The sequence below is a fragment of the Colwellia sp. SU-HH00943 genome (genome assembly GCF_057546125.1).
In genome coordinates, this window is record NZ_BAAJLW010000001.1 from 403,701 (window position 1) to 461,371 (window position 57,671).

Annotated in this window: 50 protein-coding genes (2 of these 50 cut by a window edge); 7 read left to right on the top strand and 43 right to left on the bottom strand. The window is 38.4% G+C overall.

Translation table 11 applies throughout. The features are described 5' to 3' along the window. The 16 genes from AC27GZ_RS01720 to AC27GZ_RS01795 form a co-directional block, all read right to left on the bottom strand. On the bottom strand, nt 1-619 hold the 5' end (the start) of the coding sequence (locus tag AC27GZ_RS01720) for an arylsulfatase (protein WP_487093149.1). It extends 827 nt beyond the left edge of the window; 619 of the gene's 1,446 nt are visible here — the first part of the coding sequence; its start codon is at nt 617-619; the stop codon falls past the left edge of the window. Nucleotides 620-650: 31 nt separating this feature from the next. Next, a complete protein-coding gene (locus AC27GZ_RS01725) occupies nt 651-1,283 on the bottom strand; it encodes a hypothetical protein (protein ID WP_487093150.1) in 633 nt (210 codons plus the stop codon). A gap of 99 nt (nt 1,284-1,382) precedes the next feature. Then, complete coding sequence (tldD, locus tag AC27GZ_RS01730; RefSeq protein WP_487093151.1) at nt 1,383-2,822, bottom strand: metalloprotease TldD; 1,440 nt, start codon at nt 2,820-2,822, stop codon at nt 1,383-1,385. An 18-nt stretch (nt 2,823-2,840) separates the two neighbouring features. After that, on the bottom strand, nt 2,841-3,677 hold the full coding sequence (locus AC27GZ_RS01735) for a carbon-nitrogen hydrolase family protein (RefSeq protein WP_487093152.1): 837 nt from the start codon (nt 3,675-3,677) through the stop codon (nt 2,841-2,843). 14 nt (nt 3,678-3,691) lie between these two features. Continuing rightward, nucleotides 3,692-7,732 (bottom strand): YhdP family protein, encoded by a 4,041-nt coding sequence (locus AC27GZ_RS01740; protein ID WP_487093153.1) that lies wholly within the window; start codon nt 7,730-7,732, stop codon nt 3,692-3,694. A gap of 36 nt (nt 7,733-7,768) precedes the next feature. Continuing rightward, nucleotides 7,769-9,226 carry a ribonuclease G gene (rng, locus tag AC27GZ_RS01745; protein ID WP_487093154.1) on the bottom strand — a complete coding sequence of 486 codons (1,458 nt, stop codon included), beginning with the start codon at nt 9,224-9,226 and terminating at the stop codon, nt 7,769-7,771. A gap of 62 nt (nt 9,227-9,288) precedes the next feature. Beyond that, a complete protein-coding gene (locus AC27GZ_RS01750; protein ID WP_487093155.1) occupies nt 9,289-9,888 on the bottom strand; it encodes a Maf family protein in 600 nt (199 codons plus the stop codon). A gap of 19 nt (nt 9,889-9,907) precedes the next feature. Beyond that, a complete protein-coding gene (gene mreD, locus AC27GZ_RS01755) occupies nt 9,908-10,387 on the bottom strand; it encodes a rod shape-determining protein MreD (protein WP_487093816.1) in 480 nt (159 codons plus the stop codon). Continuing rightward, entirely contained in the window at nt 10,387-11,256 is an 870-nt protein-coding gene (gene mreC / locus AC27GZ_RS01760; RefSeq protein ID WP_487093156.1) for a rod shape-determining protein MreC, read from the bottom strand. Before mreC ends, mreD begins: the two co-directional genes overlap by 1 nt. Nucleotides 11,257-11,435: 179 nt before the next feature. Then, the gene (locus AC27GZ_RS01765) at nt 11,436-12,479 is read right to left on the bottom strand and encodes a rod shape-determining protein (RefSeq protein ID WP_487093157.1); all 1,044 of its coding nucleotides are present in this window, start codon (nt 12,477-12,479) and stop codon (nt 11,436-11,438) included. A gap of 273 nt (nt 12,480-12,752) precedes the next feature. After that, complete coding sequence (locus AC27GZ_RS01770; RefSeq protein ID WP_487093158.1) at nt 12,753-17,696, bottom strand: DUF6701 domain-containing protein; 4,944 nt, start codon at nt 17,694-17,696, stop codon at nt 12,753-12,755. A 58-nt stretch (nt 17,697-17,754) separates the two neighbouring features. Beyond that, nucleotides 17,755-18,216, bottom strand: a complete 462-nt coding sequence (locus AC27GZ_RS01775) for a type II secretory pathway component (protein ID WP_487093159.1) — start codon at nt 18,214-18,216, stop codon at nt 17,755-17,757. Continuing rightward, on the bottom strand, nt 18,206-19,072 hold the full coding sequence (locus AC27GZ_RS01780; RefSeq protein ID WP_487093160.1) for a prepilin-type N-terminal cleavage/methylation domain-containing protein: 867 nt from the start codon (nt 19,070-19,072) through the stop codon (nt 18,206-18,208). The genes AC27GZ_RS01775 and AC27GZ_RS01780 overlap by 11 nt, the downstream gene beginning before the upstream one ends. Continuing rightward, the gene (locus AC27GZ_RS01785) at nt 19,072-19,623 is read right to left on the bottom strand and encodes a type IV pilus modification PilV family protein (RefSeq protein WP_487093161.1); all 552 of its coding nucleotides are present in this window, start codon (nt 19,621-19,623) and stop codon (nt 19,072-19,074) included. The genes AC27GZ_RS01780 and AC27GZ_RS01785 overlap by 1 nt, the downstream gene beginning before the upstream one ends. After that, nucleotides 19,613-20,077, bottom strand: coding sequence for a pilus assembly FimT family protein (locus AC27GZ_RS01790; protein WP_487093162.1), 465 nt, complete (start codon nt 20,075-20,077; stop codon nt 19,613-19,615). Before AC27GZ_RS01790 ends, AC27GZ_RS01785 begins: the two co-directional genes overlap by 11 nt. Nucleotides 20,078-20,115: 38 nt before the next feature. Next, nucleotides 20,116-20,589 (bottom strand): type II secretion system protein, encoded by a 474-nt coding sequence (locus tag AC27GZ_RS01795; protein ID WP_487093163.1) that lies wholly within the window; start codon nt 20,587-20,589, stop codon nt 20,116-20,118. A 200-nt stretch (nt 20,590-20,789) separates the two neighbouring features. On the opposite strand from AC27GZ_RS01795, the gene AC27GZ_RS01800 reads away from it, so the two are divergent. Next, nucleotides 20,790-22,454: a PglL family O-oligosaccharyltransferase gene (locus tag AC27GZ_RS01800; RefSeq protein WP_487093164.1), complete on the top strand. Its 1,665-nt coding sequence runs from the start codon at nt 20,790-20,792 to the stop codon at nt 22,452-22,454. Between the two features lie 126 nt (nt 22,455-22,580). Here the strand turns inward: AC27GZ_RS01800 and AC27GZ_RS01805 are convergent, their stop codons facing one another. The 12 genes from AC27GZ_RS01805 to AC27GZ_RS01860 form a co-directional block, all read right to left on the bottom strand. Beyond that, nucleotides 22,581-23,048 (bottom strand): type II secretion system protein, encoded by a 468-nt coding sequence (locus AC27GZ_RS01805; protein WP_487093165.1) that lies wholly within the window; start codon nt 23,046-23,048, stop codon nt 22,581-22,583. A gap of 38 nt (nt 23,049-23,086) precedes the next feature. After that, complete coding sequence (locus AC27GZ_RS01810; RefSeq protein ID WP_487093166.1) at nt 23,087-23,677, bottom strand: prepilin-type N-terminal cleavage/methylation domain-containing protein; 591 nt, start codon at nt 23,675-23,677, stop codon at nt 23,087-23,089. A gap of 115 nt (nt 23,678-23,792) precedes the next feature. After that, nucleotides 23,793-24,305 carry a hypothetical protein gene (locus AC27GZ_RS01815; RefSeq protein ID WP_487093167.1) on the bottom strand — a complete coding sequence of 171 codons (513 nt, stop codon included), beginning with the start codon at nt 24,303-24,305 and terminating at the stop codon, nt 23,793-23,795. 68 nt (nt 24,306-24,373) lie between these two features. Continuing rightward, nucleotides 24,374-25,609, bottom strand: a complete 1,236-nt coding sequence (locus AC27GZ_RS01820) for a type II secretion system F family protein (protein ID WP_487093168.1) — start codon at nt 25,607-25,609, stop codon at nt 24,374-24,376. A 4-nt stretch (nt 25,610-25,613) separates the two neighbouring features. Next, nucleotides 25,614-27,326 (bottom strand): GspE/PulE family protein, encoded by a 1,713-nt coding sequence (locus tag AC27GZ_RS01825; protein WP_487093169.1) that lies wholly within the window; start codon nt 27,324-27,326, stop codon nt 25,614-25,616. Between the two features lie 5 nt (nt 27,327-27,331). Beyond that, a complete protein-coding gene (locus AC27GZ_RS01830) occupies nt 27,332-28,576 on the bottom strand; it encodes a tetratricopeptide repeat protein (RefSeq protein WP_487093170.1) in 1,245 nt (414 codons plus the stop codon). Beyond that, the gene (locus AC27GZ_RS01835; protein ID WP_487093171.1) at nt 28,573-29,508 is read right to left on the bottom strand and encodes an ExeA family protein; all 936 of its coding nucleotides are present in this window, start codon (nt 29,506-29,508) and stop codon (nt 28,573-28,575) included. Before AC27GZ_RS01835 ends, AC27GZ_RS01830 begins: the two co-directional genes overlap by 4 nt. Nucleotides 29,509-29,544: 36 nt before the next feature. Beyond that, nucleotides 29,545-31,230 (bottom strand): pilus (MSHA type) biogenesis protein MshL, encoded by a 1,686-nt coding sequence (gene mshL / locus AC27GZ_RS01840; protein ID WP_487093172.1) that lies wholly within the window; start codon nt 31,228-31,230, stop codon nt 29,545-29,547. 35 nt (nt 31,231-31,265) lie between these two features. After that, a complete protein-coding gene (locus AC27GZ_RS01845) occupies nt 31,266-31,610 on the bottom strand; it encodes a hypothetical protein (protein WP_487093173.1) in 345 nt (114 codons plus the stop codon). Then, complete coding sequence (gspM, locus tag AC27GZ_RS01850; protein WP_487093174.1) at nt 31,603-32,289, bottom strand: type II secretion system protein GspM; 687 nt, start codon at nt 32,287-32,289, stop codon at nt 31,603-31,605. The genes AC27GZ_RS01845 and gspM overlap by 8 nt, the downstream gene beginning before the upstream one ends. Beyond that, entirely contained in the window at nt 32,286-32,903 is a 618-nt protein-coding gene (locus AC27GZ_RS01855; protein WP_487093175.1) for a PilN domain-containing protein, read from the bottom strand. The genes gspM and AC27GZ_RS01855 overlap by 4 nt, the downstream gene beginning before the upstream one ends. Next, nucleotides 32,893-33,867: a hypothetical protein gene (locus AC27GZ_RS01860; protein ID WP_487093176.1), complete on the bottom strand. Its 975-nt coding sequence runs from the start codon at nt 33,865-33,867 to the stop codon at nt 32,893-32,895. Before AC27GZ_RS01860 ends, AC27GZ_RS01855 begins: the two co-directional genes overlap by 11 nt. Nucleotides 33,868-34,023: 156 nt before the next feature. Between AC27GZ_RS01860 and AC27GZ_RS01865 the strand changes: the two genes are divergently transcribed. After that, nucleotides 34,024-34,977 (top strand): 1-aminocyclopropane-1-carboxylate deaminase/D-cysteine desulfhydrase, encoded by a 954-nt coding sequence (locus AC27GZ_RS01865; protein ID WP_487093177.1) that lies wholly within the window; start codon nt 34,024-34,026, stop codon nt 34,975-34,977. A gap of 86 nt (nt 34,978-35,063) precedes the next feature. Here the strand turns inward: AC27GZ_RS01865 and rplI are convergent, their stop codons facing one another. The 13 genes from rplI to AC27GZ_RS01930 all read right to left on the bottom strand — a co-directional run bounded on the left by rplI (nt 35,064) and on the right by AC27GZ_RS01930 (nt 51,478). Further along, nucleotides 35,064-35,516 carry a 50S ribosomal protein L9 gene (rplI, locus tag AC27GZ_RS01870; RefSeq protein WP_487093178.1) on the bottom strand — a complete coding sequence of 151 codons (453 nt, stop codon included), beginning with the start codon at nt 35,514-35,516 and terminating at the stop codon, nt 35,064-35,066. Nucleotides 35,517-35,534: 18 nt separating this feature from the next. Next, entirely contained in the window at nt 35,535-35,762 is a 228-nt protein-coding gene (rpsR, locus tag AC27GZ_RS01875; RefSeq protein ID WP_011041278.1) for a 30S ribosomal protein S18, read from the bottom strand. Between the two features lie 57 nt (nt 35,763-35,819). Beyond that, nucleotides 35,820-36,158, bottom strand: coding sequence for a primosomal replication protein N (gene priB, locus AC27GZ_RS01880; RefSeq protein ID WP_487093180.1), 339 nt, complete (start codon nt 36,156-36,158; stop codon nt 35,820-35,822). 7 nt (nt 36,159-36,165) lie between these two features. Next, nucleotides 36,166-36,570: a 30S ribosomal protein S6 gene (rpsF, locus tag AC27GZ_RS01885; protein ID WP_487093181.1), complete on the bottom strand. Its 405-nt coding sequence runs from the start codon at nt 36,568-36,570 to the stop codon at nt 36,166-36,168. A gap of 245 nt (nt 36,571-36,815) precedes the next feature. Beyond that, entirely contained in the window at nt 36,816-37,985 is a 1,170-nt protein-coding gene (locus tag AC27GZ_RS01890; protein ID WP_487093182.1) for a phosphoglycerate dehydrogenase, read from the bottom strand. A 130-nt stretch (nt 37,986-38,115) separates the two neighbouring features. Then, complete coding sequence (locus AC27GZ_RS01895; protein WP_487093183.1) at nt 38,116-39,231, bottom strand: phosphoserine transaminase; 1,116 nt, start codon at nt 39,229-39,231, stop codon at nt 38,116-38,118. 412 nt (nt 39,232-39,643) lie between these two features. Next, nucleotides 39,644-42,730, bottom strand: a complete 3,087-nt coding sequence (locus tag AC27GZ_RS01900; RefSeq protein WP_487093184.1) for an efflux RND transporter permease subunit — start codon at nt 42,728-42,730, stop codon at nt 39,644-39,646. Further along, nucleotides 42,730-44,007, bottom strand: coding sequence for an efflux RND transporter periplasmic adaptor subunit (locus AC27GZ_RS01905; protein WP_487093185.1), 1,278 nt, complete (start codon nt 44,005-44,007; stop codon nt 42,730-42,732). Before AC27GZ_RS01905 ends, AC27GZ_RS01900 begins: the two co-directional genes overlap by 1 nt. 9 nt (nt 44,008-44,016) lie before the next feature. Next, a complete protein-coding gene (locus tag AC27GZ_RS01910) occupies nt 44,017-45,426 on the bottom strand; it encodes a TolC family protein (protein WP_487093186.1) in 1,410 nt (469 codons plus the stop codon). A 222-nt stretch (nt 45,427-45,648) separates the two neighbouring features. After that, complete coding sequence (locus tag AC27GZ_RS01915) at nt 45,649-46,935, bottom strand: DUF945 family protein (protein ID WP_487093187.1); 1,287 nt, start codon at nt 46,933-46,935, stop codon at nt 45,649-45,651. Nucleotides 46,936-47,386: 451 nt separating this feature from the next. Then, a complete protein-coding gene (gene rlmB / locus AC27GZ_RS01920; RefSeq protein ID WP_487093188.1) occupies nt 47,387-48,142 on the bottom strand; it encodes a 23S rRNA (guanosine(2251)-2'-O)-methyltransferase RlmB in 756 nt (251 codons plus the stop codon). Nucleotides 48,143-48,183: 41 nt separating this feature from the next. Further along, complete coding sequence (gene rnr / locus AC27GZ_RS01925) at nt 48,184-50,607, bottom strand: ribonuclease R (protein WP_487093189.1); 2,424 nt, start codon at nt 50,605-50,607, stop codon at nt 48,184-48,186. 253 nt (nt 50,608-50,860) lie between these two features. Further along, nucleotides 50,861-51,478 carry a tetratricopeptide repeat protein gene (locus tag AC27GZ_RS01930; protein ID WP_487093190.1) on the bottom strand — a complete coding sequence of 206 codons (618 nt, stop codon included), beginning with the start codon at nt 51,476-51,478 and terminating at the stop codon, nt 50,861-50,863. Between the two features lie 231 nt (nt 51,479-51,709). Here AC27GZ_RS01930 and AC27GZ_RS01935 point away from each other — a divergent pair, with 231 nt between their 5' ends. Both AC27GZ_RS01935 and AC27GZ_RS01940 read left to right on the top strand, forming a co-directional pair. After that, on the top strand, nt 51,710-52,855 hold the full coding sequence (locus tag AC27GZ_RS01935; protein ID WP_487093191.1) for a cyclic di-GMP phosphodiesterase: 1,146 nt from the start codon (nt 51,710-51,712) through the stop codon (nt 52,853-52,855). A 92-nt stretch (nt 52,856-52,947) separates the two neighbouring features. Beyond that, nucleotides 52,948-53,979: a DUF484 family protein gene (locus AC27GZ_RS01940; protein ID WP_487093192.1), complete on the top strand. Its 1,032-nt coding sequence runs from the start codon at nt 52,948-52,950 to the stop codon at nt 53,977-53,979. A gap of 65 nt (nt 53,980-54,044) precedes the next feature. Here AC27GZ_RS01940 and erpA read toward each other — a convergent pair whose 3' ends face one another. Beyond that, nucleotides 54,045-54,398: an iron-sulfur cluster insertion protein ErpA gene (gene erpA, locus AC27GZ_RS01945; RefSeq protein ID WP_487093193.1), complete on the bottom strand. Its 354-nt coding sequence runs from the start codon at nt 54,396-54,398 to the stop codon at nt 54,045-54,047. Between the two features lie 141 nt (nt 54,399-54,539). Further along, nucleotides 54,540-55,256, bottom strand: coding sequence for a DUF6776 family protein (locus AC27GZ_RS01950; protein ID WP_487093194.1), 717 nt, complete (start codon nt 55,254-55,256; stop codon nt 54,540-54,542). 58 nt (nt 55,257-55,314) lie between these two features. Here AC27GZ_RS01950 and AC27GZ_RS01955 point away from each other — a divergent pair, with 58 nt between their 5' ends. The 3 genes in view from AC27GZ_RS01955 to AC27GZ_RS01965 are tightly spaced (at most 31 nt apart) and all read left to right on the top strand, a layout consistent with a single transcriptional unit that may run on beyond the window. Next, entirely contained in the window at nt 55,315-57,093 is a 1,779-nt protein-coding gene (locus AC27GZ_RS01955) for a chloride channel protein (RefSeq protein WP_487093195.1), read from the top strand. After that, nucleotides 57,093-57,545, top strand: coding sequence for a protoporphyrinogen oxidase HemJ (hemJ, locus tag AC27GZ_RS01960; RefSeq protein ID WP_487093196.1), 453 nt, complete (start codon nt 57,093-57,095; stop codon nt 57,543-57,545). The genes AC27GZ_RS01955 and hemJ overlap by 1 nt, the downstream gene beginning before the upstream one ends. A gap of 31 nt (nt 57,546-57,576) precedes the next feature. Next, nucleotides 57,577-57,671 carry the 5' portion of a trypsin-like serine protease gene (locus tag AC27GZ_RS01965; RefSeq protein WP_487093197.1) on the top strand. Its footprint extends 1,996 nt past the window's final position, so 95 of the gene's 2,091 nt are visible here — the first part of the coding sequence; the start codon lies at nt 57,577-57,579; its stop codon lies beyond the right edge, outside the window.

Genomic DNA, 57,671 nt, shown 5'->3' on the forward strand with positions numbered 1-57,671 from the left:
TTAAATCACGATCAATTAGCGGGCGATAATCTAATCTATATGGTCTAATTTTTTTCGGCATTTTACCTTTTACACCAGACATAACATAGGTTTCATCAACACCACTACTCTCAAAACCATCCATATCATAATAGACAGATTCATCTGTTGAGTTGGGTATGCCATACCATTCATCAAAACCTTGGTCTGTTGGAAAACGTCCTTTCGTTCTTCCTAAGTGCCATTTTCCAAACATACCTGTTTTGTAACCCGCATCAGAGAACATTTCAGCGATAGTTTCTTCCCACTGAACTAACCCGTATACCCCTTTACCAACAGGTACCGTTGCATTACCACTACGAAATGCATAACGACCAGTCATTAAAGCCGAACGCGATGGAGTACATTGCACCTCAACATTAAAGTTAGTGAGTTTTAAACCTTCATTAGCTATTTGATCTAAATTGGGCGTTTCAGCACCACGAATTATTCCACCACCATTAAATCCTGGCTCCCCCCACCCAAAGTTATCCATAAAGATTACAACAACATTAGGTTTGTCTGCCGCACTGACCAAGGAGGAGACACTTAGGAAAGTAACTGCTACGACACTAGCTATTTTTCTTTTCAACGTTTTCATATTCTTATCCTTAACTTATAAAAAGTAACAATTAAAATCCGTATTTATATTTGATATAAGCATTGCCATCAAAGCTTGTTGAATCAGTCTCAGCGCCTAAATAACCAAAACGAAACATATGGGTTTTATATTGATAACCTAAGAAGCTATCAAGCGTTGTATTAGAGTATGAATTTTCAGCTGTCGTATAAAAAGGGTCGATACCAATAGAAAAACCATTGCCGAGTTGTATGCGAGAATAAACTCCAATTGTTGCAGAAGTTGACCAATCACCTTCCGTTAGCTCTATACCACCTACCGTTACAATAGGGTAAAACTGAACAACTTTATTGATGGGCAATGCGTAAATTCCACCAACGCCAACAGAGGAGCCAGAGTCAGCTTCAATTTGATACGTTGCATCAACATACATACCCAAGCCTTTCCATAGTTTCATTTTTGCATAACGCACATTAAGCGCATCAAAATTTTGTCTAGACTCTATAGATAATAAATTGTTTCCCCAACCGGCACCAAAAGAAACATCCGCATCGCCGTCTTCATTAATCACACCACCAACACTTGAATAAACGGCAGTGGGATCTGACATATCGATATCTTTAGCTTGTGAAATGCCTAAAAGATTAAACCCAACAGTTACCCCTATCAAAATCAATTTCTTCATTTGTAATTCCTTTTCTCATCGTTATTACAATCAAGCCAATTAATTTATTGATAGATTAGCAACTAAATTATCAGCATATAAAATAACTTATTCAGCCTGTTACTGAGTACCACCAATTGTCATTTCATCCACTTTCAATGTTGGCTGTCCAACACCAACAGGTACACTTTGACCATCTTTACCACAGACACCGACACCGGCATCAAGCTTTAAATCATTACCAACCATAGAGACTTTATTCATCGCCTCAGGGCCACTGCCTATAAGTGTAGCGCCTTTAACTGGAGAAGTGATTTCTCCATTTTCAATCATATAAGCTTCTGAGCTAGTAAAAACAAACTTCCCTGATGTGATATCAACTTGTCCACCAGCAAAGTTGGGCGCATAAATGCCTTTTTTCACTGATTTAATAATATCTTCTGGGCTCGATTCACCAGCCAGCATGTAAGTATTGGTCATTCTGGGCATAGGTAAATGAGCATAAGATTCACGTCGACCATTACCCGTTGGTTTTACGCCCATTAAACCGGCGTTATGCTTGTCTTGCATATAGCCTTTTAAAATACCTTTTTCGATCAAGACATTATATTGACCCGGTGTACCTTCATCATCAATACTCAATGAGCCACGTCGATTTTCCATTGTGCCATCATCGACAATAGTACATAGCTCAGAGCACACTTTAGAGCCAACTTTACCGGAGAAAGTAGAAGAGCCTTTACGGTTAAAATCACCTTCTAAACCATGCCCCACTGCTTCATGTAATAGCACACCTGGCCAACCTGCACCTAAAACAACAGGCAAGGTTCCTGCAGGCGCTTCAATGGCTACTAAGTTCACTAATGCTTGACGAACCGCTTCTTCAGCAAAAGATAAATACCGAGCTTTACCCTGCTCTACTTCAAAGAAGTAACTATAATCGGTGCGAGCACCACCACCAGCACTGGCTCTTTCTCGCTTGCCATTTTCTTCAACTAATACTGAACAATTCAGTCGCACTAACGGTCGAATATCAGTGCCATAGGTGCCATCACTTGCAGCAACTAATATTTTTTCATACACACCCGATAAGCTAACAATAACTTGAGAAACACGCTTATCAATTTGTCTGGCATGCGCTTCCACTTCATGTAAAAGAGATATTTTTTGCTCTTGCGTTAAACTGCCTAACGGCTCAACAGCCTGATAAATATTAATCGGTGACTGGCGTTTAAAGGCTTGGACTTGCGCTCCTTGACCACTATCAGCGATCCCTTTGGCGGCATCAGCGGCTTGCTGTAAAGCCAGTGGTGAAATATCGTCAGAATAAGCAAAGCCTGTTTTCTCACCAGAAATAGCACGTACACCCACACCGCGCTCTAAATTAAAAGAGCCTTCTTTAACGATACCGTCTTCTAACATCCAAGATTCATGTTGGCTAGACTGAAAATACAAATCAGCAAAGTCAACTTGACGCGTTGTCATGCTATTTAAGGTGGCTGATAAAATAGCATCATCTATCTGGCTATCGGCTAGTAAGGCTTGCTCAACTTTATTCATTTAAAACTCGGTTATTAATTAATTTTTTAAAACATGCTTTAACGGCATGCTTGCTCTCGTGCTTTGAATTTCTTGAGGGTTGAAGTCAGTGGTAATTAGCCCTTCTCCCTCTTCAATACACGCTAAAATTTCACCCCACGGACTGATTATCATAGAATGCCCCCAGGTTTCTCGTTTATTGTCATGTATACCCTCTTGCCCCGCAGCAATAATGTATACTTGATTTTCTATTGCTCTTGCTTGCAACAAGGTTTGCCAATGCGCTTTACCAGTTACACGTGTAAAAGCGCTCGGTACAGTAATAATATCGGCGCCGAAGTCATTTAGAGTTTGAAAAAGCTCAGGAAAACGCAAATCAAAACACACGGTTAAACCAATATTAGCCATTGTAGTGCTAACCACACAAGGTGTATCACCGGCTTGTGTATAACGTGACTCACAATATTGTCTAGCGCTGTCTTGTACATTAACATCAAACAGGTGGATTTTATCATAGCGGCCAAGTATTTTCCCTTCAGGGTTAAAAATACAGCTGGAATTAGTAAATTTATCACCTTGCTCAGTTAATATCGGAATCGTACCTGCGATAAGGTAAACCTTGAATTGCTTCGCTATAGCACTTAATTTACTTTGTAAGCTACTTATCAATACGTGCTGTGATTGCTGACTCGCTTTAGCGAGTTCAAGCTGACCTTTATCTGTATCGCCAAAAAACAAACAACACTCAGGCAATACCACTAAATGTTCTACATCTTGATAACTCGTTGTCAGTTGCATTAAGTATTTAGTAATGGTGCGAAGGTTTTCCTCAACATTTGGCTTAGTATTTAATTGAACTGCGCTTAACTTTAACACCTTAAAATAACACCTTAGCTTTTGCCATTTTTCAGATCATTAGCTAAGTCGTCACTATAATTAATAGACTTATATTGTTGAAGTGATTGAGGTTGAATCGGCTCTTTTTCTGATTCTTTATTATCACCAACACTGTCTTTATCTGCATTATCAACAAATTCAGGTGGTTTGGAGCGACCAACACTAATGTCCCTATTTTTACGATTCACTTCTTTAAAGTTAGGATCTTTAATTTTCCCGGTTAATTCAAAATTAAACTCTGAAACAACCTGTGATGTAATGACCTGATCAATGGCAATCCCAGCTAAAAACAGTACGGGATCTAAAGTTGCTATCCAAGCAAGAACCGGCAAACTAGAAGTTAAGTTTGGCTTGTAAGTCATTTTATAATCAAGCATGTCAGTGGCAAAATTTGTATTGCCCTTGATAAATAAGTTACCTGCGGTGCCATTCATACGAGTATTATCAGTATAAAGTACACCGTTTTTCATGTGATAATTACCTCTAATATCACTATAAAACATACCATCACTGAAAATATCACGAAAATCTAACGTTAGCTTTCTAACCAAGGAATCTAGGCTTAATACTGAAAATATTCGTGCTTTATCGCTTACTTCAGCTAAATAACCATCATCAATCGTCGCTGAAATATCGCCATTGAGGTGCTTGGCGCTAAAGTCATGTGGCCCACCTTGCCAGTTCAAAGTAAAATCTAACTTGCCTCCACTGTCTCGAATAATGGAAGCATAGCCCAGTTGTTTCATCTCATATTCAATATCTTTGAGTGTTAGATTTCCCTTAATAGAAGTAGTCGCCCGTTGCCCTTCTTTTTGCCATTGACCTGCAAGACTAAACTCAGCTTGCTCTCGCTTAGCGTTAAAATGGTCAATATTGATAATATTGTCATCTTGACGAGATAACGCAAACTTCACCGTACCCAAATCCAGTTTATCCACTAAACAACGATCACAATGAAAATTTATTTTTGGTGTATTTGCAAATACATCTTGCTCATCAATTATAGCAACAACATCACTTTCTTCAGCAAGAAGTGTTTCCTCGTTATTTATCTCGCTATTTAATGATAAATGCATAAAGTCTGCATTAACATCTATACCTTGCTCTAGCCAGTTTGGATAAAACTTAATTCGGCTACGTGTTTCCTTCGCATTTAGTTGCAATAACCACCAGTCAGTTTTATCTAACAAGTTAAAAGAGACATTATTAAACTGCTGGCCAAGTAGATCTAATTTCGCAATCGTCCCGCGGATACGTTCAGGTTTTGAAAATAAGGGCTTTGTGTCTTCTGTATCACTTTGCTGCTCATTAGCACTACTCACAGAATCAATAATATCGCTAATTAGAGGCTGCCAATGGGCAAAATCGGCATGGCCTAATTGGGTTGTAATATGAAAACCATCCATAGGTAACAGCATTTTTTCATTACCCAAAACAAGGTGTGAGCGCTCAAAGTAACTATTTTCATGATCAAGCACACCAAAGAAACCAAGCTCTTCGCCATAATTCACATTTATCGTTGATTCATCTAGTTGACCATTAACAGTCACGATTAAAGGAAGTTTTTCTCCTACTGCCTTCTTATACGGCTTAGGTAAATGCAGCAGTGTTTGTGCTAACTCGCTATTAATTTTCAGATCATAGGAAAAGCCACCATTATGATGCTGATGTAAGGATAAATCTCCTTGCCACTGCAGTTGGCCACCAGAATATTTTTTCAATAGTGGCGTAACATTCTGCTGCCAAATACTTTCATCCCAATCGGCTACGAGCGCAATATCAGTATCGTAATACTCTTCCTTATTAACACCGGTAATATCTAAAGATAGTGGCATCCCCAACCACGTAAGGGATAAATTTTTTGTCGTGATAAGATCATTAGCAAAGTTTAACTGGCCGTTTACCTTTGCAAAATCCATACGCGGTGTTTGCAAGGCAACTGGATTATCAGAGAAATTAATCAAGCCACTGGCAACAACATTTTGCGTTGCATTAAGGGGTAAATTCAAATGAAATTCACCGTGCACATCACCACCAATTTGTAATTGTGTTAACACTTCACCGACATTGTCTTTTAACGGGCTATTGATCATTAATTGCGTAATCAAATCTGCTGATAACGGTTGAATAAGGCTATCAACGGTTAATAATTGCTCTTTACCTAAATCATCAATAGCTGCTTGCATGCCATTGACATCTAAGCCAAGTAAGCTACCTTCCCGTCCGGTTATCAGCATACTGTTATTGGTAAAATTTAAGTTAGCCGCAAAGTCTGTGATATTAGGCCAGTCATCATCAAAATTAAACGTGCTTTGGGAAAGCTCGGCATCAACGACAAAAATACCTGAATGATCGGTAAAGGGGAAACTTGATAGCGGACCATTGATCAGCACTTGTGCTTGTTCAAATCGGCCTGCAACAATAGCATTATTAAGGTAGGCAATTAATTCAGGGCTCATTGTGGTTAGAGGGTAATAATGCCCTGCTTTACTTGCATCACCCTCGGTAATCGTTGCCAAAAGCGACATAGCTACATCGCTTCCTTCTTCAGAAAAAATAGCCATATCAGCACTTAGTTTAAGCTCTGGCGAAACAACAGTTAAATCATTTACCTGTAACTGCCAACCTGCTTTATTAGGCGTTGGAGCGCTCAAACTTAAGGCAATATTAGCCTCAAGTGTTTGATATACAATTGGCGCAACAAAGAGTTTGTCAAAGTCTAATGCACCATCTTTGCCAGCTAAATCCAAATGCAAGGTATCTTGAGCAAAGCTTAACTGCCCTGATAAGTTTTGCACACCTGGGATACCTTGACTATATTGCACCGAAGTCTGCTCAAAATTCGCTAATGCTTGAATATTCTCTGCCGATTTTTTGAAATAAATATCACTTGCCTCACCCACAACATTTAAATCAGAGAGTAAATAACGCGTGTCTAAATCACTAACGAAGAGTGAAGAAACTTGACTAATAAGTGCTAAATCAAACTTAGATAAATACACAGAAAAGGCATCTGAGGTTTTATTCATTTGAAAAACATATTCTTGCTCAGCTTGTTGATCGAGCGTCATTTGTAGCGGTGTACTAAACAGCTTAAAGCTCTCGGGAGATTTACCTTTAACCAATAACAGCTGTCCTGAACTCAATGATAAGTTGTGCTGCCCCTTTTTATCCTGCCAACTAATGTAATTATCATGTAAGGCAACTTGTAAACGTTCTATTTTGCCATTATTAACTTTCAGCCAAGTTGCAAAGCCGATATCAGCTTTGGTTTGTTCATTATCTAACGCTAATACTGTGTCAAGCCAGGGGGTGATATCAAGGTGGTTAGCTTCTAAGTAAATCAAGCCATCTAATTCTTCTACTGAATCCCCCGTAACATCAATTTTCATATTTAAGTTATTGCTACTTAATTCATCAACAATTACTTTACCTTGGGCTTGATGGCGACTACCCCTATTTTTCCAATGCAGATTATTAATATGAAAATTTCGCTCTAGTGATTTACTATGAATCACTATATGGCTATCACGCAGTGTGAACTGATTTAAACGATTTAAGAAAATTGAAGTGAGTTGTTCAAAGCCGCCTTCAGCTTCATCACCTGTAGCCTCACTGCTATCTATATTTTCTTCAGCACCTTCACTATTCCACGCCCCTTGTGACAGTTGGACTTTAGCGCCATCTAAAATTAAATTACTCGAGACTAGGTTTCGTGTGGTAATCGACTTCCAAAAGTTTATTTGCATTTCCAAATGGTCGATATACACATAGGCATCAGGCTTATCAACTAAGGTGACTTGCTTGGTGACTATCGTTGGCCCCCAACGCTGCCAACTCATCCCTAAGCTACCAATAACAACATTGGTTTGGTTAGTTTCATTAATATAAGTTTGGAAGTCTTCTTTATAATGCTCTACATAGGGTAGAAACAAACGAAAAGCACTGATTAATACCGCAAAAAGTACCAGCAAAATTGCCAGTATTTTATAAATACGGTTTAACCAACGATTTGATACGTTTGTAACAGACATTAACTTTAACTTTCCTATTTGCTCATGATTAAAGTGTTACATCATGACAACATCAAACTGCTCTTGCGAATACATAGCTTCGGTTTGCACTTTGATTGATTTACCAATAAACACCTCAACTTCTGCGAGGTTATGAAATTCATCATTCACTAAAAAGTCACTCACTGCAGAAGAGGCGTAAACAATAAACTTATCGGCATCATGTGCCCTATTTACTCTAACAATTTCACGTAATATTTCAAAACATACCGTTTCAACTGTTTTTAAGTTACCACGTCCCGTACATACAGGGCATTCGTCACACAACACATGCTCTAAACTTTCACGGGTGCGCTTACGGGTCATTTCAACTAACCCTAGGGAAGAAAAACCACTAACACTATGTTTTACTTTATCTTTCGACATTGCCATTTCTAAACTACTTAATACACGGCGTTTATGATCTTCATCATGCATGTCAATAAAATCAACAATAATGATACCACCTAAATTACGTAATCTTAGTTGACGAGCAATCGCTTGCGTTGCTTCAATATTAGTACTAAAAATAGTATCTTCTAAATTCCGGTGTCCTACAAATGCACCAGTATTAATATCGATAGTCGTCATCGCTTCCGTTTGATCTATGATTAAATAGCCACCCGATTTCAATTCTATTTTTCGATGTAAAGCGCGCTGTATTTCAACCTCTACAGAAAATAAATCAAAAATGGGTCTTTCACCAGGGTAGTACTCCATCACGCTAGTCAGCTCAGGCACAAATTCTTCACTGAAATCTTTAAGTTGCTCATAGGTTAATTTAGAGTCAACACGGATGCGTTCAAACTCCATACCGACAAAGTCTCTTAGTACCCGAAAAGATAACGACAAATCTTGATAGAGTGGCATTTTAACTTGCTTTCGTTGTTTTCGTTCTTGTACTTTCTTCCATACTCGACGTAAAAACGTTGCGTCATGTTTTAACTCTTGCTCGCCAGCCCCTTCACCGGCAGTACGCACAATAAAACCCTGCTCATCATCACAAAACGGAGTAATTATATCTTTTAAACGTTTACGCTCTTTGTCATCTTCAATGCGCTGAGATATACCCGCATGACTTGAGTATGGCATTAACACTAAATAACGCGAGGCAATCGTGATATCTGTGGTTAAACGCGCTCCTTTAGAGCCCAACGGGTCCTTAACCACTTGCACCATCAAATATTGCCCTTCATGTACTAGGGAGCGTATATCAGGAACTTGCTCGGTTTCTTCGTTTAAAATTAGCTTTGAATTAATATCTGAGGCGTGTAAAAAAGCAGCTTTTTCTAGATTGATATCAACAAAAGCCGCTTGCATACCGGGTAATACTCGAATCACTTTACCGAAATAAATATTACCCACAATGCCACGTTTTGCTTCGCGTTCAATATGTACTTCTTGTAATGAGCCATTTTCAATGAGTGCAACACGTGTTTCACTCGGGGTAACATTTATTAATAACTCACTACTCATCTTATAATCCTTTGTCATTACGATAGCTTGCTATGATAACGCAACGCTACTGATACAGTCGGTTACAGGGCTGATTGAATACTCGTCGGTAAACCTAGCTCTGTTAGCATTTGCGCTGTTTCATACAATGGTAAACCAACAACAGCGGAATAACTGCCATTAATATTCGTGACAAATTGCCCACCTATACCTTGAATAGCATAAGAACCGGCTTTGTCACATGGCTCCCCTGTGTGCCAGTAACGTTGAATCTCACTAGTTGATAACGTTTTAAAGCTCACTTGAGTAATTACTACTGCCTGAGTATTTATATTATCACCAACGACAGCAAGACTGGTGAAAACTTGATGTTTTTCGCCACTTAATTGTTTCAAAGTACGAATGCAGGCTGATTCGTTTTCCGGTTTCCCCAATAGCTTGCCATGATGAACTACACAAGTATCTGCGCCTAAAACTAGTGTATTTGCTTGTTCTTGTGTTGATAAGCGATCGAATACTGTTTGCGCTTTTTGCTCTGCTAACCGCAATACATAATCTTTAGCCGTTTCACCATTGTGAGCTGTCTCATCTATATCAGCCACCAAAATAGTAAAATCATAACCTAACTGCTTTAACAGCGCTTGTCTTCTAGGTGATTGTGAAGCCAGTATAAGTTTTTTCATGAAGTTATTTAGCTACGTATTATTTGATAGAAAAGTGACGACGAACTTTACGAAGCAATAAGAACATCCATGGCCATAAAACAATAGAAGTGATCACTGGGTATAAATAACTGGTTAGAAAAACCACATCGACTAAAATTCGTTGCAACCAAAAGACCACAAGATGATATAAAGCAGCTAAAATCCCAGCTATAAGGGCTTGTTGTCCTACTGAAAAGTTACGTATTTTTTGATAACTTTCCGCCACAATATAAATGGCAATTGCCATGCCAGCAGCATGAACACCGAGTACAGAGCCAAGCAATACATCTTGTAAAAATCCCATCACCCAAGCAGTAATAATATTCACTCTATTGGGTAAAGCCATGGTCCAATAAATTAACACAATTAACACCCAGTCAGGGCGAAAAGCATCAACACTTAAAGGTAAAGGCATAATGCTAGCCATTAAAGCAATTAGCAGGGTAAATATAATAATAATGCCATTATGTGCAAGCATCATTGACCTACCTTTTGCGTTGTTGCTTTCGGGGCAAAAATACTTTTAGGTTTACTTTCAGACAGTAGTAATAGGTAACGTAAACGATCAATTTCTGCTATGGGTGTACTATAGACACTCACAAATTCACGAGATTCATCTTGGCTGATAAAAGACACTGTCGCTACAGGATAACCTTCAGGGTATTTTCCGCCAAGACCAGAACTCACTAACAAGTCTCCCGTTTTAACATCAGCACTATGTGGGACAAAGTTATGGGTTAATCGATCAATTCGACCACTGCCACTGGCTAACATTCTTAAACCATTGCGTTTAACTCTTACCGGTACAGCATGAGAAACATCTGTGATTAATATAACCCGTGAGCTTGTTTGACCAACATGTAAAATTTGTCCCACAATCCCTTGCGCATCAAGCACAGGTTGCCCTTCGTACACGCCATCACTAGCACCACGATTGATCACTACATGGTGAGTATAGGGATCACTATCTACCGATAAAACTTCCGCCACCATTTTTTTAAGATCACTGCGAAGTGGTGACGCAAGTAAAGAGCGTAAACGGGCATTTTCTTGCTTAACAATATCAAGCTGTAGCGCTTGCTCACGAAAGGTTAATTCATTTAAACGGTATTGCTGATTTTCACTCATCAGCTGTTGACGGGTCACTAAATTTTCTGATGCCCAAGTCATCACTTGTTTAGGCGTATTAGCAATATATTGCAGTGGACTCACTAAAGACTGTAGATAACCTCTAACTGATTCAAAACTGGCCATTTTATGATCAAAGAAAATTAATAACGCAGAGCAAATCAGCACTAAAATAAGTCGGTGGTGGGGTGATGGGCCATGTTTAAAAATTGGGTTCATATAAAACCAGTTACACGCTTTAAATGGTAAGTTCTATTCATCTCAACTCAATTTAGTAAATTGATAGTTTCTTCGCAGGAATTTATTTCAACAACAAGGCTAAAGCACGGAGTTGACGCTAGTCAATAAGTACTTTTAACGCGGTTATTGAAATAAATAACAAAGAAGAAATATCAATTTTATTCATAAGAGAAAAGATCGCCCCCATGCATATCAATCATTTCTAGGGCTTTACCGCCACCTCTTGCAACACAAGTAAGTGGATCTTCAGCTACTACGACAGGAATACCTGTTTCTTCCATTAATAATCGATCTAAGTCTCTTAATAATGCCCCGCCACCAGTTAATACCATACCGCGCTCTGAAATATCAGAAGCTAGCTCTGGCGGTGACTGTTCAAGTGCAACCATAATAGCACTAACAATGCCTGTTAATGGCTCTTGTAATGCTTCAAGTATTTCATTGCTATTTAAGGTAAAGCTGCGAGGTACACCTTCAGCTAAATTACGACCACGTACTTCTATTTCTACTAATTCTTCACCAGGATAAGCCGAGCCAATTTCATGCTTGATACGCTCGGCAGTTGCTTCACCAATTAAGCTACCAAAATTCCGACGAACATAATTAATAATAGCTTCATCAAACTTATCGCCACCTATACGTACTGATGACGAATAAACAACACCGTTTAATGAAATAATACCCACTTCAGTAGTACCACCACCGATATCAACCACCATAGAACCAGTCGCTTCAGACACTGGCATACCAGCACCAATTGCAGCCGCCATTGGCTCATCAATTAAATACACTTCACGCGCGCCGGCACCCATAGCAGATTCTCGAATAGCACGACGTTCAACTTGTGTAGAACCACAAGGAACACATACTAATACTCTTGGGCTAGGACGTAAAAAGTTATTACTATGCACTTGCTTAATAAAGTGTTGTAGCATTTTTTCAGTGACAAAAAAGTTTGCGATAACACCATCTTTCATCGGACGAATAGCTTCAATATTACCCGGTGTACGACCTAACATTTGCTTAGCAGCAACACCCACGGCTGCAACACTTTTTGAGCCACCAGCCCTATCTTGGCGAATAGCAACTACAGAAGGCTCGTTTAGAACGATACCTTGTTCTTTAACATAAATAAGAGTGTTTGCTGTACCTAAATCGATAGATAAATCGTTAGAAAACATACCACGTAATTTTTTAAACATAAGCTCGAAATATCCTGTGAAAATGCGAGTTAATTAGTAACTTGTTTATAATGCTTATTACTGATCGACCAATCATACCCTAGTATGCATAAAGATGCGAAGTACAATTGTTATTTAACCTCAACTGGGCTTAATAAATTTTTCTAAAAATGTTTTTTTAGTCTCTTGAGTAGTTAATTTGCCTGAACTTGGCAAAAACGCCCTTTCATCAAAATAGGAAGCCTCTGGCAAGATAACATCAAATCACTATATTAACCTAACGTAAATATGGTATTAGTTAATAACTTCTCGTTGGTAAATAATTCTATCATTACCTCTAAACAAACCAAAGGTTGCTATTCCCGTTGGGTTTTCATCGAAAACCTTAACTTCTACGCCGTTCCAGTTCCAGTCATACTCTAACCACGGATAAACATCATATTCGACAAAAATCGTTCCTTGCCTACCAGCGCCAGGGGCAATCAACTTCAACGCCTTAGTTTCGCCATGGGGTAATTCATCATCAAGCTGACCATTCGCCGTATTCATTCTGGTGAATAATTTATTTAATGTTCCACTTGTTAGGGTGATGTTATCAGTATTAAAGTGAGTACAAACATCTAAATCATTAACAACAAACTGTCTTGAGGCATTAAGGTATTGCACAGAAAAAGGTTGAGGTAAATCAGAAGTTTCTGGGCCATAGCTGTTGGCTAAATAGGCACGACCGAAACGTATTTCTTTACCTACAGGATTTAAGGTAATAACAGTATCTGTAGCAACACCAGTATCACCTACATCATCGGCATCGTTCGCAGTTACTCCATCTCCATCAACCACACTAGATAAGCTCAGATTAATATCAGCAATAAAAGGCGCTACTTCTGAATTTTGCTCATGAGTATAAATAAAATTATCATCGCTGCTATATTCATAACTTAGCACACCAGCTGTTTCAGTAAGTGTGCCATCACTAAAATTACTGGTAAGTTTCACCTTATTAATACCATCAACACCATCAGTGGTGATATCTTCAATAGGCGCATCCACTAATGTCCCAGAGCCATTATCTACTTGGAAGCGAGTGATACCAGCAAGTGATAACAGATTAAAATCGCCGGTATAATTACGGGTATGATCGCCATCAAGAGTTTGTGGAGTAATAGTGACTATTGGAGGCAAAAGATATTGTAAAACACCAATATCTTCATCTGCTACAGTACCTTGACCAATATAGGCAAAATCCATATCAGGATTTATACCAGCACACACTGCAGCAAAGCTGCCATCGGTATCAATAGTTAGTTCAAAATGATGTGGAATAAACCGCCCAACATAAGGCTCATAACCAAGCACATTACTCGCACCTAGGTAACTATTATCTATTAAGCTCGCTTCAAAACTAATAATACCTACTTCATCATAAACGAGAGCATTACCATTAGCTTCGCTATGGGTGGCGACACCTGAAATAAATTGATTGAAGTTATTGTTTTCTAAATCCCCTAATTCCGCGGGATTAGGTAAATACAAATCATGATTTATGATTGCGGTTTCAGGAACAACTTCATTACCAAAGTTTACCGCAACTAAATTATCAGATAAATCGGCACCATCATCAGGAACACCATCGTTATTGTCATCATCGCCAGCTTGCCACTGTACAGCGCTAAGGTGGGTAGTAAAACTTTCACCCGCAGCAATAAACACATCCCCTAAATGGCTAGTTGCTTTAGGATTATTTTCAACATCAATATAAAAACCTAGCGGCTTAACAACAAAATTATTTGAGGAGCCAAACATATAATTGCCTGTTGGGTTTCCATCACTATCAGGAATGTTATACCTTGCAAAAAGTTGAATTCTACCCGCGTCTGGATAGGTAAGAATAAACTCAGCAGTATTAACCGTATCATCACTAAAATCTAAACTAACTGTACTGTAAGTTAAGGTATCTGCGTTATTTACTGTACTTATATTAAGGGTATTCGTTAAGTTATCTATCGCGACTTGATTACCAGCACAGGCTACAGGATCAACACAAGTGGCGGCCATTTCCATTTTAGTCGTGTCAACCACAGCCGCTTGACAAGCGCCTGAGTCTGGATTCTTCTCTATCGCTTGAATCTTTATTACACTAGCATTGTAACCCGTATTAGATGGTTTGCCTGATAGTTGTGTTGGGATAGGAGTCCCTTCAGTATCAGCGAAAAACCTAAATCCGGTATCTTCAAAGGTAACATCACAATTACCTGGGTTACCATTAATACACTCAAAGGTTTGATCCAAACCTAAAGTCGCTACGCCAGCAGTGGTGTAATTAATGGTAGTATCTGTACTTCCTACCACAGTAACCGTTTTATGAAAGCCTCCATTAATAAAGAGCTGTACGTCAGTTGCATCATTATAAAGTATCGAACAAGCAGCATCCGAGCACGCCTTGATATTAATATTATCAGCTTCACACGTTAACCCTTGTCCATCAATGGCATCAATTTCAAAGTGGTCGATGTAAACAGCACAAGGATGAGTTTCATTATAAATCTCATTCACTTCACTTTGACTTAAAGCACTACCATAAATTCTAACTTCATCAATGTTGCCATCAAAATATCGTCCTACAAAACCTTGATCTTGACCAATTTGTAAAGGATCATTATTTAGAATTAAATTACCAGTATGCGTTCTGGAACCTCTTTCAACACCGTTAACATAGATTTTTTGTTCACCACTTTTATAAGTAATGGCGATGTGATACCAATTGCCCGGAACAATATTTGCTCCTGATGAGGCAAAGGAGCTTGTACTCCACCACCAAAATATTTCACCGGAAGAATTCAGATGAAATTCATAATTTTCATCTTTAGACAATATTGTTTTTAATCCCGAAGAAGGTATTGAGTCTGGACGAATCCAAGTAGTAATTGTTAACTCTGTTTCAAGATCAAGCTGCGGATCATCGGCTACTTCGACATAACCATTACTGCCATTAAACACGCCATAACCACAAGTACCAGGATTACCAACAATTGCAGGGCTAGCTTGTTCAGTAGTAGCATTATAAGCTCGAGCATGAAAATTTCCTGTTTCATCGATAACTTCACCAGCAGCGCCAGTCCATGACACTTCATCCATACGCCACTCAGCAATCAATGATGAACTACAAGCAGATTCATCTGCCATATCCGTATGAATTTCAGTTTGAGAAATGACTTTGTTATAGAGGCGAACTTCATCAAAACGGCCATTTGCAGAAGTTCTAGACGCTAAAGAGGTGTTATTATTTCTAGCGTAAGTACTGGCGTTATCACCAAAGACAACATCCCCTAAATCACTGAGTTGACCATTGGTATTAAAGCTTTGTTCAAGCCTTAAGTTTCCATCGACATATAGCTGAAAGGTGTTATTAGTTAAATCCCATGTCGTTGTTATGTAGTACCATGTGGCGGCATCACGGATAGTGCCACTAGGCTCAGTCATTTGGAAATCAGCGTCACTAGAGTCTTCAAAGGCAAAACGTAACAAGCCATTCGCTAATATTTTTAAAGTAAAATATTTACTGTTTACCGTATCAGGGCCAAAAGAGGCGTCAAATAGAGTTCTTTCACCGCCGTTATAGCCACCTTCATCCCAGTCTGTATTACTATAAAACCAAAAACTAATACTGCCTTGGACACCAATATCTGTATCTAAATCTAAATTAGAAGTAAACGCATTATCGGTGGCTATTTCTTGGTTAGTGCCATTTGAATCAAAAGCGCGACAATACTTACCGCCAGAGGTGGAGGCACCACCTAAGTTGCTACCGTGATTATCAAAACCACTACTATCATCAATTTGACTATTAAAATTATCTTGTTCAAAGTGATATAAGCCGAGTAAGTTTGAAGTTGGCTCTACTACCTCACAAAACCCATGTGGATCAAAGCCATCAAGATCCTCAATATCAAAATTAAGTTCAACATCATCCTCAACGGTTAATTTATCAGTATTTACCGTAATAGCGCCGTTAATAACTACATCTTCATTAATTTTTATCTCTTCATCTGCAACGATATAAACGAAAGCATTTAAGGTTGAATCTTTTCCTATTTCTACTTTTTTATCGGTTTTTATAACCAAGAGCACTTCTGCAGGAACACCTGAAGCATTTAAATTGGTTCCTTCCGGGATAATAATATCATCGCCGTTACTCTCGATGTAAACGACTGCAGTGCCATCGCTATCGGTATAATTAACCGTGGTTCGATTAGAGCGCCAGTTATTATAGAAATTGTAATCAGTATCAGTGATTGATCCTCGATTAAACTCACCAAGATCACTACCCCCGGAAGGTATGGTAGGTAAACGTTCCTCAGTAACATCTTCAATAGAACAGTTACTACCATTACATTCTGCGCTACCCTTTATATCAATATCTCCAATATTACCAATACTACCTAAAGGGCTATCTCCGGGAAAAAGAATGTCACAACTTGGAGGGGGTGAAGGTATAACTGTTCCCTCACAAAAATCACCAAAATCAGGCTCTGTATCTACAAAAGTAACTTGTGCTGCATACCCCAAATCAATATTTCTACCGCTAATCGCCCCCTCTATTTGAGCAGCTTGTTCAATATCCACGTCTCTTTCAGCGTATAGATATGCATTGACAAGAGTTTGATAACCAATATCCATATCATCATCGCTATAAAGCAATAACTGGCCAGTATCGCCGTCTAGGTTAATTTCACTTGCTTGGGCTAAAATAATGTCATCTCGCACAAACATGCGAACAACACCAGAGCCCTCGACTATGATTTTACTTTGATAATCAAGCCTTAAATCACCACGAAGCCGGTAATCACCTGGTTTAACAATCAAGGTAGCGTTGGTGGCAAAAGTGATATTGTTATATACACCTGGCTCAAGAGTCAGTGTTTGAAGATAGCCAATATTAATATTGTTGTTATTATTAGGAAAACTATTCCAGTTTTCCGATTCGGCTGAATCACCTGAATGGGTACAGTTACTGGTATCACACGTTAGGAGTAAATTAACACTGTCATTAATATTGCTACTAGATTCAAGGGTGTTATCTGGGCTATTAAATACTTGCGCATCTTGTGCAAAAGTAATTTCACCACTGTTGTTATTATTTTGAATAGCATCAGGGAAAATAGCCGAGCACTGCTCTGCCAACACGGTACCTGCATTGATAAATAATAGAAAGAGCGTAACGCAAAAACGAAATAACATTTAAGCACTCCTAAATTTCAGGGGGCTATTTAAATAATGGCAAAAATTATTAAAAGGGTTAATTAACACTGCGAGCCTCTACTTCAATAGTGCGGCTAGTATTAAAACCAGCAAAACTACAAGTACCTGTACTTGTTACCGTATAATATTGAATACCTTCATGACTGATACTGTCGTCACAAGTGATAGTAAAATCACAATTTTCTATCCCTATAGTTGTACTGATATCAGGCTCAACAATAATGTTTTTACACAGCGTAGTACCCGGTGTATTTAAAGGGAATAATTCTGCTAACTGCCACTGAATACCTGCTTGGGCAGCGGTGTAAGCTCGAGTGCCCGCCACTTCATACACCACAGTTTCACCACTCGATTGCTGCATACGGATCAGTGCACTCCCCAATAAAGTCATAATCACTATCACAAATATAGCGGTCACTAACGCACTACCAGACTGTTTGCTGTTAGGTAGGGTCTGTTTAATAACACAATGATTTATACCACGAATATTACGGGACATTTGACACCTGTATCTCGTTATTAAAAGTAACCTGCTCAAAATTTGAAGTAAAAGTTAATTTAATCAGCACCATTGAATTTCTCAACTGGGTGGCTTCTGTTAACCAAAATGGGGGAATAAGCACACCAGATTCATGAAAACTAATATTTTCAGCCATTAATACCCCAGTAGAATTAGGCGTATTATCAGCATTGCGTGTGTAATTCTCATGTCGCCTTAATTGGCCACTTTGCACACAATAACTCACAGCATGATTAAAAAAGTATAGGCGATTTGTCGGTGAATCTTCAGCAAACGTTTGCGTTGAATCTAACTTAATTGTCCACTCGTTACCTGACTTAGTAATGGTATTATCATCTAATGTAAAAACCTTATTCGTTGCTCCACCATAAAATTCATTATTACTTAGTACGTATACACCTACATGTAAATCAGGAGCAAAACCGCTATTAAATAGCGCTTCATTAAAGGCAATCACTTTAATCTCATCGGTGGCTGGCTTTGGAGACACAGGAATATCAGTATAAATAGTGCTTAAAACTATAGGGGTAAATTCTATACATTGCTTAGCTGTGCTTCCGGTTAAACCGTTTGTATTTACCCTTACACTATTAGGCACCGCTGAGCGTACTTCTCTATTTAAGCGCTCAATGGCAAAACGCGCTGACGAGACTACATTCTCTCGGGCAGTAGCATCAGTATAAATTTGAGTACCAAAACCAATAAAACTACTAACACCAACGGCGAGTACCCCTAAAATAATCACCACTAAAATAATTTCAATCAATGAAAAACCCCGAGTTTTTTTAGCGAGGTTTATTGGCTTTTTCTTTGCCGTATTGCTTAAATTAGCCATCAAAAATTTGCCTTATATGAAGAAAAGACAAAATCAAAATCATTGGGTGTTGTCACTGTAATAGTGATCAATTTAGCCAGCTCGATACTATTGCTACAAGCGGCAGAAAAGTTGCTATAACAGACAGCTACATTGACATTAAAACCTGGGTATAAATCTGCAAAATTTTCATTAAGGGCATTGGTTTCTGAGCTAAAGTTAAAATCTATATAATCATCAACATCATTATAAAGCGCCCGTTCAGTTTCACCGCTATCGGCGCCAAGGTTTGCGCTATTAGTACATACAACGGCATTTTCACCACATCGAATTAAGCCACCTGTCATATCTGAATTTTGATCAAATGCACGAGCAAGAATTTCGTTCATCATAGATTGACCTAACTCTGCCGCTCTCACCTGGTGCAGCTGTTCAGCGCTTCTTTCTGACAAAGGCAAAATAAGTGATGTCAGTAATGAAAAGGAAATAGCCAATACAACAACCCCAACCAATAACTCAATTAAGGTAAAGCCCTGTAGTTTTTGAAATGAGGCGTTTCGTTTAATTTTCATGTATATAGCCCTCTGATTCTATCGCTACATACAAAGTACTATCGCCAAGTACCGTAATTAAACACGCGCTACAACTTGGTCGTCCCATACTGTCAAAGGTAAAGGAGTAATTACCAGAAGAAACATCAAAACTAACATCATGACCTGATTGAATCACCACAGAGGTTGTTTCACTGTGCCAGTTACCTGAAGATATATTACAGTTTTCAGGAATACCCAACCCTGTTGCTGTCACTAATATCAAATGACATTCGCTGCTATTAGTCTGCTGCATTGCTCGCGTTTGAACAGCGCGAAGCTTGGTGATAACTTCAGCTTGATAGGTATACTCTTGAAAGCCGGTAGAATTGAAAAACTTAGGCACAATGGTTACCGCCATAATCGCTAGCATAATAATGACTACGATAAGCTCTATCATAGTAAAACCATTACTTTTAGCCTGATTATTTTTCATCGCTGCCCTTTTAAGCTGACGTTTAAGAAATCACCTTGTTAAACACACGGATTAACCGTGATAACTGGCTTTTGTGTTGCTGTGGCAACTTCATAGGTAACCAAACAATCATCGGTGATCTGAGGGATAACTTCTAATGACGGCTCATAAACTATTAAGACTCCCGATCTCGTCGCCATAATAAAATCATTACTATCAAGATCCAATAAATTTTGCCAACCCATCACTGACGCTGTTGGGTAACCGTAATTAATATTTATCTGCGTGCCATCTGACAAGGTGATCACAGGGGCAGGTGAATCGGACGAGGAGGCATTTTGATTACCGGCAACAAGCGACTTGCCATAAACAAGAGCTGAAGCTCCTTCCATGGCAGCTTTCACCCCATGAAATGTTGAGGTTTGAGCATCAGCTTGCAGATTAATAAACCTTGGCGCAGCCGTAACTGCTAAAATACCTAAAATAACTATGACAACAACTAATTCGATTAATGTAAAACCTTTATTATTCATTTTATCTACCATTAACATCAGCAACTACTAAACAGGATAATTTTATCTAAATATCCAAAATATCATGTCGCTATATTACAATAATTTATTGATAGATGGTAAATTATTCAACCATTGCCTGAATCAATTACATTTTTGAGTTTATTTTGTCACTGACTAACTTTTTTAAAGCTTTTCTCACCGCATATTTATTGATAGGTATGCATATCATTTTAGATACACCTGGCGGTACTGGCTTATATTTATCCTACAATATAATTGCTTGGTTATTTGTTGTCATACTAATTTCGCTAGGCTTGTGGAAAATATCGGTTAATCAAAAAATATACTATAGTCATATGCTTATCGGGCTAGCATTTGGTTATATTTGTTTATTAATACCCGTCTTCTATGGCTTTGAATTTACTGACCATGCCATCCCTCGCCTATTAGCTTTAACAGGTGGCTTGTTACTATTATTTAGCTTATATCAATTTAAGTTTTCAAAAGTCGAGCAAACACATTTACTCTGGTTGATTGTTATAGCTGTAGCGTTAGAAGCCAGTTTAGGGATTGTCCAATTTTTCTTTTTCGAAGCCGGGTTTTGGGGAGGATATAAAGTGGGTATAAGCCGTCCTCATGGCGTATTTTTACAACCTAATGTGATGGCTAGTTTTATGGCGACAGGCTTAGCGATTGCGCTGTTTTTATCTGTCACCACACATAAAATTAAGTTAACTCATCACTCACTTGCCATGATACAAAACTGGCAAAAGCCGCTACTCTATTTTGTTTTGTTCACTACCAGTTTTTTACTGGTAATTTTGCAGTCCCGTACAGGTTATATCGGCGCGATTATTGCCATACTTTTACTCATTCCCTATTTAGCCAAAAAAGCACCTAAACAACTCGCTATAAACTTCGCTATCATTGCATTAGGGATTAGCACGGCTTTTGCCAATTTCAATGACAGTCAGATCCCTAAAAGAGATAGCGATATTTATCAATCAATTGGCGCGCGCGATGTTATTTTTGAAGTAAGCGCCAATATGATCATCACTAAACCCATTTTAGGACATGGTTATGGGCATTTTGAACGCAGCTTTATTGATCACTTTAATCAATACGCAATAGAAAATCCCGAAGTAGGTAAAACCATTGAGCGTTTATCTCACCCTCATAACGAGATACTTTTCTGGGTTGCTGAAGGGGGGATTTTATCTTTATTAGGCTTTATTATCTTAATCTTTGCCTATATAAGGATGTGGTTAAGAATACCAATTAAAAAGGCGCTAGCATTATTGGCCCTTCTCTTTCCTATCTTATTGCATAGCCAGCTTGAATTTCCTTTTTACAGCTCAGCTAGCCACTTTATTATTTTTATCTTGTTACTTTGGGTGACGGATACTCAAAGCCATTTCAACCAACAAAGTGCAATATTGGTGGTATCGATACAAAAAACCTTTTTAATTCGTTTTTTTTCGCTATTAGAGCCGGTAGTTTTCATTCCCTTTTTAATCACCAGTATGCACACCGCTCATATATTAGTAGAGCATGAGAAGAACCAATACCAATCACTTGAACGATTAAGCGATATTATTAACCCTATAGCATGGCAAAATAGATTAGACAGCATAGTATACGCTCACATTTTAGTTTCAGGTATGGCAGAAAAAGATCCTGTAAAACTTGAGCGCTACCTTGAATGGGGATATCAAAGAATAAAATACCTACCACGCGCAAATATCTACTCCAATATGCTTCTTGCCTTAAAAGTATTAAACAAAAAAGCACAGTATGAGTTATTACTAACTGAAGCGAAAAAAACCTACCCACATCGTAATAATTGGCATGAAACCATAGTGATTTCTATGCCTATTCAGTAACCTTAACCAAAAACAAATGTCATAAAAAACGGCATAAAAAAAACCGAGCATATCGCTCGGTTTTTTCAATATGGTTACTGCTAACTCAGCTTATGCCAAGTGAAATAACTATTTTATAAAGTGCTATTAACAGCCTGTCACTGTACTTGTGATACTTGGACGAGTTTCTGTATTTGCTAAGCCAGAAGAGTCATAAACAGCCACACAATCTGCTGCCGTGGTAGCATCAACGTGCTCAAAAGAACCAGCAACACCGCTCGTTTCAACAATATCATCATCTAATTCAAGTAAATCAACCATAGAAGCATTAGTTGGCCAGCCATAAGTAAAGTTGATAGTGCTACCACCAACACTCATTGCATCACCAGTGGCAGCAAGATTACCTGCTACTAAAGCTTTCGCATGCGCCATATCTGCCGCTGAATTGATTGAACCACGCACAGCTTCAATGACTGAACCTTTTGCATCTGACGTTAAATCAATAAACTTAGGTGCCGCTGTTACAGCTAAAATACCTAAAATAACAATAACAACAACAAGCTCAATTAATGTAAAACCTTGTTGCTTGTTTGTGAAGTTAGTTAAGCGCTTCATAGTGTTTCCTTTCTTATATTTAAAATTTTGAACTTGATTTAGTTATTAATATTTACCACAACAGAGCTATCAGCATTGTTATAGGTAAAGTTATTTCCTACCGAAGTATCTGCAGGGGTTTCATAAAGACCGTTATTATCTTGATTTAACGTTTCTCTTAAGAAGTACTGACATTCATTATTGGCAACACTGACAAAGTAATTCATGCTGTCGTCATTGTTGATATCATTAATATCTGAAGTAATTGTTGGTGGCTGTGCAAGAATACCTTGCCAAACCGCAATACAATCTGCCGCTGCCATTGACACACCAGTAGGGTTATCATTGCGATCACCCGTTGGGTAGCCAGGTCGGATATTGTTGTTATTGCCAGGCGTTGTTAAAAATAACTCTGCACCATCATATTCTATACGGTTAACACCGCCAGCAGTAGGACGTGCTTCTGCTTCCCACTGCGCTCTTGCTAAAGAGACACCAGTAGCAAAACCACCAGCCATGCCTTCAATGTTAGCTTGCTTAGCTTGTTCAGTTAAGTCTAAAAATTTAGGAATAGCGGTTACTGCCAAAAAGCCTAAAATCACAACCACAATAACCAGTTCAATTAAGGTAAAACCTGATTGCTTTTTCATGGTGGCTCCTTTGTTCATTCGTTGTTTCATAACTACCTCTATCTATAAAAACGATTGTAACAGTGATTTATTTACTAAGTCACTTATTTAACACTAAAATTACAAAAAATTATATTTATTTTGCATTATTGGCTGTTATTACTGCGCCAACCTTGCCGTTAAAACGGTTATAATCAAAATATGTACCGCTAGGCAATATATAACGGCAAACTGAACTCCCCTCACTTTCTACTTGTTCTGCATTATTACGTACTTCAATAGCAACAATGTTTTGCTTCATAAAACTTAAAGGTGTTTCCATCACCAACTGCCAAATATGCTCACAATGTTGTGATATTTTATTGCTGTCAATCCAACCTTTTTGATTGACAGTTACAGCCTGTATCTCAGCATTATTTAAAGCGGCTAACATCACAACACTTGGCTGTTTATCCATTAACCACTGAGCATGTACAGCTGAAACCTTAGTAGTAAAGCTTTGTGATAAGGTCTTAAAACCTGTATCACTAAATTGTGCTTCTTGTTTAATGTAATAGTTAATAAACACACTCATAAACACACCAACAAGCACAATAATGACCATAAATTCAGCTAATGATTTTTCATTTTTTTCACTGTTGGTTGTCACTTAGCGTTCCCTTTGCCTCTCAAAGTTTACTACCCAATACTTTATTGAACAAAACTCACCCATGAATTTTATTTGCCCTGCATAGCGGAGGCCATATCCCACATCGGCGTAAATATACCAAGTGCTAATACGAGTACCATAACAGCGACTACCACTAAAAGTATGGGTTCAATACGCGCTGTTAAAGTCGATAAATCATAATCCACTTCTCGCTCGTAATAATCACCGACTTCTTTTAAGAGTTCATCAACGCGCCCAGTCTCCTCACCTACCGCAATCATTTGTATTACAAGTGGAGTAAACAAGGTACTTGTCATCGCTGAACGCAACAAGCTTTCACCGCTTTCAATGGCTTGTCGCATGGCGATGATTTTTTCTTTCATAAAACTATTATCCACGGCATCAGCAACTAAGGTTAAACCTGTGGTCATCGGAACACCCGCTTTTAAGATAATACCAAAGCTATGTGAAAACCTAGCTAAAATAGAGCGTTCTATAATACTCCCAATAATGGGTAATTTAATTTTCTGTTTGTCCCACTGATAAAGACCTTTTTCAGTTTTAAGTGCATGCCTAAAGGCAAAATACCCCACCACGATGATCAATAACATATAAGGCCAGAAATTAAGGAAAAAATTAGAGCTGGCAATTAAAAACTTAGTCATTATCGGCAAGTCTGCCCCTAATTTCGCAAACATATTCGCGAAGGTTGGGATAACAAATATATTCAAAATAACCAAAGCAGAAAAAATAGCAACCAACACCATTGTAGGGTAGCGCAACGCGGTTTTAATGCGTTTTCTAGTAGCCTGCTCTCGTTCTAGGTAGGTGGTGAGCTTTAAAAAAGACTCTTCTAATTGTCCGGTGTTTTCGCCTACGTGAATCAGTGAAACGAATAAAGAGTTGAAAATTTTAGGGTGTTGATTCAAGGCTGAAGAAAGGGTATAGCCACCTTCTAGTTGTGTGCCTATTTCACCTAATGCTTTTCTTAACGATGTTGAAGTACTCGATTCAGCCATACCGTTAATGGCTCGTAAAATTGGCACCCCTGAGCGCATTAAGGCATACATTTGTCTGGAAAATATAATTAATTCATCAAGAGAGACATGTGTGACGCCAAATAATTCTCGAATATCCTTGCTAGCAGGGCTCTCACTTTCTTTATCAGCGCTTGCAGTTATAGAAATAGGTGTAATACTGCTTCGCTGTAATTGTTCAGCAACCGCAGAAGTATTAATAGCTTCCATAGCACCTTTCACTTGAGTGCCACTACTGTTACGACCTACATAGTTAAATGATGCCATAGCGTTAACTCACATCTACTGTTTCAACTAAGCGCAAGACTTCTTCAACCGTAGTCACCCCTGCTTTAGCATAATCAAAAGCAGCCTTAGCTAATGGGGTAAAACTCGGATTTTCTTTTGACAGTTGGGTAAACGCTTCACTGTCATCACGTTTTAATGCTGCCATCATAGGCTCATTCATTTCAAGTAATTCAAACACACCAATTCGCCCTTTGTAGCCAGTGTATTGGCAGGTTTGACAACCTTTACCTTGAACAAATTTAGTGCTTGCTGCTTGCTCGCCAGCAAGATTAGTTAACCATAACAATTCTTGGGCATCAGGCGTATATTCTTCCATGCATGACTCACACACTCGGCGCACTAGACGCTGTGCAATGATGGCACGTAACGAGCTTCCCACTAAAAACCCAGCCGCGCCCATATCAATTAAACGCAGCGCACTTGTTATCGCATCGTTGGTATGTAATGTTGATAATACTAAGTGACCCGTTAAGGCGCCTCGCAAACCTATTTCAACAGTCTCCTGATCACGCATCTCACCCACCATCATGATATCGGGATCTTGGCGAAGTGCAGTACGTAGTACGGTGGAGAAGGTTAGGTCAATTTTCGGGTTAACTTGTACTTGGTTTATTCGCTCAATGCGATATTCCACCGGATCTTCTACTGTGATAATTTTTTTACTGGCCTGATTTAGTTCACTTAAAGCCGCATATAACGTGGTGGTTTTACCGCTACCTGTTGGGCCTGTTACTAGCACCATACCATGAGGGCGAGTAATTTGATGTCGAACACGCTTGATCAGATCGTCTGGCATACCTGTTTGATCAAACGACAACAAACCTGCTGACTGATCAAGTAAACGCATTACTACCGATTCACCGTGTTGTACTGGCATAGTTGACATACGAACATCAATGCTATGACCTGATATTTGTATATTAAAACGGCCATCTTGAGGAATACGCTTTTCAGAAATATCTAGGCCTGCCATCAGCTTTAAACGTAACACCATGGCTGAAGCAATTTTATTTTCTTTTAAAATATTTTCTTGCAGAACACCATCAATACGTTGGCGAATACGCAATTGGTTTTCATCTGGTTCAATATGAATATCAGATGCGCGCATTTGCACTGCATCTTCAAAAACTGATTGTAATAACTTACCTACGGTTGCATCACCCGTTTCATCAACAAACGAGGTTGATAAATCAAAGCTTGAAGATTGCTCATATTCTTCTTCAAGCTGGCTTGCAAAGGATTCAATATCAGCTGTTCGACGGTATAAACTATCAAAGGCCTCAAATAGTTGTGAGTCCATGACCACGGCTAAATCAATGCGTTTAGGAGCAAGAATTTTCTCTAATTGGTCAATGGCATTTAAGTCAGCAGGATCACTCATGCCAAGCAGTACCGAATCACCCCTGTCTTCAATAAGCAAAGCACGTAAACGTCTAGCGTGTACTTCAGGTACTAAATTAGCAATTTCTGTCGGTATGCGTCGCTGACTAATATCTAAAAAAGGTAAGCCAAGTTGTTGAGCCAAAAACTCTAATAACTGCCGCTCTGATAGATAACTCAGTTCAATTAAGGTATCACCTAATTTTCTGCCAGTTGTTTTTTGACTGTTTAGCGCTTGCATTAATTGTTCATTGGTAATGATATGCTCATGAACAAGCAAATCACCTAACCGCATTTTTAATTTAGGGGCTGCCATGGTAATTATTCTCCTAACGCTTGCATGCGCTGCTCTGCAAACTCAGCTGATGCTTTTGATAAATCCTGTTTACTTAACGCCGCCGCATAAGATTGCTGAGCTAAGTCAAACTGACTATTTTTGTCATACGTGATAGCTAAACCCAAATGCCATTTACCGCTATATGGCTGCATAGAAATCAATACTTTATATGCTGAGACAGCACTCGGGTAGGCTTCTATTTGCTGAGCGACATTGGCCAACATCACTTGATACTCTTGCTGCTTTAAATCAGGTAACGCTTTTAAGGTTTGATATGCGCCTTTATGCTGACCTTGTTGTATTTGTATTCTTGCTTTTAATAAACGTAAATCTCCGTCATTAGGCGCTAAGGCAATACCTTGTGACAACAAGTTTATTGCTTGCTGATAGGACTGACGACCAAACCATAGTGCCGCAAGTTTCTGTCGAGCATGTTTGTTTGTTGGCTCAAGGATCAGTACATCTTCAAACAAGGTTTCTGCTTTAGCTATCTGATTAGTATTAACGGCCTTTTCAGCTTTATCTAGTTTTTGTTGTGCTAATTCTTTTGAGCTTAATTGGCGACGAGAGACAGTCATTTGGCTAACATTATCCGCTTTATTTGCGTTCATTGTTTGCTCATTAGCATTCGACAGTGTTGTTGCAGAGGCTTGAGGTGTTTCAGATGTTTGTGATGCAACAGAGGCTACTGATTGTTTGCTTGATTTTAGCTCAGGCTGATTTCTATCAAGCGGAGTTGTTACTTTTTTCTCAACGCTCTTTTCATTACCCTGAGCTGTTTTAGTTAAAGTTTCTGTCTTGATTATTGCCTTTGGTTCAAGTGAAGTTTGGCTAAGATTAGGTCGCGGTTGAACATCAGCTGTGTTTTTTACTGGTAGTTGAATTTCTTGAGCTTTAACTTCTTGTACTTTTGCTTCTTGTACTTTTGCTTCTTGTACTTTGACTTCTTGTGGCTTTACTTCCTGTGCTTGGGTTTCTTGTTGTTTACTGGCTTGAAGTTTTTTCGTTAGACGAATATTTTCTTGCTCGGTTAACTCACCCTGAGCAACCCGGGAGTTTAAATCCCAAATATAAAATCCTAATACATTGATACAAAGCAAGACGATAACAGAGATAATAACAACTTTTGTCGTTGATGTTTTTTGAACAACAGGTATCGCACTAGGAGCTTGGCCAGCTTCTGGTGTCCTTTCCTCTAAATCTTTAAGCATTTGGTTAATAACACTCATAAACTTAAACCTGAAAAGTTAATACCTAATACATAAGTCAAAACAACATAGCTCATTAAAATCATCAATACACCTAGTGCAACACGTAGGTAGTTATTACTTAAAACACTAAAGTGATTCGCTATAACGCCCTCGGTATCTTTGATTGCCGCAAGCAATGCTTGCTTAGTCATTTGATAATGCCCTTGTCCATAAGTTAGCATCAGCATTTTATGACAAAGAATATTAACTAATCGCGGTGTACCATGTGTCACTTTAGTTATTTTTTTGCAAATACTTGGCGAAAATAATGCTGCACCCTTATATCCTGCCACTTGTAACCTATATTGAATATATTGCTCAACTTCTTGGTTATTCATGGATCGCAATTGGTATGAGAAAGTAATTCGTTGGCGTAACTGTCTAAACTCAGTTTCTGCTAAACGTTCATCTAACTCAGGTTGAGCGAACAATACCACTTGCAGCAATTTTCGTGTTTCAGTTTCTAAATTAGTAAATAAGCGTAATGCTTCTAAACTTTCAGCAGGCAAAGCTTGCGCTTCATCAAGAATAAGTACGACAGAATGTCCTTTGCCATGCAACTCTAATAGCTTTTGCTGTATGCGCTGGGTAAGTAACTGCACAGACATTCTCTGCGCTTGTTTAACTCCCAACTCAATAGCTACTGCCCGTCTTAACTCGTCTGGACTTAAGTAAGGGTTAGGGATATAGGCGGTCACAAAATGCTCTGGAATATCATTGAGCAACTTTCGACATAATAATGTTTTGCCCGTTCCTACTTCCCCAACAACTTTAATAAAACCTTCACCCGTTTTTAATGCTGTCATTAGTACAGCTAGCGCCTCATTATGAGGTGCTAGTGGTAAGTAAAAGTTAGTGTTTGGCGTTAACGTAAAAGGTAGTTCTGTTAAGCCAAAGTGGTACAAGTACATAATTTATGGGCTGTCTCAATGACTTTACTTTGCTTGTTATTGTTCAGTAGATTCTTCATCTTCTTCAGGGAACCATTTCTTCAATAATGCACGAGCATCTTGAAGTTGAGATTTCCAAGTGTCTTGACCTATCACTACAGGTTTTAACAAAATAACTAATTCACGTTTTTGAGTTGTTTCACTTTTACTTTTGAACAACTCTCCCATAAATGGAATATCACCTAACAGAGGCGTTTTTGATTCTTGATCTATGGTATATGTTTCTATTAACCCGCCAATAACCACTATTTCACCTGATTTTGCGCGAATAATAGTGTCTGACTCTCGAACTCGGCTTTGTGCAAGCGGTAAAATTAATTCTTCAGAGCCAATCTGAATATTTTTGTTTTGCTCTTCTGTAATCGTAACCGAAGGATGAACATGTAAAATAACATCACCGTCTTTATCAATTTGCGGCGTTACATCCAAAGCAATACCTGAGAAAAATGGCGTTAATTCAACTTCAGGCGTTGTAGTCGTTGATGTACCTGTAGTGGTGGTACTAGATACTTCTGTAACAAAGTATTCATCTTCACCAACTTTTATAATAGCTTTTTGATTATTAGTCGCCGTGATTCTTGGGCTTGATAATACCTGCACATTACCTTGAGTTTGTAACAAGCTAATCACACCACTAAAGTCTGGTCCTGAAAAACTCAATGAGGTTGTGCCGCCAATATTTGATGAAATTACATTACCAGCAATACTTCCTGTGGTTTCGAAAGTAAAATCTGTATCACCCAGACTACCTAAAACCTGATCCCAATGTACACCTTGTTGGTAATCATCATTTAAGGTGACTTCCATGATTTTTGCTTCAATAATCACTTGGCGATGTAAGTGGGTTTCCGTGTCTTGAATAAAGTTTTTAACGGCTGTTATTTCTGCCGGTAAACCGCGAACCGTAACTAAACCTGCTTGTGGAGAAATAATAACTGAGCGACCACCTTCAGTACCTACAAAGGCCGTTAATGTTTCTTTCAGCTCTTTCCAAAAATCAGATTCATTCTCAGTGTAAAGGTTGATACCAGAGCTATTTTGATCGTTTTGATTGTTACTGTTGTTATTATTGTTGCGATTACTATTACGACTATTATTGCTGTTATTACTATTGTTGCTGCTATTGTTACTATTAGGGTCGTTCTCTGAGACACCACCAGAGTTGATACTGGTACTAGAGCTACCAAAACGTTTTAAGAATAAGTAGTTTAAAGCAAAGGTTTCAGTGCGAATTCCCGCAGGATATACCTGAATAATATTGCCGTTCACACGAATATCATAGCCATAAATATCTTGTACAACATCAAGTGCTTCGATGAGCGTTACATCGGCTAAGCTTAATGAAATACTACCAGCAACCTCAGGATGAATAGCGACACTATAGGCTGATCCTTTAACCAGTGCGGTGAAAAAATCTTTCGCGTCAACTGAAGTAGCGGATACTTCAAGCCTTTTTTCACTTAGCATGCCTTGTTTAGCTTGTGCCATATTTTCTTGCATAAGCTCTTTTTGCACTGAATTAGGGATTTGAGTTAATGGCTTCGGGGCACTGAGTTTACGTGTTTCGTCAATCGCCGAATCGAGACTATCTTTCATCTCGCTAGGCTGGTTTGGTACTGTTTGACAACCAGCTAAAGTGAATAGCAAGCTTGATAAAGCTATTTTCAATGTTGAATATTTCATAGGTTTTTTCATTATTTTCATTATTTGCTACCGCATTACTTTACGACGTTAACGACATTCTCTTTAAAGATATAGAGCTTCAGGCGTTGTGTGTCACTTCGCAATACAACACTTTGATCGTTTACTGCTGTTAATCTATATTCACCAATAGTGTCATTAGGCTTTAACACTTTGCCGTTGATCACTACGGTATGTATACCATCACCATGAATAATGGACTCTAACACGAGCTTTTTTTCTGCTGCTACTTGTGAATGTTGGCCGCTATGACCAAAAGGGCCAGTAGGATCAACTTGTTTAGCAGTGACAACCGTTGAAAATAGCGCAGTCATAAAGAACAATACCGCTATCAAAAACATAGTTTGAGTTACTTTAAACACCAATAAACTCCTTATTAGTACTTAAACTATAAATAATTATTTCTAATTCACTGTTTGGGTATTGAGTGAGTTTAAAATTAAAATCTTGCCAGAAAAACTTCCAAGGTAATTGTTCAAGCTGCTTTAGGTAATTCTGCAACTCAAAATAGCCACCTGATAATTTAAGTTTTATGCCATGACGATATAAATTTTGCCCAGTACTCTTTTGTTGTTGAACGTTAATGGACTTATCTTCACTTTGGCTTTTTAATGTCAGTAAAGGCTCGACTGCAAGTAATTCAAAAGAAAGTAGTGACACGCCTTTTTCGAACTGCAATAAGTCAATTAAGGCATGGCGCATTTGTACTGGGTTAATAAGCTCTGACGTTAACGTCAGTAATTTAGCATCCACTTTTTCAAGCTTGGTTTCAAATTGCGCTATTTTTTGTTTTATCGCTTCATTCGGATCAGTTTTAAGCGCGCTTTCTATTTCAGCAATCGACACTTGCATTGAACGGTTATTGGTATTTAATCGCTCAATTTGACGACTAGCTTTTTCATTTGCTATCAATATTGGGTCAATAAACAAATGGAAAATAATAAAAAATATTGCCACTAAACCCGTCGCTAAAATTAGGTATTGTTCACGCGTAGTTATTTGTAAATACTTTTCACAGTATGCTTGCCATTGCTTATTCATGGTAATAGCTCCTGTGACTTCTTGGAGCTAACCATAAATTCAGTAATATTATGCTCATTTTCAGATAATTTAAATTGTTCAAACGCCTTACCCGATAATAACTGTGAGTTTTCAAAGCCCGCTAACCATGCTGGAACAGCCTCAGGTGTCAACGCCAAGCCGCTAAAAGTCATTTGCTCTGTACTCAGATGAATAGCTTGCAAACGAATATCTTTTCGATGCATTTTCGAAAGCTCTTTCATTGCAGCAGCAAAACCGGCGACATAGGTTTGATTAGGATCAGTCAACTTAGCATGCAAGGCTTGTTTATTAATCATCAATAGTTTGAGGGTATCTAGACGCTCTGCTAGCTCACTGTTTACTTTGCGATTATTTAATTCACTGGTTAACGTTTCAAGCTGTCTTGTTTGTTGCTTATTTTCTTGCTGAACTCGTTTTAATTTCGCTGTTAAGTTTTGCTGAGTGTAATCACTGGCCATAACCCAGGCTACCATAAGAAAAAATACCACACCCCATACTGCCAACACACGAGGCAGGGTTAATAACACCTTTTCAGGTAACAGCTCTGGCTGTAATAAATTGATATGAAATTTGCTTGGCTGATTAACTGACATGACTTAACTCCTGCCCTTGCAATTGTGCTATTTCTTCATGTCGAGTTTGAAATAAAGTAGCACCGATTGCTGCACCATAACCCCGTTGTTGCTGATAAGCTTCAGGTAATGCTAATAACGAAACAGGGACAGGGGTAATTTCAGCTAATTTACGCGCAAAATAACTCTCCAATTCCATCGGCAATAATACTTGAATTTGCTTGATTGGCGCTTGCTTTAATTGGCGTTCAAAATAATCAGAAGAGCGCTGTATTTCTAACGCCAAGGTATCAACCAGGGTCATGGCTAATTCATCTTCGTTCTTTGAAGCAATCTGACTAAAGCCACGTAAACGGCGATAAAAGTAAAGCTGACCTTGTTTAATAATCAGAATAACTACTTCTTCATTTGGCTGCTGACAAACCAGCATACATGCATCATTTTGAACGGGTAGCAAATTAGCAAAAGCAAACTCTTCAGTAACAATACTAGCGACTTCCGAATCGGTTTGATTAATAGCTGCGACAATGTTTTTCAATTCTTTTAAAGGCGCACAAACCACGTGAATCTTTTCTTTACCACCTGATAATATTGGACCATCAAAATAGTCTAACACCATATTTTCAGGTGGTATGGTAACTAAATCTTTTACTTGCCATTTCAATGCTGAAACAATCTCATTTTCAGGTACATTAGGCTTATCCACTTGCACAATTTGTGATTGTTGGGCATTTAATACCAGGTGACATTGCCCAGATAAACTGTTCGCTATTTTCGGTGATGAAATCCCCTTTGCATAATCAGATAAAGACACCTGGGTTTGATGAAACAGTTCGTTCGATGAATCTGTATTTTCATCTGCTGCTAATATTTGATTATGAGGAGCCAAACAAACAGAGAGAGACTCTTGTTGCAAGGCAATACCACATACTTGGTTTGATTGCTGCTTAGAAAATAACTTTCTTATCTGTGTGATTAAAGACATTGATTAGTGCTATATTATTGTTATATAAAAATGCATAAAAAACATTTAATAGAAGTACTTGTAACATTATCCTTTATTCACCTTAAGCTGCAAGCATTTTTACTTATTTTTAACCTTTTAGCTACTTACTGTGGCTATATTTGCCTGTTAAGACTCATGAGTAACCTTTCACAATTACAAACATTAGCTCATCCATTATTTGAGCGACACAAAATTCACGTTTATGTTAAACGAGATGATGCTATTCATCCGATAATTTCAGGTAATAAATGGCGAAAACTTGAAGGTAATTTAACGCACTTTAAACAGCAACCCACAATACAGGGTGCATTAACATTTGGTGGTAGCTTTTCAAATCATGTTCATGCTTTCGCTTTTGCCTGCAATCAACAAAACATTCCTTGCGTTGGCATTATCAGAGGAGAAACTGAATACGCCAATAACTATACTCTCAGTTGGGCTCGTCATTGGGGAATGAAGCTACATTTTGTAGATAGAAAAACTTATCGCCGCCGCCATGACGCAGACTATCTAGCGCAATTACAGCAACAATATCCTAATTACTTTTTTATTCCTGAAGGTGGCAGCAACACCTTCGCTATTTCTGGCGTTGCGACAATTATGCAAGAATTAAAAAACCAAGTAGAGTTTGATACTTTAATTACGCCTGTCGGCAGTGGCGGCACCTTAGCCGGTTTAATAGCAGGTGATCATACCTACTGTAAAGAGGAGCATAACCTTTTAGGTATTGCCGTATTAAAAAATGCTCAATATCTCAAAGAGCACGTTGAAACATTACTACCTAGCAATGGTCAGCCACATAAAAGCTGGAAAATACTTCATGACTATCATGGTGGCGGTTACGCAAAATTTTCGGATCAAGATGTTGAAAGAATTCTGACGTTTAATCGAATAACTGGTGTAAATTTTGAGCCCGTTTATTCCGGAAAAATGGTGCTTGCACTACTAGATTTAATTGAGCAAGGCTACTTTAACGCGGGTGAGCGTATTGTCTTACTACACACCGGAGGTATGCAAGGACTTGGAGGTTTGATTGAGCGAGGGCTTTTAGCTGCAAAAGATTGGCCTCTTCCCACAGTACTCGACTAATAAATTTACACAAAAAAAACACCGTAACCTCAACGAGGGTACGGTGTTTTTATTTATTCAATAACAAAGCTGCAATAGCAAAGTAATTAAGCTTCAGCGATTACATTCACTTTGATACTTGTATCAACATCAGTGTGTAAGTGAATAGCGATTTCAAATTCGCCAGTTTCACGAATAGCACCTAATGGTAAACGTACTTCAGCTTTAGTAATTTCAACGCCAGCTTCAGTGATCGCATCAGCGATATCACGAGTACCAATTGAACCGAATAGCTTACCTTCGTCACCCGCTTTTGATGCGATAGTAACTTCAGCTAATTCAACAACTTTAGCCGCACGAGCTTCAGCACTTGCTAATTCATCAGCTAATTTAGCTTCTAATTCAGCACGACGTGCTTCAAAGTGCTCAACGTTAGCTGCTGATGCAAAAACTGCTTTACCTTGTGGTAATAAGTAGTTACGTGCATAACCTGATTTAACAGATACCTTGTCACCAAGGCCGCCTAATTTGGCGATTTTATCTAGAAGAATTACTTCCATTATAAACCCCTTTTAAGCTTACTTGTGTAAGTCAGTGTATGGTAACAATGACAAGTAACGAGCGCGTTTGATCGCACGAGTTAATTGACGTTGATATTTAGCAGCAGTACCAGTGATACGGCTAGGAACAATTTTACCACTTTCAGTGATATAGTTTTTTAAAGTTGCAATATCTTTATAATCGATAGATGTTGCGCCTTCCGCTGTGAAGCGGCAAAACTTACGACGTCTAAAAAAACGAGACATAATATTCTCCGAATTTGGTTTTATTACTCAACGTATTACGTTTAGAGAAATAAAACACTAATTAATCATTTCTATCTGTTGGGCATGTAATACCAATAATGGGTTACCATTTTTTGATTCGTGACGGTTAATAAAACCAATCACTTTTACATATTGTCCAACAACTAATTCACGAGTTAAGTGTGATAATTCACCTGTAGCAACAACTTGTATCCTGACAAAAGCTTGTCTATTCATGCCAGCTTCATTTTGTATAGACTTATGATCTATTGAAAACTGACTGTGAACGATACCTGCTGGGCTACTTGACTGCTTTGGAGGTTTTACCACAGCACCTGTCAATAGTAGACAATTCTCTGGTAAGGAACCTTGTAAAGCGCCTTGCGAGTCAATCACAGATTACTTATTCTTCGCTAGCAGCTTCTTCAGATACTTCTTCAGTAGCTTCTGGCTCAGCAGCAACCTCTTTCTTAGCTTCGCGACGGTCATCTTTAGCAGCAGCCATAGGCGATGCTTCAGTTACCGCGTCTTTAGTGCGCATGATCATGTTACGAATAACAACATCGTTATAACGGAAAGAAGTTTCAAGTTCATCAATAACTGACTGTGGCGCTTCAATGTTCATAAGAACATAGTGTGCTTTGTGTAGTTTATTGATTGGGTATGCTAATTGACGACGACCCCAGTCTTCTAGACGGTGGATTTTGCCTTCAGCAGCATTGATCAAGTCGGTGTAGCGCTGGATCATACCAGACACTTGTTCACTCTGATCAGGGTGAACCATAAATACGATTTCGTAATGACGCATTACGAGCTCCTTATGGGTTGTAGCCTCATTATCTGGCTCAGCCGACACCAGTTGAAGCAAGGAACAAAAAAGTTCAGGCTGAATTAAGGACGCGTATTGTAGGGAAATTAGTCAGTTAATGCAAGCTAATTTATTATGGTGGATTTAGGCTGAAAGAGTTAAAAATGATGGTGGAATAAAAACGTTAGGGCTACAAATAAAGCAGCCCTTTTTAAGATGTGTTCAACTAGTTAATTCAATTACCGTTAAACACTTCTCACATGAAAGACATGCTCAACCGTAGATATTTTTTCTAACAAGCTATCTGTCGGCTCTTGCTCAATATCTAAAATAGTATAAGCAATTTCATCTCGGCTTTTATTGACCATATCTAATACATTAATATTTAAATCAGCCAGTAAATTTAACACGGTTCCCAGCACTTTCGGCACATTATCGTTTGCAAACGTGACACGATAACCTGTGGTTCTTTCCATCGACACCGCAGGGAAATTAACTGAATTGACAATATTACCATTATCTAAAAAGTCGATCAGTTGATTAGCGCCCATTACAGCACAGTTTTCTTCCGCTTCAACGGTACTCGCTCCTAGGTGAGGAAATAAAATAGCCTTGTCATGCTTGATCAAGTTTTCACTTGGGAAATCGGCAATATAACGAGTTAGTTTTCCAGAGTCTAACGCTGCAATCACAGCACTTTCATCAACTAACTCACCACGCGCTAAATTAATCAGCTGAGCGCCATCTTTAATTGCTGAAAATGCTTCCTCATTCATAAAACCTTGTGTCGCTGGCACTACAGGTACATGTAGCGTTACAAAGTCAGAGCGAGCTAATAACGAATTTAAATTACCTGCACGCGTTACTTTTGAAGAAAGTTGCCATGCAGCTTCAACACTCAACTTAGGATCATAACCAATAACATTCATACCTAGGTTAAGTGCTAAGTTCGCAATTTTAGCCCCGATAGCCCCTAATCCAACAACACCTAATGTTTTTCCTTCAAGCTCACTACCGCCGTATTGCTTTTTACCTGCTTCGACTTTTTTATGTAACTCTGCTGGATCCTTTTCTGTTACTAGCGAGTCAACATAATTCATACTTTGTGTAATACCACGAGAGCCTAGTAGCAAGCTCGCCAATACAAGCTCTTTTACTGCATTTGCATTAGCGCCTGGGGTATTAAAAACCACCACACCTTGCGGGGTGTAATCACTCACGGGAATATTGTTCACTCCTGCCCCTGCACGGGCTATTGCTAATACAGAGCTAGGTAATACTTCGTTATGTAATTTATGACTGCGTAGTAAAATCGCATCAGGGTTTTCAGAAGCTGCTGAAACTTCATAGCTATCTTGTGGAAATTTATTTAAGCCTTTGTCAGCAATATTGTTATAAGTTCTTATCTTTTTCATGAGCTCTCTTCATTATTATTGTTTTAAATTTTCTCTCGCCTGGTAAGCGAAGTTTTTAACACTTATTGTTAGTAACTCTTTCTATAAGTAACACTATGAGCAAAGAAGAGCCCATAGTGTGCACTTAAAATTAGGCTGTTGCTTGTTGATATGCCCACGTTAGCCAAGGTAACAAGGCAACAACATCTGCTTTTTCAACCGTAGCACCACACCAAATACGTAAGCCAGATGGCGCATCTTTATAGGCACCAATATCAAAAGCAACTTTCTCATCAGCTAATAATTTAATCATGGTTTTGATTTGTTCATCACTGGCTTTTAATTGGAAGCAAACACTGGTGTTTGAACATATTTCTGCGCTTTGGGCGAGAAAATCAATCCAGTCATTTTGTGCAACATACTCAGCAAGCACTTGTAAGTTACTTTCACTTTTTTCAATTGCTGCAGGTAAGCCACCAATAGTGTCTATCCAGTTAAGGGCATCAAGATAGTCTTCAACACATAAAAGTGATGGTGTATTAATAGTCGCGCCTTTAAAAATCCCCTCGATTAATTTGCCTTTATTGGTTAAACGGAAAACTTTCGGTAATGGCCATGCAGGCGTATAAGATTCAAGACGTTCAACGGCTCTAGGGCTAAGTATAAGCATGCCATGACCACCTTCTCCGCCTAGTACTTTCTGCCAACTAAAAGTAGCAACATCAATTTTTTGCCAATCAATTTTCATGGCAAAAACGGCGCTTGTTGCATCGCACAAGGTTAAACCTGTACGCTCATCGCTGATCCAGTCGGCATTATCAACTTTCACGCCTGAGGTGGTACCGTTCCATGTGAAAATTACGTCATGATCCGGGTTAGCTTGTGAAAAATCGGGTAATTGTCCATAGTCTGCTATAAAAGTACGAGCATCTTGCAATTGTAGTTGCTTAGTCACATCAGATGCCCAGCCTGAGCCAAATGATTCCCATGCAAAAACGTCTACAGGACGTTGTCCTAAAAGCGACCACATTGCCATCTCCATCGCACCTGTATCAGAGCCAGGCACAATACCTACTTTATAGCCTTGTGGTAAATCTAATAAACGAATCGTTTCATCAATGGCTTTTTTTAAACGTTCTTTACCAATGCTACTACGGTGAGAACGACCTAAGCTGTCGGTGTTTAAGGCACTAAGTTGGTAGTTTGGGCGTTTAGTGCAAGGGCCTGAAGAAAAATTAGGGTTTTGCGGTTTAACAGTAGGTTTCATTAATATTCCTTAGTCGCTTTAATTCTAGTGAGCGTCTTTATTATTTAATCTGAGCTAGCAAAATACAGTGCAGATTATTTATTTAATTTCTGACCAAATAGTGCCTTAATTTCATACAGCGCTCAATAGATCAGGATCAACAATTACGGTTATCGACAAATAGTTATGGTCTAAAAAAGAATTTTATTGCATAAGTACAATAGTAAAGAAAGGCATCTAAATGAATGAAAATAAAGGTTATACCCTCTATTTATTGCAAAAAAAAACAATCGCATAATCATGCACAGAGGTAATACTAGCTTGTGATTCATACTTTTAAATTGTAAATAAAAAAACGACTAGTTAACTACTTAACTAGTCGTTTTTTGTACTTCAATGAGGAGTTAATCGAGGTTTAGTTTAAAAAGACGTATTATCGTGCAAACACACCTTTAACACGTTCAACCAATAAGTAATTTACCGGTACCAAAATTAAGGTAATAAGCGTCGCAAAAATAATACCAAAACCTAAAGAAACAGCCATCGGGATTAAAAATTGTGCTTGTGTAGACTTTTCAAACAATAAAGGCATTAAACCAATGAAGGTTGTTAAGCTAGTGAGCATTACTGGCCTAAATCGAGCGGCTCCGGCAATCAGTACCGCATGCATCACATCATTATTTTCTAGACGTTTTTTATTGATAAAATCAACCAATACTAATGAATCATTAACCACAACCCCTATCAAAGCCAACATACCTAATAAACTCATGATAGTGAGCTCCATGCCCATCACCCAATGTCCCATAACCGCACCTATCAAGCCAAATGGAATGACACTCATCACAATAATAGGCTGTAAATAAGACTTAAAGGGAATCGCTAACAGCGCATAAATGATAAAAAACACAAAAACTAATGCCCAAGCAAGTGAGCCAAACGATTCTCGCTGCTCTTTAGCCTCCCCTTCGAGAGAGTGTTTTACACCTGGGTATTGGCTCACTAATTCATCTAAATATTCTTTCAACTCGGCTTGTAACACTGTCATGTTTGTATTGGATTTTTCCACATCCGCTGTGACATTCACGGTGCGATATAAATCTATACGATGAATAGTGGCGGGACTTTGATCAGGTATTAAAGTTGCTACATGAGATAACGGCACATTACCGCCCTGTGGCGTAGTAATTAAAATACTTTCTAAATCAGCCACTGAACTGCGCTCAGCTTTAGGTAAACGAACCATCACCCTGACATCGTCTCGACCACGTTGAATACGTTGTACTTCGGTACCAAAAAAAGCACTACGCACCTGTCTAGAAATATCTATACGCGTCAATCCTAGCGCTTTACCTTGCTTGGTCAGCTCAATGCTTAACTCTTCTTTACCATCAGATAAACTATCGGCAATTTCAAAAACAGTAGGATATGTATGTAACCGCTCTTTCACCTTATCAGCCACCTCTTGTAGGGTCACTAATGATGTGGCACTTAGCTGTACATTAATGGGATCTGATGATCGGCCAATCTCAGCGCGATAGGTGACACTTTCAGCGCCAGGAATAACACCGATCATTTGTCGCCACTCACTCACTAATTGTCGAGAGGTAATATCTGACTCTCTTTCCTCTGCTGGCGTAATTTCAAAACGCACACTACCAGAATGTGAAACACCACCACGACCACCGGTTGAGGCAAGAATATTCAAAATAACACTTTCGCCTGTTTCGCTATCTCGGTACTTATTTTGTAACTCTTCAGCCTTGTCTGCCATGTTTACCAAAAAGCCATTAGTCACTTCAAACGGCGTGCCAACTGGCATAGTAATACTAGCTCTTACCGTTTCACTTGGTATACGAGGAAAGAAAATAAACTTAGTCCAGCCACTCATAATAAGTGAAACAATAACAATAAAAATACTGATAAATAAACTTAACGTCGCCAACTTTTGTTTTAATGCGAGCTCAAGTAAAGGTTGATAATAACGTAAAACTACGCGTTCAAAGCCATCAGCAAAACCTTGTTGAAATTTCTCAAACTTACTTGGTGCTGATTTTTCATGTCGTAATTTTATATTTTTCAAGTGAGAAGGTAATACGAACTTTGACTCTATTAATGAAAATAGCAATACAGGAATAACAACATAAGGAATTTGCGCAAATAAAGGCCCACGCCCACCTTCCATAAAAGCGAGCGGAATAAATGCGGCAACAGTCGTTAAAATACCAAAGGTCACAGGTGTCGCTACTTCTTGCGTGCCAGTAATTGCAGCATGTAAACCTGATTCAGCTTTTTGCAAGTGGGTGTAAATATTTTCGCCAGTCACAATCGCATCATCGACCACGATTCCCAGCACTAATATAAAAGCAAAAAGGCTCATAATGTTTAAAGTTATATCCATAACCGGCATAAAAATAAATGCCCCCATGAATGAAACTGGAATACCAATACATACCCATAATGCAATAGAGGGTCGTAAAAACAATGATAACAAGGCAAAAACTAAGATTAACCCTTGTATGGCATTAGTTGTTAAAGTTGAAATACGCCCTTTGACAATTTGCGAATCGTCATCCCAATAACTAAGTTCATAACCATAAGGTAGGTTATCTTGCCTTTCTTCAATATAATTTTTAACTTTATCCGCGACATCAATAGCGCTTTGTTGACCAATACGAAACACGTCAATAAAAGCGGCATTTTTACCATTGAAACGTACTCGAATAGGCGTTTCTTCAAAGTCATCATTAATAATCGCGATATCATTTAAGGTGAGTAATGAGCCATCAGCATTAGTTTTTATCGCTATACCTGCAAACTGATCTTTATAATATGCTTGCCCTTTTGAGCGAATAAGAATATCGCCGCCTTGTGCTTTGATATTACCTGCAGAAACATCACTACTTGAGTTGGCAATAGCTGAGGAAATGTCACTAATATTCAAGCCATATTGACGCAATTTTTCTTGTGGAATTTCAATAGCAATTTCATAGTCACGCACGCCAGCTAACTCAAGCTGAGTCACGCCAGGAATTTGTAATAAATCATCACGTACTTGTTCTGCAAATTCACGAATTTCTTTTTCGCTATAAATACTGGAAACAGTCACAGCAATTACATCACGCTTACGTTCAGCTAGAGCAACAATAGGTTTTTCAGCTTCAACAGGGAAGGTATTGATAGCATCAACCCTAGATTTAATATCGGCTAATAGCTCTCTGGCGTCATAAGAAGATTCAATATCAATACCAACTGATGCAGACCCCTCTGATGAACGGGAAGTTATTTGTTCAATACCTTCTAAATCTTGCACAGCTTCTTCAATACGAATAGCAACACCCTGTTCGACATCTTCAGGTGTTGCGCCACGTAGAGAAACATTGACTGTCACTCTATCCATAGCAATTGTAGGAAACACTTCTAGCGGTATTCGCGTTGAAAGACTAAATAGTCCCAAAAAAAGGATGCTGACCATTAACAGGTTAGCAGCAACGTGATTACGAGCAAACCAAGCAATCATTAGTTAGCCCTCGAGTGATTTGCTGAATTTTCAGGCTTACCTGCCCTTACTTTTTCCTTACCATTTTGATTATTTCGAGGTTTGCTCCCTTGCTCTGATTTATCGCCTACCAGTTTAACAGGGGTACCCGAGCTTACTTGCCCTAACGGTGTTAACACTAAATGCTCACCAAAGTTTAAGCCTGAGGTGATAATAGCGTCTTTACTGTTTTGCCAGCGAATTTCAATATTTTTCCGCTTTAATATTTTTTTATCACCAACTTGTTCTACAACATAGACGTAACTGCCTTGATAGATAGCGGTATTAGGAATAACAAGTGCTTGCTCTAATGTACGACCAATAATTTCAGCATTGACATATTGACCAATTTTAATGGGTGCCATGTTATTTTCTTGAACATCATAAGGATCATCTATTTGTGCCACTATGTATAGCTGTTGAGAGTTTTCATCAATAGCACCTTCTGTACGTACAATGCGTCCACGCCAGTGCTGACTACCGATAAGGTCTGACGTAAAGTTAACTACTGAACCAAGGGTTTGCTGATCTGAATGGCGAAATTGCTCAGGTAGAACCATAAAGCTTAAATCTTTATTATTAATAGGCAGTCGAATTTCCACATAATCAATGGCAAAAATATCGGCTAGTTGTGAGTTATTAACCACCACACGACCAAGATCTACATGTTTCTTTAAAATTCGACCGGCATAAGGGGCAACCACTTTAGTACGCTCTAACAATAGCTGTGCTTTTTCTAAATTGGCCTGCGCTGATAGTACTTGTGCTTCAGCAGCCGCAAGTTGAGGTTTTCTAAGCACTAAATCATTCGGCTCAGCGCCATTACCTAAACGCTGCCAATCAATCAAGGCTTGCTTAGCGCGTGCTCTTTCTTCCATTAAGACTTGCTTCGCTGACAACAAATTTGATTGGCTAATCTTCACTTCCGCGCGATGGTCCCTATCATCAAGAGTTAGTAAAACATCGCCTTTTTCAAAAAATCCGCCATCTCTAAATTGATCATTAATCGTGTTTATTTCACCTGAAACTTGTGCAACTAACACACTTTGCGTTCGCGGTTGTACAGTACCAAAACTATCAAGAACTACAGGGTAACTTTGCGGTTTAAGCGTTAAAGTTTCGACACTAATTTGCGCTAAAGACGGCCCGCCACTACGTGTACTCTTAGGCGGGTTACTAATAATAAATTCCACCAAAAGCCACGCCATAGCTAATATCGCTACAGGCACTAAGACTTTTTTAAGGTTGACTGCTTTCATTGAATTACTTTAGTCCTTATCTTGATTTTCTTGCTCTGAAAACGCTTCAGACGGCTCTGAAAAGCTTCCACCAAGGGCAATGTGAAGATTTATTCGGTTATTAATTAGCTGTTTTTTAATTTCAATAACAGCGCTTTGCGCATCGTAAGAGCGACTTTGTGCATCCAGTACCGTTGTATAATCCACTAAGCCACTTTGATATTGCTCAAAAGAAAGCGTTTGCGCTGCAATGGCATTTTCTTTTGCGGTTACCATCATGTAATAACGCTCTTTAAGACTCGCCTCATAGGTAACCGCATTTTCAACATCAGCAAAAGCATCGTAAAGTGTTGATAAATATGATTGCTCGGTTTGCTTAAGTAATAAGCGTGATTTTTCTTCATTTGCTTTTAATTTCCCGGCATTAAATAGCGGCATAGCGATATTACCTATTAACGACCAACCCAGAGTTGATGAAGATAACAAGTCTGAAATGTCTTGTTGATCATCACTCAATGTCGCGGTAATGCTTACACTTGGGAAACGCTGTTTATGTGCATATGCTAATGCAGAATCTGTTGACAATAGCTGATACCAACTCGCTAATAATTCAGGCTTTCTTGAAATCAAATCGCTAGGTAAACCTAAAGGAATTTCTGAGCTTAATAGTGGTAAGTTGGCTTCAACAAACAGTTTACCTTCAGGGTATTGCCCTATTAATTGCTCAAGTTCACGAATAGCGAGGGTTTTAGTGGCTTGTTGTAACGATGTACGCGATAGCTCATTACTTACTTCGTTTCGGGTAAGATAAACATCAAGGGCGCTATTTAAGCCTTGCTGGTAACCCGCTTCAATGATCAATAAATTTTGTTGAGTGTTTTTACTGCGTTGTTGATAAAGCTCAAGAAGTTTATTCGCTTCGATTACGTTAAACCACGCTTTAATTACATCGGCAACTAGTTGCTGCCTTGCTTGTTCAAAAACCGCTTGTTGTGCCATTAGCTCCAGATTAGCTTGACGCTCAGCATCAGAAAGTTTTCCCCATAAATCAAGTTCATACTGTAAATTTAAATTTAAACCAGCATTATTACCATAAGTTACAGAGCTATCATCTGATACGTTTTTTATGCGACTACCAGAAGCAGAGATATCTAAAGATGGCCATAAAGCACTGCCAGCTATGATTAACTCCTGCTTTTTAATATCAATCGCAAAAGCTTGCTGCTTTAATTCAAAGTTATGATTAAGCGCTAAGTCAACGAGTTGTTTAATTTGTGTGCTTTCAAGTTGATCGAACCAATTTTCATTAACGGGATCCGTTAACAGATCGTTAGACCACTGCGTTGGAGCGTGTGATTTTTGCAGGGCTTCATCTATCTCATGGGTACTACTACAAGAGAAAAGCAAAAAAGAAAGCACTGCAATTGGTAGGAATTTCAAATTTTTCACTAAAAAATTACATAAAATAGTTTATAAGTATCCTGACATTATAATTCGACTTAAAATATAAATCCCATGGAATTTACACAACTTTACAGTAGATAAATTCCATGGGACTTGTCAGAAGCTCTATTGCAGTAATATTTTTTAGCGTTTGTAAGTCCTCAATACATTAAAGCTCGAGGACTTACTTAAGGCCTTAACTTAAAGGCTCTACCAAAGTTACTGTAATGGGATCACAATACCATTAACATCTAATTGGCCTTGAGAAAACTTCGCTTTAAAGCTTAGCTCTTGATCTTCTTTAATGAGTAAACCTTGCTCTACATAGGCGTCCACCATAGGGGATAAGCCAAGTTTAGCAAGAAAAGCATAAGGCGCTTTACCATTTGCATCTGCGGCTAATGCCGCCATGGCAGACATTAGGTTATTTACATCAAAGATGTTTTTATCCAGAGTCACTTCCATCGCTGATTCAATTTTACCTTCAGGGGTTTCGACACTTAAATCTTCAATGGATAATGTTGGATCGTTTTCTAGTAGTGTAGTCAATAAAGGCGATAGCTTTTCCATCTCTTGTTGGGATAATAGCTCTTCTCCATCAGGAGAAATGTTTGCAAAAATCATGTTTATTTCTTGCATCGCTTTAACATCTAGCTTGTCGAAAACTACTTTAAAGTTAGCATTTTTTAGATGTTGCCCTGCTGTTTTCATCTCACCGGCACCATAACTAACATCAATTTTCATGAGATTATTTTCAAGTGATACTAGCGCAGCAATGACAATATTTTGAATTGATACGGATTCATTACCCATAGCGTCACTGCTATTAATTGCCGACATTGTTAAATTAAAGTCACCAGTAGATATGGCATTGCCTTGGTAATAATCACCGGCGATAATGGTTTGGTCTAAATCAAACTTCATCTCACCAATAGTAAACTTTTCTTCACTCGTGTTAGCAGTTAATCCTCCCCAGCTAAATTCCCCATAAGCGCGGGTTTCATTTTCTAGCACAAACTCACCTTGTGCTTTAGCTGAGTGAATTGAATTACCGTCGACTTCTTTGTTGATTTCATCGACAACTATGGTGGTAACAACATCTTTTGAAAAGGTTAATAACCCCGTTAAGTGAATTTTATCATTAATAAAGTCACTCATTTCTTCATCCAATAAGAGTTCATCAAAAATAATATTCATTTGTGAATAACTCAAAGCAAACTCAATGCCACCGTCTGTAAATATAACAGGGCCAAACGATAGGTTGTCTTCAACAGCGAGTGTGATATCACCGATTTCGTCATCATGGAGCAAAACTGCCATTTCAATTGTTGCTTTGCCGCCAAACCAAGTGCGGCTAAAAGTAGACGATTTAATTTCTAAGGCAGGGTTTTGAGCTAACTTATCTAGTGCGACTTGGTATTCTTTTTCTACAACACCACCAATAAATTTTGGCGCTATTAAAACGGCAATAACAATAGCAATAATAAATAGGGTAATTTTTTTCACGGGTTCCGATCCTTGTATTTGTCCATAGACTTATTATTTTAACCTGAGGTTTGCATAAGAAATTGTGCAACGCCTATTAAATCAAACGCTTAGGGTTGTTTGACATTTCTAGTGAGGAATTTTTGCTGTATTCAAGGCAAATTTTCGCGTCAATAGCTGGTCTATTGCAGGTAAATTTAACGAAGAAGACAGAAAAAATAACCGCTTGAAACGCTTTGCTTATGCTATTCTAAGGTTATCTTAGTAAGCCACTATAATTAAAGATTTTTTTTACTGCAAGGGGTTTGCTTAGATAGATAGATACAGAGTCCTCTACCTCGATACCTCGATACCTTTGAACGATACCTTATGGCTAAAGAAATTGAGAAGGTTAAAATGTTTCTATCATCGCAAGTGCTGAGTTATCAATAAAACTCAAACCTCAGCACGCACAGCGATAAATGTACTCAAGCTAGTTTTTACGTTGCCTAACCATTTCAAATAAGCAAATGCCTGTTGCTACTGAAACATTAAGACTAGAGACACTACCTGCCATAGGAAGCTTCACTAATTGGTCGCAATTTTCACGCGTTAAACGACGCATACCTTTACCTTCAGCCCCCATCACTAAAGCCACAGGGCCTGATAAACTTACATCATACAAACAAGTATCTGTTTCACCTGCTGTGCCTATAATCCAAACCCCCATCTGCTGTAAATGCTTCATAGTACGTGCAAGGTTAGTGACTTGTACTAAAGGTACTGTTTCAGCAGCACCAACCGCTACTTTTCGCACTGTCGCAGTTAATTTGGCAGCATTATCTTTTGGAACAATAATAGCCTGCACACCGGCAGCATCAGCATTGCGTAAACAAGCACCTAAATTATGTGGGTCAGTAACGCCATCAAGAATCAATAAAAAAGGAGGTACATCGCGCTTTTCTGCAGTAGCAATAATATCGTCTAAGTCATTTTCAGTGTACATTTTGCCGGGCTTAACTCGTGCTACAACACCTTGGTGTTGCTCGCCACGGCTTTTATCATCAAGTACTCGACGTTGAACCATTTGCGTGGCTATACCGTATTTACGAGTTAAGTTAATAATGGGTAATAAACGCTCATCATCTCGACCCTTCAATAACCACATTTCGATAAAGCGCTCTGGAGCACTGGCTAATAAGGCATTAACCGCATGAATACCAAAGACTAATTCTTCATTTTTTGCCATCTTCATTTACCTTTCTAGCAACCACTTTATTTTCGCGTTGTCTACTTTTTAGCTTTTGCTTTCTTACGGGCATTTTTACCCGGACGTTTTTTTCTATCTGTTCGTTTTTTCGCTTTAGACTTTACTTTAGCTGGCGGTTTTTTCTTACTTGTCAGCTTTGCATTTGGCTTGGAATCTTTTTTTCTTCGTGATTGACTGTTAGTTTTTTTCTTACCTTTTGCACGCGCTATTTGCCCTTGCATGGCTAAATCAATTTTTTTCTCATCTAAATTTACCGCTGCAACTTGCACGCTAACAATATCACCAACACGATATTTTACCCCTGAATTCTCACCTGTTAAGCACATGCGAACATCATCATAATGATAATAATCAGCGCCAAGCGAGGTAATATGTACTAAGCCCTCAATATGTAAGTCTTGCAAACGTACGAACATGCCAAAATTAGTAACTGTACTAATAACACCTGTAAAACTATCACCAACATGATCTTGCATAAACTCACATTTTAACCAATCACTGACATCGCGAGTTGCTTCATCAGCACGACGCTCAGTCATTGAACAATGTTCACCAAGCTCTATGACTTCTTCTAGGGGGTAGCTGTAATGTCCGGCATTTGCCGCTTCCATGTCAGTATTTTTTTCTTGTGAGTTTGCCTGTTCAACTAAAATACTTTTTATTACACGGTGAACCACTAAATCAGGATAACGTCTGATAGGCGACGTAAAATGACTGTATGATGGTAATGCTAAACCAAAGTGACCTAAGTTATCGCTCTGGTAAACAGCTTGACGCATTGAGCGAAGCAGCATAGTTTGAATGAGTTCTTGATCGGGCCGATTAGCAACTTTAGCTAAAATATCACAATAATCTCTTGGCTCAGGCGTTTCTCTTACCGGCAATGAAATACCCAGCTCAGCTAAGTAGCTGACAAAATTATTATATTTATCTTCACTTGGCTTGTCGTGTACACGGAATAAGCCCGGCTTAGCGTGTTTATCAATAAACTTAGCCGTAGCAACATTGGCTAAAATCATACATTCTTCAATGATTTTATGAGCATTATTGCGAATTAAGGGCACAACACTTTCTATTTTCTTATTTTCGTTAAAAAGAAAAATTGATTCTTGCGTTTCAAAAGCTATAGCACCGCGTTTATTTCTAGCGTCACTTAACGCCAAGTACATGGATTTTAAATTCTCTAGTTCCGGCACACGTGCTGAATATTCTTCTCTCAGTTTTTGACCCGCCAGATTATCTTCAGCATCTAATATTGCGGCAACTTTACTGTAAGTAAATCGAGCATGAGAGCGCATCACTGCTGGGTAGAATTTACTGCTTGATAAATTTCCAGCCTCACTTACCGTCATTTCACAGACCATACAAAGGCGGTCAACATCAGGGTTTAATGAACATAAACCATTAGATAGTTTTTCCGGCAGCATAGGAATAACTTGGCTAGGAAAATATACTGAATTCCCGCGAGAGATAGCTTCATCATCCAAACTACTACCATGGCGAACATAATAACTCACATCAGCAATGGCTACCCATAAACGCCAGCCCCCTGATTTTTTACGTTCACAATACACGGCATCATCAAAATCACGGGCGTCTTCACCATCAATGGTCACTAAAGGTAAGTCACGTAAATCTTTACGAGGTAACTTCGCGGACTCTTCCACCTCATCAGCAATACCGGCAATTTCAGCTTGTACAGAATGAGAAAATTGATGAGGTAAATCATGAGCACGTAAGGCTATTTCTATTTCCATCCCCGGCGCCATATGATCGCCTAAAACTTCAATTACTTTACCAATAGCGTGGGAACGTTTGGTTGGTCTTTGTACTAATTCCAATACCACCATTTGACCATGGCGAGCGCCTAATTTTTCTTTTGGATCAATTAAAATTTCTTGCTTTATTTTAGTATCTTCCGGTACTACTGAGCAGACATGGTGATCAACATAAAAACGACCAACTATTGGGGCTTTTCTAGGCGTTATAACCTCAAGTATTTTTACTTCTTTACGGCCTTTTCGATCGGTACGATCAACTAAAACCGCTTGTACTACATCACCATGAAATACACGCTGCATTTCATGCGATGAAATATAGAAATCTTTACCACGCTTGTCTTTAATTCCTGAATCATCAGGCGAAAAAAAGCCAAAGCCATCGCGATGTCCAATAACTGTACCGGTAAGTAAATTGTTTTTGGCTAATGGGGCATATTGCTTAAATTTATTAAAAACAAGCTGACCACTATTTTCCATGGCACGCAAACGTCGCTTTAAACCAACCAGTTGATATTCTTCAGTATAATTAAGTGTTTTCACTAAGGTTTTAAAGGTTGGTGGTGGCGAGCACTTTTCAATAATCGATAACAATAGTTCGCGAGAAGCTACGGGCTTTTCGTATTTTTGGGCTTCACGCTTAGCGTGTGGATCGTTTAAGGTCACAGTAATTGGTTACTTATAGTGGATGGATTTATAAAATCAACTTGCGTTGAGTATATCACAAAGTCAGCTAATGAAAGTTAAGAAAATAAGTCTTGCTAACAGAATAGGTTACATTGTTTCGATTATACGACAAACAGTCATATCTATGCTTAGAAATACGGAATTTTTAGCCCGATAAAAGTCACAAAACAGCCATCAGAGCGAATTACTCAAGTAAAAGAAGTTATTAGTGAAATATAGAGGCGATAAGCGTTTAATTGGTATAGTCTACCTTTTTAGCAGACTCAACAACATGGGCTGGCATTTTCATAGCTAACTGTTTTTTTAACTGAGTGATTTTCTTATAAACCGCTTTGTCATCAGTCAGAGCATGATGTAGTTGAGAATATAACGCTGGATAATCAAGCGGACTACCATAGCCTTGCTGATAAATATCCGCTAAACGCATTTGAGCGGCAAGATTGTTCATAGCAGCGGCAGCTTTTAGGTAAACAATGGCTTTTGATATGTCCACTTGCATGAACTTCCCTACATGATAGTAGCGCCCCATTTGCTCAAGCCCCTCAGACAAGCCTTGATCTGCCGCTAATTGCATATAATGTAAACCAAGCTCAATATCTTTTTTAACACATACACCATAGGCCAGCATATCTCCCCACAAAAACTGGTAGGAAGGCATTTGAGCTTTAACCGCTCGTGCTTCAATATCTTGAACCAATTGACACTCATCAATAACAACCTGACTTAAGTGTTTGTTTTCCTTTATTAAGTCAAGTAGCTGATCATCAGTGTAAATTTGAACAGCCTGCAAATTTTGCCCATTTGCGGGCGTTAAAAATAAACAACATAGTAAAGCAATAAAAATACGCATAAAAACCCTAAGAGACAATAAACTGCATGTTCAACACTAAAATAGAAATATATAACTAAAGTAATATGCCTTTTTATCGGCAACTTCCTTTTTTAGTTGAATACCCAATTTTTATTGAAGCAAAATTAACACCATTTTTTACATTTTCTACTATTGTTAATCTTATAAATTTCGCTACACTGAACCGATACTACAGATTGACCGTTAATTTAATAAGCGCAGGTAAATGCATTGAAAACTGAAATTGACATTACCGAACTCAAAGTAGGTCATTATGTGGTTGAAATAGTGAAGCAACAAGGTAATTTAAATTTAACCGCTTCAGGACATATCAAAAATCAAAATGTGATTAACAACCTTAAAAGTAAACAAGTACAATCACTCCTTATTGATGAAAATAAAACCATTGCCTCCTCCCCTTCACACAAGGCGAAAATAACAGCGGAAGTAAAACACGCAAAAGCGGTTTTTAACGAATCAAAAGCCATTCAAAAAACTGTTTTTTCTCAAGCACTCACTGGCGCAAGTATAGAGCTAGCACCCGTCATTGATGTCTGTAACAAAAGTATCGATGCAATTTTCAATAGTCCTGATTCATTAGCCTGTATGGTTAATATTCGACAAAAAGATGAGTACTTATTAGAGCACTCAGTAGCAGTTTCAATTTATATCATACTTTTTGCTCGCTACCTTAAGCTTGATAAAAATATTATTGAGCAGCTCTCTGTTGGCGCCTTTTTACACGATATTGGTAAGATTAAAATCCCTGATGAAATCTTAAATAAGCCAGGTAAACTTACCAATGACGAATTTACTGTGATGAAAACCCACGCAAATCACTCCATTGATATCATCACGAAAACCCCTGGCATCAGTGAAATTAGTACAGAAATTGCCGCACTACATCATGAAAAATTAGATGGCACAGGTTATCCTTTTCAAGTCAAAGGTGATGATATCAATCAGTATGGTCGAATGATTGCTATATGTGATATTTTTGACGCGCTCACAGCAACACGCGTTTATAAAAAAGGTTTCTCATTTCCAAAAGCTTTTGCAATTTTACGCGAATTAGCACAAAACGATCATTTAGATACTGAGCTTGTTGATCACTTTATTAAATGTATTGGTGTATTTCCGGTTGGCTCGCTTGTGCAGCTCGATTCAAAAAAACTGGCAATGATAGAAGAGCGTAACGACAAAAATCCTACCAAACCCAAAGTGCGAAGCTTTTATAGTGTAACCGCGAATAACTTTGTTGAAGCTGAAGCAATTAATTTAGCAGAAGCTGACGATTTCATTGAAAAAGGCGTTTGTGCAGAAGAGTTTGATTTAGATATGAATAAAATCATTGAAATGTTAATGATGGATGGTTAAAGTTCATCTGTACTCATTAATATTATTCATGCCCCCTAATTCTGTATTTGTACTCCTGATTGATGTTCGGGTACAAAAGAGGTGATATTATCATGTCAAACACCGTGATCGAATTAGAGCAAAAGTTAGCTAAAGTATTAGCTAACTCACGCGCCAATGAGGCAATCGCCCAAAAATTATTTGAAATAGAAACACAAATATTAAGCTGCAAATCAAGCCAAGAGCTATTGCAACAGTTACTCACTACGATCAAAGAAAAGTTTAATTTAACCGGTATTTGCTTATTACTGGTAGAGCCGACACCGATAAAATATTTACTCAGCGGCAATATGCAAACTACTTGGCATCAAGCTAATTGCAGAACTATTGCCACCAAGCAGTTACAAGCTTTTCATCCACATAGAAAACCTTTTTTAACCAATGACATTCGTCAAATAGCCAGCATACTACCTAAAAACTTGGTTAACAAAACCCAATCTGCGGCGTTGACACCGCTCACACTTGAGGGCGAATTATTCGGCAGTATACTGTTCACTGATGATAATAAAGATCGTTTCCACCCCAATCTCGGTACGCTTCACCTAGAACAACTTGCGGTTAAAATTAGCCTGTGTTTGTCCAATGCCATGATTCGTGAACAGTTAGAATATATGGCTCACTACGATAGGCTAACTGGTGTCGCCAACAGACGTTTAATGGAAGTGACTATCAATGAAGAGTTGATCAGACAAAAACGTTATAATGTTCCCTTTTCTGTTATCTTTATTGATTGCAATAAGTTTAAACAAATCAACGATACCTATGGGCATGACTGTGGTGACAAGGTACTGACTTACGTCGCTACCCAGTTACAAGAATTAATTAGAGAAAATGATCGGTGCTTTCGTTATGCCGGTGATGAGTTTGTTATTACCTTAGCAAGCCAAACCTATCAAGAAGCCTTGCAAGCTTGCCATAGGCTAACAACGTTTTTCCAACAAAACCCTATGCCTTATGAAGGCTCATATTTACCTGTGACAATTAGCTGTGGTGCAGCCGCCAGTGATGGTAAAAAGAACATGGATGAATTATTAAAGGCGGCAGATGAGCAACTTTATATTCACAAAAAGGCTTCTGTTACCTGAGCGTATTGAGTGACCAATAAAAAAGCCTGCTTGAGCAGGCTTTAATTGATAGTAATAAGATAAATTTATATTGAGAACGATGAACCACAACCACAGGTTGTTGTTGCATTTGGGTTATTAACCACAAAACGACTGCCTTCTAAACTCTCAAGATAATCAACTTCACCGTCCACTAAATACTGCAAGCTCATAGGGTCAATAACCATCATCACTCCTTGCTTTTCAATCGTCATATCCCCTTCGTTGACTTTTTCATCGAAGGTAAAACCGTATTGAAAACCAGAACAACCGCCACCTGTTACGTAAACTCTTAATTTTAATTCAGGATTTTCTTCTTCAGTGATTAACGACAATACTTTTGTCGCGGCAGCATCTGTAAATTTTATGGGTAACTCTAGGTTATCTGTGGACTCAGACATGAAACTCTACTTAATAAAATGTGAACAACAATAAACCGGCTAATTATCTTAAACCTGACTAATTTAATCAAGTATTATTTCTCTGCTAGCACAGGGTTTAAGGCACTCACATCACATTAACTTGATGTTAAAACCAACTAATTACTCAATACTCCAAGTTACGGTTTTATTAAGCTTTTGGTATTTTTGCCATTTAGTTTGAGTCAAAATCGCTGAAAACTGTACTTTTTCTGGAATAAAATTTTCAGGTAAAGTGAAAGCGCCTTCAATAACCTGAAAGTATTTGAAACTAAAGGCGAGATCTTTTTTGGCAATGTCCGCTATTTCGCTCAGTTTTAAACTATGAGGTTTATTATTTAAGCTGCCGATAACTTCAATATCCACATAACCTTTTGCATAACGTTTTTTTAATAGTTGCTGAACGAGAATTACTTGAAAATTATAATGGTTCGGGCTTTGGGTCGCACTTACCTTAACATTATCAATCACTAAACCGTCAGCCTCTTTTTCTGGCGCCATCACTTTTTCGTAAAAGGCTAACTGCTTTTTCACTTGATAATGCTCATCAGCCATTTTCTTTAAGGTGACTTGTGCATTTTGATTTGCTAACTGCTCAACCGCTAATTCAACTTCTAGCGCATGAATATGTTCAACTTGTTTAGATTGTTGAGCATACAAATTATCTAAACGCTGCTTTTGTTGTGCTAACGTTGAAGCTTGAAAACTATGATAATAATTACCTAACCGATATCCCGTAAATAAGCATATTACAATAAGAGCCACTAAAAAAATTGCTGATTTAAATGGCCCTAAACGCTCTATGACAACGCGCAGATTTATTTTTGCTAACCAATTCATATGTAAAGTATAATGATCCTATAATAACAACAATAAGTCGCTTAAACATAAACAAATAATGATCTCTCTAGCCTCAGTCAGAAAGCACCTTGCTTTACCTAAAACCTCATGGCAGATTTGTATTCTTGCCATTTTGGGTGGAGTTTTCTCGGCTATATTAGTGATTTTATTCACACTGGTTATTCAAGAAATCCAGCAACTCTATTTAACAGAGCGCGATAACTATAACACCTTAGATGGAGTAAGTCGTTTTGATTTACCGATTATTGGTGCACTCATCATCTTATTGTTTGCTTGGTTAACGGGTTATAAATATTTAAGAACCGGTATCCCTTTTGTTCTACACCGCTTGAAAGTTGCCCATGGTGTCATTCCACTAAAAAATACCTTGAACCAGTTTTTCGGTAGTGCAGTAGCTTTAGCTTCAGGTTTTTCTGTCGGTAGAGAAGGCCCAGCTGTTCATTTAGGCGCTGCTGCAAGTAGTTATATTGGAAACCTATTGAAACTCCCCCACAATAGCACTAAAACCTTATGTGCCTGTGGTATTGCTGCGGGTATTTCTGCGACGTTTAATACTCCTATAGCGGCAGTGATTTTTGTCATGGAAGTGATCATGCGTGAGTATAAAATTCATATTTTTATACCTGTTATGTTAGCTTCATTAGTTGGCTCAATCATGACGCGTAGTGTCTTTGATGTTTCTCATAATTTTGAATATTTTCATACTATAGAGCTGATTCCTCAGCATTATATTCCGTTAATTATATTAGCCATTTTATTAGGCTCTTTAGCAGCAGCGTTTAATAAAAGCCTTATCACAATTATTAAACACAGTGTGAAATTTCATATCGTCGTCAGATTAATGCTAGCAGCCTTAATTACAGGCAGCTTAGGTTTTCTTGTACCTGGTGCGATGGGAGTTGGTAGTGGTGCTATCGATGTCTCCCTAAATAATAACTGGCATATAGGTTTACTACTGGCTTTATTACTTGCCAAATTTGTAATGACCACTTTTGCCTTAGGTCTAGGTATTCCCGGTGGCATCATAGGTCCCATCATTGGCATTGGTGCCATTGCTGGCGCATTAGCGGGCGCTGTGGTTATGCATATTTTACCGGGCGAACAGCTTACCAATGATTTTATTTTACTTGGCATGGCAGGTTTTATGGCGGCAAGTTTAAATGCTCCGCTTGCCGCCTTACTAGCGGTAGTTGAGCTATCGGGTCAACTAGAAATAATTGTTCCAGCCATGATAGTAATTACCGTTGCCAGCATTATTTCAGGACAGCTATTTAATAATCGCTCTGTGTTTACTATGCAGCTGGATGTGCAAAACCTCATTTATCGTCGACCACCAATCGAGAAAACCTTAGAAAAAATCGGTGTGCTTGGCATCATGAACGATAAGTTTAAGTTACTAGAACAAGAAAGCAAAAATGCCATTGCCGGACAAGTTGTCAGTACCTCAATTGATACGCTAGTGATTAATAAAACGATCAATAAGATCATGGTCAAAAAACAAATCACCGAACAAGTAAGTTATTTTTGGGCAGAATTCGACGAGCAAGTGCCGTTAGCCACTGGTGTTAATGACAGCGAGATAAAAACCAGTCACTACCAAGTATCAAAAAAAATGCAGTTACACGAACTCACTCCGCTTTCCCATCAAGCAACCTTGGCCGATGCATACTTATTGCTTGTTGAGAGTCGTTGCGGCGGTGTCTACATTTATCAAAAAGATATAACCGATATTATTGGTATTGTGACTTTTGAGCAGATTCGTCAATACTTAGTCACCGGTAAATTGAGTAAATATACAAAAGGAAAAACCCTGTAATGAGCGACTTTATTATTAATCACCTATTATGGTTTAAAGCTTTTCATGTGATATTTATGGTGGCTTGGTTTGCGGGTATTTTTTATTTACCACGACTGTTTGTTAATCACGCTGAAACTGATTCGCAAGCAGTAATAACGCAATTAAAAGGGATGGAAAAGCGCTTATTATTCTTTATTACTCCTTTTGCTTTGTTAACCTTAGTCTTTGGCTTAGCTATTATTCATGGTTATGGCTCTGCTTGGTTTGCTGCAGCAAAGTGGATGCATATAAAACTGAGCTTAGTAATATTGCTGTTTGTTTATCATGGATATTGTTTTAAATTACTCAAAGATTTTGCGCAGGATAAAAACACTCGCTCAGGAAAATTTTATCGCTTATTTAATGAAATTCCTGTGTTAGCATTATTTGCTATTATTATTTTAGCTTATGTGAAACCCACTTTTGGTTAAAAACATAAAACTGACATCATTAGAGGTATCAATGAAAAATATTTTGCAGTACGTCATCACTTCAGTTTGCCTATTAATAGCATTTGTCAGTATTAACGTTAGCGCAACAGCAACAAAAGACAACCT

Coding starts and splice junctions, on each gene's coding strand:
- AC27GZ_RS01820 (WP_487093168.1), bottom strand. CDS start 25,609: ATGGCATCATTTAACTATGTAGGTCGTAACAGTAGTGGCACTCAAGTG.
- AC27GZ_RS01905 (WP_487093185.1), bottom strand. CDS start 44,007: ATGAAAGCAGTCAACCTTAAAAAAGTCTTAGTGCCTGTAGCGATATTA.
- AC27GZ_RS01795 (WP_487093163.1), bottom strand. CDS start 20,589: ATGAATAATAAAGGTTTTACATTAATCGAATTAGTTGTTGTCATAGTT.
- AC27GZ_RS01765 (WP_487093157.1), bottom strand. CDS start 12,479: ATGTTTAAAAAATTACGTGGTATGTTTTCTAACGATTTATCTATCGAT.
- AC27GZ_RS01770 (WP_487093158.1), bottom strand. CDS start 17,696: ATGTTATTTCGTTTTTGCGTTACGCTCTTTCTATTATTTATCAATGCA.
- erpA (WP_487093193.1), bottom strand. CDS start 54,398: ATGTCTGAGTCCACAGATAACCTAGAGTTACCCATAAAATTTACAGAT.
- AC27GZ_RS01830 (WP_487093170.1), bottom strand. CDS start 28,576: ATGAGTGTTATTAACCAAATGCTTAAAGATTTAGAGGAAAGGACACCA.
- AC27GZ_RS01860 (WP_487093176.1), bottom strand. CDS start 33,867: ATGTCTTTAATCACACAGATAAGAAAGTTATTTTCTAAGCAGCAATCA.
- AC27GZ_RS01740 (WP_487093153.1), bottom strand. CDS start 7,732: ATGTCTGTTACAAACGTATCAAATCGTTGGTTAAACCGTATTTATAAA.
- gspM (WP_487093174.1), bottom strand. CDS start 32,289: ATGAATAAGCAATGGCAAGCATACTGTGAAAAGTATTTACAAATAACT.
- AC27GZ_RS01775 (WP_487093159.1), bottom strand. CDS start 18,216: ATGTCCCGTAATATTCGTGGTATAAATCATTGTGTTATTAAACAGACC.
- AC27GZ_RS01780 (WP_487093160.1), bottom strand. CDS start 19,072: ATGGCTAATTTAAGCAATACGGCAAAGAAAAAGCCAATAAACCTCGCT.
- AC27GZ_RS01900 (WP_487093184.1), bottom strand. CDS start 42,730: ATGATTGCTTGGTTTGCTCGTAATCACGTTGCTGCTAACCTGTTAATG.
- AC27GZ_RS01805 (WP_487093165.1), bottom strand. CDS start 23,048: ATGAAGCGCTTAACTAACTTCACAAACAAGCAACAAGGTTTTACATTA.
- AC27GZ_RS01930 (WP_487093190.1), bottom strand. CDS start 51,478: ATGCGTATTTTTATTGCTTTACTATGTTGTTTATTTTTAACGCCCGCA.
- AC27GZ_RS01835 (WP_487093171.1), bottom strand. CDS start 29,508: ATGTACTTGTACCACTTTGGCTTAACAGAACTACCTTTTACGTTAACG.
- hemJ (WP_487093196.1), top strand. CDS start 57,093: ATGAGCGACTTTATTATTAATCACCTATTATGGTTTAAAGCTTTTCAT.
- rpsR (WP_011041278.1), bottom strand. CDS start 35,762: ATGTCTCGTTTTTTTAGACGTCGTAAGTTTTGCCGCTTCACAGCGGAA.
- mreD (WP_487093816.1), bottom strand. CDS start 10,387: ATGCTTGCACATAATGGCATTATTATTATATTTACCCTGCTAATTGCT.
- AC27GZ_RS01750 (WP_487093155.1), bottom strand. CDS start 9,888: ATGAAAAAACTTATACTGGCTTCACAATCACCTAGAAGACAAGCGCTG.
- AC27GZ_RS01950 (WP_487093194.1), bottom strand. CDS start 55,256: ATGAATTGGTTAGCAAAAATAAATCTGCGCGTTGTCATAGAGCGTTTA.
- mshL (WP_487093172.1), bottom strand. CDS start 31,230: ATGAAATATTCAACATTGAAAATAGCTTTATCAAGCTTGCTATTCACT.
- AC27GZ_RS01800 (WP_487093164.1), top strand. CDS start 20,790: ATGCATATCATTTTAGATACACCTGGCGGTACTGGCTTATATTTATCC.
- AC27GZ_RS01825 (WP_487093169.1), bottom strand. CDS start 27,326: ATGGCAGCCCCTAAATTAAAAATGCGGTTAGGTGATTTGCTTGTTCAT.
- AC27GZ_RS01810 (WP_487093166.1), bottom strand. CDS start 23,677: ATGAAAAAGCAATCAGGTTTTACCTTAATTGAACTGGTTATTGTGGTT.
- AC27GZ_RS01790 (WP_487093162.1), bottom strand. CDS start 20,077: ATGAAAAATAATCAGGCTAAAAGTAATGGTTTTACTATGATAGAGCTT.
- AC27GZ_RS01785 (WP_487093161.1), bottom strand. CDS start 19,623: ATGAAAATTAAACGAAACGCCTCATTTCAAAAACTACAGGGCTTTACC.
- AC27GZ_RS01865 (WP_487093177.1), top strand. CDS start 34,024: ATGAGTAACCTTTCACAATTACAAACATTAGCTCATCCATTATTTGAG.
- AC27GZ_RS01955 (WP_487093195.1), top strand. CDS start 55,315: ATGATCTCTCTAGCCTCAGTCAGAAAGCACCTTGCTTTACCTAAAACC.
- AC27GZ_RS01895 (WP_487093183.1), bottom strand. CDS start 39,231: ATGAAACCTACTGTTAAACCGCAAAACCCTAATTTTTCTTCAGGCCCT.
- rpsF (WP_487093181.1), bottom strand. CDS start 36,570: ATGCGTCATTACGAAATCGTATTTATGGTTCACCCTGATCAGAGTGAA.
- AC27GZ_RS01890 (WP_487093182.1), bottom strand. CDS start 37,985: ATGAAAAAGATAAGAACTTATAACAATATTGCTGACAAAGGCTTAAAT.
- AC27GZ_RS01725 (WP_487093150.1), bottom strand. CDS start 1,283: ATGAAGAAATTGATTTTGATAGGGGTAACTGTTGGGTTTAATCTTTTA.
- rng (WP_487093154.1), bottom strand. CDS start 9,226: ATGAGTAGTGAGTTATTAATAAATGTTACCCCGAGTGAAACACGTGTT.
- AC27GZ_RS01940 (WP_487093192.1), top strand. CDS start 52,948: ATGTCAAACACCGTGATCGAATTAGAGCAAAAGTTAGCTAAAGTATTA.
- rplI (WP_487093178.1), bottom strand. CDS start 35,516: ATGGAAGTAATTCTTCTAGATAAAATCGCCAAATTAGGCGGCCTTGGT.
- rlmB (WP_487093188.1), bottom strand. CDS start 48,142: ATGGCAAAAAATGAAGAATTAGTCTTTGGTATTCATGCGGTTAATGCC.
- tldD (WP_487093151.1), bottom strand. CDS start 2,822: ATGAATAAAGTTGAGCAAGCCTTACTAGCCGATAGCCAGATAGATGAT.
- mreC (WP_487093156.1), bottom strand. CDS start 11,256: ATGAACCCAATTTTTAAACATGGCCCATCACCCCACCACCGACTTATT.
- AC27GZ_RS01855 (WP_487093175.1), bottom strand. CDS start 32,903: ATGTCAGTTAATCAGCCAAGCAAATTTCATATCAATTTATTACAGCCA.